45 protein-coding genes and 1 tRNA gene (1 of these 46 running past the window's edge) are annotated in these 57,671 nt (G+C 37.7%); 21 read left to right on the plus strand and 25 right to left on the minus strand.

The features are described from left to right. Positions 1-244 precede the first annotated feature (244 nt). The gene (locus tag EV200_RS06960) at positions 245-1,828 is read left to right on the plus strand and encodes a peptide chain release factor 3 (protein WP_132530476.1); all 1,584 of its coding nucleotides are present in this window, start codon (positions 245-247) and stop codon (positions 1,826-1,828) included. Positions 1,829-1,866: 38 nt separating this feature from the next. On the opposite strand, the gene EV200_RS06965 is transcribed toward EV200_RS06960, so the two are convergent. Then, entirely contained in the window at positions 1,867-2,898 is a 1,032-nt protein-coding gene (locus EV200_RS06965; RefSeq protein ID WP_132530478.1) for a helix-turn-helix transcriptional regulator, read from the minus strand. A 548-nt stretch (positions 2,899-3,446) separates the two neighbouring features. On the opposite strand from EV200_RS06965, the gene EV200_RS21735 reads away from it, so the two are divergent. The 5 genes from EV200_RS21735 (at position 3,447) to EV200_RS06985 (ending at position 8,282) form a co-directional block, all read left to right on the plus strand. Beyond that, positions 3,447-3,510, plus strand: a tRNA-OTHER gene (locus tag EV200_RS21735). Between the two features lie 362 nt (positions 3,511-3,872). Next, the gene (locus EV200_RS06970; protein ID WP_132530480.1) at positions 3,873-4,970 is read left to right on the plus strand and encodes a slipin family protein; all 1,098 of its coding nucleotides are present in this window, start codon (positions 3,873-3,875) and stop codon (positions 4,968-4,970) included. A 61-nt stretch (positions 4,971-5,031) separates the two neighbouring features. Next, a complete protein-coding gene (locus tag EV200_RS06975; RefSeq protein ID WP_132530482.1) occupies positions 5,032-5,793 on the plus strand; it encodes a nucleotidyltransferase domain-containing protein in 762 nt (253 codons plus the stop codon). Further along, positions 5,783-6,844: a DNA polymerase beta superfamily protein gene (locus tag EV200_RS06980; protein WP_132530484.1), complete on the plus strand. Its 1,062-nt coding sequence runs from the start codon at positions 5,783-5,785 to the stop codon at positions 6,842-6,844. Before EV200_RS06975 ends, EV200_RS06980 begins: the two co-directional genes overlap by 11 nt. A gap of 13 nt (positions 6,845-6,857) precedes the next feature. Then, positions 6,858-8,282, plus strand: coding sequence for an RtcB family protein (locus tag EV200_RS06985; RefSeq protein ID WP_132530486.1), 1,425 nt, complete (start codon positions 6,858-6,860; stop codon positions 8,280-8,282). 216 nt (positions 8,283-8,498) lie between these two features. On the opposite strand, the gene EV200_RS06990 is transcribed toward EV200_RS06985, so the two are convergent. The 13 genes from EV200_RS06990 to EV200_RS07050 all read right to left on the minus strand — a co-directional run bounded on the left by EV200_RS06990 (position 8,499) and on the right by EV200_RS07050 (position 21,635). Further along, positions 8,499-9,752, minus strand: coding sequence for a pyridoxal phosphate-dependent aminotransferase (locus tag EV200_RS06990; RefSeq protein ID WP_132530488.1), 1,254 nt, complete (start codon positions 9,750-9,752; stop codon positions 8,499-8,501). Between the two features lies 1 nt (position 9,753). Continuing rightward, positions 9,754-11,085 (minus strand): argininosuccinate lyase, encoded by a 1,332-nt coding sequence (gene argH, locus EV200_RS06995; protein WP_132530490.1) that lies wholly within the window; start codon positions 11,083-11,085, stop codon positions 9,754-9,756. A 122-nt stretch (positions 11,086-11,207) separates the two neighbouring features. Beyond that, entirely contained in the window at positions 11,208-12,275 is a 1,068-nt protein-coding gene (locus EV200_RS07000) for a M20 family metallo-hydrolase (protein ID WP_208864515.1), read from the minus strand. A gap of 87 nt (positions 12,276-12,362) precedes the next feature. Continuing rightward, positions 12,363-13,175, minus strand: a complete 813-nt coding sequence (gene proC / locus EV200_RS07005) for a pyrroline-5-carboxylate reductase (RefSeq protein WP_132530492.1) — start codon at positions 13,173-13,175, stop codon at positions 12,363-12,365. A gap of 251 nt (positions 13,176-13,426) precedes the next feature. Beyond that, on the minus strand, positions 13,427-14,257 hold the full coding sequence (gene argB, locus EV200_RS07010; protein WP_132530494.1) for an acetylglutamate kinase: 831 nt from the start codon (positions 14,255-14,257) through the stop codon (positions 13,427-13,429). Further along, on the minus strand, positions 14,247-15,299 hold the full coding sequence (locus EV200_RS07015) for a PDDEXK nuclease domain-containing protein (RefSeq protein ID WP_132530496.1): 1,053 nt from the start codon (positions 15,297-15,299) through the stop codon (positions 14,247-14,249). The genes argB and EV200_RS07015 overlap by 11 nt, the downstream gene beginning before the upstream one ends. A 56-nt stretch (positions 15,300-15,355) precedes the next feature. Then, a complete protein-coding gene (locus EV200_RS07020) occupies positions 15,356-16,330 on the minus strand; it encodes a Rossmann-fold NAD(P)-binding domain-containing protein (RefSeq protein ID WP_132530498.1) in 975 nt (324 codons plus the stop codon). Positions 16,331-16,409: 79 nt separating this feature from the next. After that, entirely contained in the window at positions 16,410-16,766 is a 357-nt protein-coding gene (locus tag EV200_RS07025; protein ID WP_132530500.1) for a four helix bundle protein, read from the minus strand. Between the two features lie 125 nt (positions 16,767-16,891). After that, positions 16,892-18,022, minus strand: a complete 1,131-nt coding sequence (locus EV200_RS07030) for an aspartate aminotransferase family protein (RefSeq protein ID WP_132530502.1) — start codon at positions 18,020-18,022, stop codon at positions 16,892-16,894. A gap of 85 nt (positions 18,023-18,107) precedes the next feature. Continuing rightward, on the minus strand, positions 18,108-18,464 hold the full coding sequence (locus EV200_RS07035) for a four helix bundle protein (protein WP_132530504.1): 357 nt from the start codon (positions 18,462-18,464) through the stop codon (positions 18,108-18,110). Between the two features lie 115 nt (positions 18,465-18,579). Next, on the minus strand, positions 18,580-19,590 hold the full coding sequence (gene argC, locus EV200_RS07040; protein ID WP_132530506.1) for an N-acetyl-gamma-glutamyl-phosphate reductase: 1,011 nt from the start codon (positions 19,588-19,590) through the stop codon (positions 18,580-18,582). Positions 19,591-19,740: 150 nt separating this feature from the next. Then, a complete protein-coding gene (gene argG / locus EV200_RS07045; protein WP_132530508.1) occupies positions 19,741-20,934 on the minus strand; it encodes an argininosuccinate synthase in 1,194 nt (397 codons plus the stop codon). Next, the gene (locus tag EV200_RS07050; RefSeq protein ID WP_132530510.1) at positions 20,934-21,635 is read right to left on the minus strand and encodes a GNAT family N-acetyltransferase; all 702 of its coding nucleotides are present in this window, start codon (positions 21,633-21,635) and stop codon (positions 20,934-20,936) included. Before EV200_RS07050 ends, argG begins: the two co-directional genes overlap by 1 nt. A 633-nt stretch (positions 21,636-22,268) precedes the next feature. On the opposite strand from EV200_RS07050, the gene EV200_RS07055 reads away from it, so the two are divergent. The 7 genes from EV200_RS07055 to EV200_RS07085 all read left to right on the plus strand — a co-directional run bounded on the left by EV200_RS07055 (position 22,269) and on the right by EV200_RS07085 (position 32,333). After that, on the plus strand, positions 22,269-22,964 hold the full coding sequence (locus EV200_RS07055; RefSeq protein WP_165877883.1) for a DUF4397 domain-containing protein: 696 nt from the start codon (positions 22,269-22,271) through the stop codon (positions 22,962-22,964). 255 nt (positions 22,965-23,219) lie between these two features. Then, on the plus strand, positions 23,220-25,631 hold the full coding sequence (locus EV200_RS07060) for a TonB-dependent receptor (protein WP_132530514.1): 2,412 nt from the start codon (positions 23,220-23,222) through the stop codon (positions 25,629-25,631). Positions 25,632-25,644: 13 nt separating this feature from the next. After that, complete coding sequence (locus tag EV200_RS07065; protein WP_132530516.1) at positions 25,645-28,056, plus strand: TonB-dependent receptor; 2,412 nt, start codon at positions 25,645-25,647, stop codon at positions 28,054-28,056. Positions 28,057-28,119: 63 nt separating this feature from the next. Beyond that, positions 28,120-28,830 (plus strand): DUF4198 domain-containing protein, encoded by a 711-nt coding sequence (locus EV200_RS07070; protein ID WP_132530518.1) that lies wholly within the window; start codon positions 28,120-28,122, stop codon positions 28,828-28,830. A 68-nt stretch (positions 28,831-28,898) separates the two neighbouring features. Continuing rightward, positions 28,899-30,101, plus strand: a complete 1,203-nt coding sequence (locus EV200_RS07075) for a PepSY-associated TM helix domain-containing protein (RefSeq protein WP_132530520.1) — start codon at positions 28,899-28,901, stop codon at positions 30,099-30,101. Positions 30,102-30,121: 20 nt separating this feature from the next. Further along, positions 30,122-31,042, plus strand: coding sequence for a DUF6607 family protein (locus tag EV200_RS07080; RefSeq protein ID WP_132530522.1), 921 nt, complete (start codon positions 30,122-30,124; stop codon positions 31,040-31,042). A gap of 151 nt (positions 31,043-31,193) precedes the next feature. Then, complete coding sequence (locus EV200_RS07085) at positions 31,194-32,333, plus strand: M28 family metallopeptidase (protein WP_132530524.1); 1,140 nt, start codon at positions 31,194-31,196, stop codon at positions 32,331-32,333. A gap of 66 nt (positions 32,334-32,399) precedes the next feature. On the opposite strand, the gene EV200_RS07090 is transcribed toward EV200_RS07085, so the two are convergent. From EV200_RS07090 to EV200_RS07100, 3 genes are all read right to left on the minus strand, one after another. Next, complete coding sequence (locus EV200_RS07090; RefSeq protein WP_132530526.1) at positions 32,400-33,083, minus strand: class I SAM-dependent methyltransferase; 684 nt, start codon at positions 33,081-33,083, stop codon at positions 32,400-32,402. Positions 33,084-33,233: 150 nt separating this feature from the next. After that, entirely contained in the window at positions 33,234-34,631 is a 1,398-nt protein-coding gene (locus tag EV200_RS07095) for an MBL fold metallo-hydrolase RNA specificity domain-containing protein (protein WP_132530528.1), read from the minus strand. A 55-nt stretch (positions 34,632-34,686) separates the two neighbouring features. Beyond that, on the minus strand, positions 34,687-34,914 hold the full coding sequence (locus EV200_RS07100) for a YtxH domain-containing protein (protein WP_132530530.1): 228 nt from the start codon (positions 34,912-34,914) through the stop codon (positions 34,687-34,689). A gap of 79 nt (positions 34,915-34,993) precedes the next feature. Here EV200_RS07100 and EV200_RS07105 point away from each other — a divergent pair, with 79 nt between their 5' ends. Further along, a complete protein-coding gene (locus EV200_RS07105) occupies positions 34,994-35,617 on the plus strand; it encodes an HAD family hydrolase (RefSeq protein WP_132530532.1) in 624 nt (207 codons plus the stop codon). 39 nt (positions 35,618-35,656) lie between these two features. Here the strand turns inward: EV200_RS07105 and EV200_RS07110 are convergent, their stop codons facing one another. After that, entirely contained in the window at positions 35,657-37,240 is a 1,584-nt protein-coding gene (locus EV200_RS07110) for a DUF6600 domain-containing protein (RefSeq protein WP_132530534.1), read from the minus strand. Positions 37,241-37,517: 277 nt separating this feature from the next. Here EV200_RS07110 and EV200_RS07115 point away from each other — a divergent pair, with 277 nt between their 5' ends. The 3 genes from EV200_RS07115 to EV200_RS07125 all read left to right on the plus strand — a co-directional run bounded on the left by EV200_RS07115 (position 37,518) and on the right by EV200_RS07125 (position 41,651). Next, positions 37,518-38,219, plus strand: a complete 702-nt coding sequence (locus EV200_RS07115; protein ID WP_132530536.1) for an SAM-dependent methyltransferase — start codon at positions 37,518-37,520, stop codon at positions 38,217-38,219. A 131-nt stretch (positions 38,220-38,350) separates the two neighbouring features. After that, positions 38,351-39,133 (plus strand): nucleotidyltransferase domain-containing protein, encoded by a 783-nt coding sequence (locus EV200_RS07120; RefSeq protein ID WP_132530538.1) that lies wholly within the window; start codon positions 38,351-38,353, stop codon positions 39,131-39,133. Positions 39,134-39,359: 226 nt separating this feature from the next. Continuing rightward, positions 39,360-41,651: a Tex family protein gene (locus tag EV200_RS07125; RefSeq protein WP_132530540.1), complete on the plus strand. Its 2,292-nt coding sequence runs from the start codon at positions 39,360-39,362 to the stop codon at positions 41,649-41,651. A gap of 223 nt (positions 41,652-41,874) precedes the next feature. Here EV200_RS07125 and EV200_RS07130 read toward each other — a convergent pair whose 3' ends face one another. The 6 genes from EV200_RS07130 to EV200_RS07155 all read right to left on the minus strand — a co-directional run bounded on the left by EV200_RS07130 (position 41,875) and on the right by EV200_RS07155 (position 47,305). Beyond that, positions 41,875-42,954: a mechanosensitive ion channel family protein gene (locus EV200_RS07130; RefSeq protein WP_132530542.1), complete on the minus strand. Its 1,080-nt coding sequence runs from the start codon at positions 42,952-42,954 to the stop codon at positions 41,875-41,877. 169 nt (positions 42,955-43,123) lie between these two features. Then, positions 43,124-43,906, minus strand: coding sequence for an indole-3-glycerol phosphate synthase TrpC (gene trpC / locus EV200_RS07135; protein ID WP_132530544.1), 783 nt, complete (start codon positions 43,904-43,906; stop codon positions 43,124-43,126). Positions 43,907-43,992: 86 nt separating this feature from the next. Further along, the gene (locus EV200_RS07140; protein WP_188754106.1) at positions 43,993-44,571 is read right to left on the minus strand and encodes an anthranilate synthase component II; all 579 of its coding nucleotides are present in this window, start codon (positions 44,569-44,571) and stop codon (positions 43,993-43,995) included. Further along, on the minus strand, positions 44,558-44,866 hold the full coding sequence (locus tag EV200_RS07145) for an isochorismate lyase (protein ID WP_132530546.1): 309 nt from the start codon (positions 44,864-44,866) through the stop codon (positions 44,558-44,560). Before EV200_RS07145 ends, EV200_RS07140 begins: the two co-directional genes overlap by 14 nt. 12 nt (positions 44,867-44,878) lie before the next feature. Continuing rightward, the gene (locus EV200_RS07150) at positions 44,879-46,276 is read right to left on the minus strand and encodes an anthranilate synthase component I family protein (RefSeq protein WP_132530548.1); all 1,398 of its coding nucleotides are present in this window, start codon (positions 46,274-46,276) and stop codon (positions 44,879-44,881) included. 585 nt (positions 46,277-46,861) lie between these two features. Next, entirely contained in the window at positions 46,862-47,305 is a 444-nt protein-coding gene (locus EV200_RS07155) for a cytochrome B (protein ID WP_132530550.1), read from the minus strand. Positions 47,306-47,419: 114 nt separating this feature from the next. On the opposite strand from EV200_RS07155, the gene EV200_RS07160 reads away from it, so the two are divergent. Next, positions 47,420-50,440, plus strand: coding sequence for an amidohydrolase family protein (locus EV200_RS07160; protein WP_132530552.1), 3,021 nt, complete (start codon positions 47,420-47,422; stop codon positions 50,438-50,440). After that, positions 50,430-51,752 carry an amidohydrolase family protein gene (locus EV200_RS07165; protein WP_229676793.1) on the plus strand — a complete coding sequence of 441 codons (1,323 nt, stop codon included), beginning with the start codon at positions 50,430-50,432 and terminating at the stop codon, positions 51,750-51,752. Before EV200_RS07160 ends, EV200_RS07165 begins: the two co-directional genes overlap by 11 nt. Positions 51,753-51,859: 107 nt before the next feature. Here the strand turns inward: EV200_RS07165 and EV200_RS07170 are convergent, their stop codons facing one another. Then, complete coding sequence (locus EV200_RS07170; protein WP_132530554.1) at positions 51,860-53,326, minus strand: hypothetical protein; 1,467 nt, start codon at positions 53,324-53,326, stop codon at positions 51,860-51,862. A gap of 1,073 nt (positions 53,327-54,399) precedes the next feature. On the opposite strand from EV200_RS07170, the gene EV200_RS07175 reads away from it, so the two are divergent. Next, a complete protein-coding gene (locus EV200_RS07175) occupies positions 54,400-57,555 on the plus strand; it encodes a TonB-dependent receptor (protein ID WP_132530556.1) in 3,156 nt (1,051 codons plus the stop codon). Between the two features lie 104 nt (positions 57,556-57,659). Further along, positions 57,660-57,671: the beginning of an ABC transporter ATP-binding protein gene (locus EV200_RS07180; RefSeq protein WP_132530558.1), read on the plus strand. It continues 1,740 nt past the right edge of the window; 12 of the gene's 1,752 nt are visible here — the first part of the coding sequence; it begins with the start codon at positions 57,660-57,662; its stop codon lies beyond the right edge, outside the window.

Consider the following 57,671-nt stretch of genomic DNA (forward strand, 5'->3'; position numbering starts at 1 on the left):
AAACAATGATTGCTTAGAAATTTTAAATTTAACGGATAATTTTAAGTTAATACCAGTGGAGACTGATTTGAATAAACTTGCTTTTTAATTTTTAACAACTGCAATCTGTTTTCAATTAAACAGTTAACCAAATCACTCATCTTTTTCTTATCTTTGCCGCCTGATGAAACAACAATATCAACTTCTTATCGCTGTTAAATTCCTTTAACAAGGTTTCATCACTTTTTACACCCAAAATTTTATTATGCTTAACCCTGAAATAGAAAAACGTAAAACCTTTGCCATTATTAGTCACCCCGATGCGGGAAAAACCACATTAACAGAAAAGTTTCTGCTTTTTGGCGGTGCCATTAACACTGCTGGTGCGGTAAAAAGGAATAAAGCAAATCAAAGCAATACTTCCGATTTTATGGAGATTGAAAAGCAACGTGGTATCTCGGTTGCAACTTCGGTGATGGGTTTTGAATATAGTGGCAAGCGCATCAACATTTTAGATACGCCTGGTCACAAAGATTTTGCTGAAGATACTTATAGAACATTATCGGCTGTCGATAGTGTAATTCTTGTAGTTGACTGTGTGAAAGGTGTGGAAGAGCAGACCGAAAAGCTAATGTCGGTTTGCCGGATGCGGAATACACCAGTGATCATTTTTATTAACAAAATGGATCGTGAAGGTAAAGAGGCTTACGATTTATTGGATGAGATTGAGGAAAAACTGAATATTAGTTTATGCCCACTTTCCTGGCCTATCGGGCAAGGCCATACTTTTAAAGGTGTTTATAGTATTTACAACAAACATTTAAATTTATTCAACTCTGATAAAACAAAGGTAACCGACTCAGTAGTAGCGGCAAATGATTTGAATGATCCATCGTTATTAAATTACCTTAAAGAAAACGAAATTAATAACCTGAAAGATGATGTGGAGTTGGTTGATGGGATTTATGGCAAAATTGATAAGGATTTATATACCGAAGGTTTAGTTGCGCCTGTATTCTTTGGAAGTGCAATTAATAATTTCGGGATCAAGGAGTTACTGGATACCTTTATAGATATTGCGCCAAGTCCGAGGCTACGTGAGGCTGAAGAGCGTGATGTGTTGGTTGAAGAGAAAAATTTCAGTGGATTTGTATTTAAAATCCATGCCAACTTAGATCCGAAACACCGCGATAGAATTGCCTTTTTAAGGATCTGTTCTGGCAAGTTTGAGCGAAATAAATTCTATTACCATACCCGTCAGGATAAGAAACTTAAATTCTCAAACCCGATGGATTTCATGGCAAATGAAAAAAGCATCGTAGAAGAAGCTTGGCCAGGTGATGTGGTGGGTTTATATGATAGCGGTAACTTTAAAATCGGCGACACCTTAACCGAAGGTGAAAAATTGCAATTTAAAGGGATTCCGAGTTTCTCTCCATCAATCTTTAAAGAAGTAGAAAACATGGATCCGATGCGCACCAAACAACTGGAAAAAGGCATCGAGCAGTTAACAGATGAAGGTGTGGCGCAATTATTTGTGATGCAACCCGGAAACAGGAAAGTAATTGGTGCAGTTGGCGAACTTCAGTTCGAGGTAATCAACTTCAGGTTAGAGCACGAATATGGTGCAAAATGTCGTTTTCGTACATTGAGTTACACCCGTTCAAGCTGGGTAACTTCTACAGACAAAAAGAAACTGGATGAATTTGTAAAACGGAAACAACAACATATTGGTTTTGATAAGGAAGCTAATCCGGTATATCTGGCGGATAGTGAATACATGATTAATTTAACCAAACAGGATTATCCAGATATTGAATTCCATAAAACCAGTGAGTTTAAAAACTAAGTCCAAACCTCACAGGTTTTTGAAACCTGTGAGGTTTTTTAATGCTCCAACTCCTCCTTACTTTCATATTGTTTAAACGTCCATTTTAGTCGTCTTTTGATTTTAGAAATTAATAATCTTGGCGACAGCACTTTAACACATTCGCCAAAACCCAAAATCTCGCGTTCCAGCTCATAGTTTAATACCACATCAATTCTGAAAGTGGTTGTTTTATCATTCTGACTCAATACCGTTTGAGATTGATGCAATGGTTTAGTCATTACATAGGGTGCGTGCTCGTTGGTAAATTCGAGGATTACTTTTTGTGCACGATCTCGTTCGCTTTTAGTTACGCCGATCAGATCATCATAATAGCGATCAAAATCTACACCCTGATAACTTACAAACTCTTCATTGGGTAATTCTTGAAATTCAATGATCCGATCTAAAGCCAGATTCAAGATCCCTGCCCGTTTTTTCGCTTTACAAATCAAAAACCACCTGTTCCGATATTCCTTTAATAGATACGGGTAATAAATGCCTTGCTGTGCCTGCCTCGCCTTAAAAGATTTATATTCAATCAATAATGATTTCTTATTTAAAACCGCCTGATATAAAGTCGGAATACACTCCAGGCCTTTCACCAGTTTATTGCTTTCCAGTTGAATGTGGTTACCACTTTGTTTGGTCGATTTGTTAAGGTTATTCTCTAAACGGGCAATCATATCGCTCATTTCATCGAAATAATTGAAGGCATTAAACTGTTTCAGTACACCAACAATTTCCTTCATCTTATCTACATCGGCATTATTAATCGGTGCTTTCGTAATGCTGAAACCAGGATTATCGTAGGCATAGAACCGTTTATCCTTCACCACAATTGGCGCATTATAACCGAGTTTATCACTCCGCATCAGTTGAATATCAGCTTGAATTGTCCGCTTGCTTACCCCCGTCGTAATTCCCTCCAGTTCATATAAGGTTGCCGATACTTTTTCGATAATATCTTCAAGGGTCCATTTGCGAAAACGGTTTTTCAAACAATCATCGATGGTTTTGTAACGAATGAGTGCTAATTTATTTACTGCCATTTTTAAACAATTTGGGTTTCACGCTAACAATCTGATCGTAAAGCTTAATTAAATATAGCAAAGTGTTCTTCATCTACGCAATACAATTGCGCAATTGGACGATAAAAGAAAAAATATAATGGAAAAATTAAATTTATCCACCTCATTATCAGATAATTAATTCTTTTATATCAAAATAATTTTTACTGCGCAAATCAGCCGCATAGTGGTGGTGGCATCTTTGTAATGTCGCCAGCCGATAAAGTTCTTTGAGAAATATCAATCGATTTTTTAGTAGATGTATAATTAATTAATCGTCCTGCTGAATTTATTTCAGCAGCTAAGACCCTGAAATAAATTCAGAGTGACGACCGTTTTAGGAACTATCGATAAAATCAATATAAAGAAATCCCGAAAGGGATGGCAACACTAAATAAAACTTATCCAAAGTTGTGGGTTTCGGAATAGCCCCAAAGTATTCGAGCAATTGCGTAGGATATGCTGATAAGAACTATGATAGATTGTCTAATCACGTTGTGAGTCGTGGGTTCGAATCCCACTTCCGATATATTCGGAATAGCTCAGGGGTTAGAGTAACAACCAAACATGCAGGTTCGAATCCTGCTTCCAATTATCACTTGGAATAGCAAAATGGTAATGCAATGGATTTAGGTTCCATCTAAAAAGAAGAGATACTTTAAATTTCTCAAAACCAGCGTTGCGAAACCGCATTTGGCTTCAAGATTTTTCGAAATCAAAAAAGCAAATCTGTGTTTTGCTCAGTAAGGATCAGCGCAGCAAGAAGAGATTTAAAAATCAAAAAGGTTAAATCTAAAAGGCAAAATGTTCTCAGGAGCACTAACCCGATTAGAGAAATTGGTTTCATTTTTAAACAACTTGATAAACTTTTACTTCCGCAGAAAACAGGTAAATGTTCTTCCGCAACGCTTTTAAAAGAATAAATAATTATAAAATAAATTTTAACTCCAGAAAACATGAAAAGAGTAACCATTAACACCAATTATGTTGGATTGGTGTTTAAAAAAGGAAAATTAAAAAACGTTTTAACCGCTGGAACTTACTGGTTAGGTTTTGGCGAAAGCATCACTTTGTACGATATGGCCAAAGAGTACTATTACTCGGTTGCCGAATTGGATATCTTATTGGAAAACTCAGATTTTGTGAATTTGATTCATTTGGTAAGTGTGGCCGATAATGAATTGGCTTTAGTTTACCAGAACAAAAACTTTAAGAACGTTTTAACGGCTGGCAGGCATGCCATTTGGAAAGGTTTATCGACATATGAATTTATTAAAGTTGATATCAGTAACATTACAATTGATGAAACCATTGATAAAAACTTGTTTGAGAAAGCACCATTATTGAATTACATCAGGACTTACAAAGTAGAGTCATTCGAAAAAGCCTTGTTATTTATCGATGGTAAATTTGAAAAGGTAATGGAAGCAGGAAACTATGTTTACTGGAAAAACAGTACTACCATTCAGGTTTTAAAAACTGATATGAGGCAGTTGAATATGGAGATTATCGGACAAGAAATCTTAACCAAAGATAAAGCGCAATTGAGGGTTAACTTCAGCATTCAATATAAAGTTGATGACATCATCAAAGCGTTATTGGAGAACAAGGAATTCGAAAAGCAATTATACATCACCATGCAATTGGCATTAAGAGAATGCATTGGCTTAATGTCTTTTGATGAATTGATGGAAAGCAAAGAAAAGATTGCTGAAATGGTAATCACCATCACTCTTAACAAGGTTGAGAAATTAGGTGTAAAATTAACCAACTGTGGTGTTAAAGACATTGTTTTACCAGGTGATGTTAAGGAAATTATGAACCAGGTTTTAGTTGCCGAAAAAAGAGCGCAAGCCAATATCATTACCCGAAGAGAAGAAACGGCCTCGACCAGAAGTTTGTTGAATACCGCCAAATTAATGGAAGACAACAACATGTTATATAAGTTGAAAGAGATGGAGTACGTTGAGAAAATCGCAGAGAAAATCAATAACATCAGCTTATCTGGTAGTGGACAAATTGTAGATCAATTGAAACAGATCTTCGTGAAATAACTAAATTTAGAAACCCCTCGGTCAGGTGAGTATTGCCTGCCGGGGATTAATTAAGAATGAAATGAAAACCACCATAATAAACAGGCTTGCAGAAATCGAACGATCAAACGATATCAAAATATTATTTGCCTGCGAATCGGGAAGTCGCGGATGGGAATTTCCATCACCGGACAGCGATTTTGATGTTCGCTTTATTTATGTTCGCCCGCTTAACTACTATCTTTCTGTTTCAGAAAAGGATGATCAATTGGGTTTTCCGATCAACGACGAACTTGATATTTACGGTTGGGATATAAAAAAGGTACTTAAACTGATCCGGAAATCGAACACTACTCCTTTCGAATGGCTGCAATCGCCTATTATATACGGAGAACAAGATGATTTTAGAAATGAACTATGGACATTATGCCAGTCTTATTTTTATAGAAAAACAAATATCAACCATTATTTAGGAATAGCACATGGTGCATTGGATACGGTGATAAATGGTGACGAAATTAAGATCAAAAAACTTTTTTATGTGCTGCGACCTTTACTTTCGGCAAAATGGTGTTTAGAGAAAAATACAATTGCTCCAATGACCATTGGCCCACTTTTAACCTTAATGCCAGAGTACCTTCAAACATTGGTTAAAGATCTGATTGTATTAAAATCTACTTCTGCAGAGTGGTTTATTATTCAAATAAACCCAAAATTGCGCAGGTATATTGATGATGAATTTAAAAACTGTACTGAAGGAGCTAAAGATCTGCCAAAAGAAAGTTTTGACACCGAAATGCTCGATACCTTTTTTAGAAATACAATAAGCCGTTATGACGATTAAAGATTTAAAAGATCAAAATTTGCTTTTATTTGAATGTTTAAGCGGCAGCAAAGCTTACGGATTGGATACGCCGCAGTCAGACACTGATATTAAAGGAATATATTGTATGCCAAAAGACATGTTTTTTGGATTGAGATATATCCCACAGATCAGAAATGAAAGCAACGACGAAGTATATTATGAAATCGGCCGCTTTGTTGAGTTATTGATCAAGAACAACCCGAACATCTTAGAAATTTTAGCTACTCCAGAAGAATGCATTTTATATAAGCATCCCATAATGAATAGGCTAAATATCGATATGATTTTGTCGAAACTATGCAAAGATACCTTTGGTGGATATGCCTTGACACAGATCAGAAAAGCAAAAGGATTGAACAAGAAAATTTTAAATCCGATGCCAAAAACGAGAAAAACGGTCTTGGATTTTTGTTTCATTACAGAGAATTATTCATCGGTTAAAGCAAATACATGGCTTAAAAAACACAATATTTTTAAGGTGGATTGCGGCTTATCTAAAATTCCAAATGCTAAAAACCTTTATGCACTATTTTATGATGCAGAAAAGAAATTTGGTTACAAAGGGATTGCAAATAAGGAAAACGCTAATGATGTCTCAATATCCTCTATACCTAACGGAGAAAAAGAAATTGGGTATTTATTTTTCAATCAGGATAGTTATTCCTCCTATTGCAAGGAACATAACGAATATTGGGAATGGGTAGAAAAACGGAATGAAGAACGCTATAAGTTAAATAAGACACATGGCAAAGATTACGACGCGAAAAACATGATGCATACCATAAGGCTTTTGCAAGTGGCACTTGAAATTGTGCGTGATGGAAAACTTACCGTGAAACGGCAAAACAGAGATGAACTTCTTTCGATAAAAAGAGGCGACTTTGATTATGATGAAGTATTAAAAATGGCAGAAAAACTGATGCTACAAATTGAGCAAGAAACGCTTACAAGTAAACTTCAGGATAAACCAGATGAGCGACAAATTGAATGTTTACTTGTAGAAATGCGAGCAACACTTTATGCCAATTAAAAAAAACAAAACAATGAAAACCAACATCACAGGAAAAGACCTTATCAAAATAGGTTATACCGAAGGAAAAATAGTAGGCCTAACTTTAGGTATCCTGAAAGGAAATTTCACAGATACCGAAGAAAAAGAATTATTGGCCTTATTTAAAAAAGTTAAAGACTATCCAGAAAGTTTTTTGGATGACGAAGTATTAAGTGTATTGGCAACGGCTTTGATTGAGGAAGCCAATCCAAAATCAGACGGAACTATTGAACTAATCCATGACGCTAAAGATTATTCGATTTTCGGCGCAGATTATATAGAAGAAGGTGCCAGAAACCAAATGGATATTGCCATGAAATTACCGGTTTCTGTTGCTGGCGCATTAATGCCTGATGCACACCAAGGTTATGGTTTGCCGATTGGTGGTGTTTTGGCAACGAGAAATGCGATTATTCCCTACGGCGTGGGCGTAGATATCGGCTGCCGAATGGCTTTAAGTATTTTCGATATTCCAGAGAAACATTATTTCGGGAAAGATGCGATGTACAAAAGAGAGTTAATTGCCTTTACCAAATTCGGCGCAGGTCAAAACTTTAAAGGCAACGAAAAAGCCGACCACGATGTTTTGGAAAATGAAGCTTTCAACTCAACGCCTTTTCTTAAAAATTTACATGGAAAGGCCTGGGCACAATTGGGTACCTCGGGCGGTGGAAATCACTTTGTGGAATGGGGTATTATTGATTTTGCCGAACGCAATGAAATTTTAAATATCGATAGAGGCCGTTACGTGGCTTTGTTAACACACTCTGGTTCTCGTGGCCTTGGAGCAACCATTGCAGGTCATTACACCAAACTGGCGAAAGAAATCTGTAAACTTCCTAAAGAGGCTGCAAACCTAGCTTATTTAGATTTAAACTCGGCTGAAGGGCAAGAGTATTGGATTGCCATGAACTTAGCTGGCGATTATGCTTCAGCCTGTCATGAGGTGATTCATAAAAGGTTAACCAAAGCCATAGGTGCTAAAGTTTTAGCTAAAGTAGAAAACCACCATAATTTTGCCTGGAAAGAAATGCTTGATGGTGAAGAAGTAATTGTTCACCGAAAAGGTGCAACACCAGCTGGTAAAGGTGTGATGGGGATTATCCCTGGGAGCATGACTGCACCAGGATTTCTGGTGAGAGGAAAAGGTGAAGTAAGTGCAATCAATTCAGCTTCGCATGGTGCGGGCAGACAAATGAGCAGAACTAAAGCCATTCAATCGATTACTAAATCGGATATGAAAGCCATTTTGAAAGATCACAATGTTACCTTAATTGGTGCAGGTTTAGATGAGGCACCGATGGCTTATAAGGACATTAACAAAGTGATGGCTGCACAAACTGAACTGGTTGATGTTGTTGCCAAATTTGAGCCTAAAATGGTGAGAATGGCTGATGATGGAAGCAGGGAGGATTAGTTTGGAGTTTTTAGCTGGGAGTCTGGAGTCCAAAGTCCTTAGTCTAAAGTCAAATCGTCACCCTGAATTCATTTCAGGGTCTATCTTGCAAGAAAGATGCTGAAATAAATTCAGCATGACGATCGAGTTAGAAACGAATCAACTTGCTTCTTTGCATTACTCAAAAAAACCTCTTCAAAATTAACTGAAGAGGTTTTCTTATGTGGTTATATAATCTTATTTCAACTTACTCAATGCCGTCTTAATTCTTGGTAACATATCTTTAATATCCTGTAAGGTACAAGCACCTACCGATGCCCTGAACCAAGGCATGCTATCTGCATTTCCGAAGGCAGAGAATGGTACTAATGCTGCGCCAGCTTCTTTGATTAAGTAGAAATTAACGTCTGCACTATCTTTTAAAAGCTGACCATCTTCGGTAGTTTTTCCGATGTAATCGATTTTAATGGTTAAGTAAATGGCACCCATTGGCTCAACAGCTTCCACATTAAAACCTTGATTCTTTAATTCGTTAAACCCGTTGTAAAGCGCATTTAAACTATCCTGAATCTGCGCTTTAAAACTAGTTAAGAAAGTGTCGACCTGAACTTTATTATTAAAGTAGTTTGACATTGCAACCTGTTCAGCTTTAGGTGCCCAGGCACCCATATGACCAACCAAAGCTTTCATCCTATTGATAATATCTTCCGGACCAAAACCCCATCCTACACGTACACCGGTTGCCGCTAAACACTTAGAACTTCCATCCACAAATACCGTAAACTCACGCATAGCCGGACGCAATGAAACTGGATTTACATGTTCTTTTCCAAAAGTTAAAAGCGAATAAATCTGATCGTACATTAAATACAATGGCTTTTCGTCAGCTCCACGACTTGCATTTTCTTCTAAAACAACATCACAGATTTCAGCCAAAGAATCACCATCGAACATGGTTCCTGTTGGATTTAATGGCGAACATAAAGCTAACATAGTTGCACCTTTTAAGTGCGGTTTTAATTGTGCTGCAGTTGGCATGAAGTTGTGCGCTGCATCGGTTTCTACAGCAACTGCTTTTGCAGAAGTTAAGTGGCAATAGTGATTGTTATTCCAGGATGGTGCTGGAAAAACAACCGTATCTCCCGGATCAATTAAGGCTAAATAAGTAGCATAAATTAACGGACGAGAGCCGCCAGAAACTAAAATACTATTGGTATTGTATTCCAGTCCGAACCTATCTTTTAATAGTTCAGAAACAGTTTCTCTTAATGATAAAACCCCGTCTGCAGGTGGATAATTGGTTTGATTAGCATTATACGCATCTACGATCCCAGCTTTCAATTCGGTTGGAATCGGGTAGATATTAGCGTCAAAATCGCCGATGGTTAGGTTAGCAATTGAAGCGCCTTTGCGTTTCATTTCGTTAACTTCATTCCCAATTTTTATAATTTCTGAGCCAATTAATGCACTGGCTAATACTGAAACTTTCATATTATGCTATTAAATCTTCTATTGCTTTATTCACTTTTTCAAAACCGAACTGAGCCAAAACCTCCTGCATTCCTGCAGAAATTTGCTCATTACAAAGGTTGCCAATGCTTCCTTCGTGTGTATGATGTATTTGGCTCGATGGTGCAAAAGTACCATTTTCAATCTGTTCGCCAACAATTTTGTATGCTTCTCTGAATGGAACATCTTGTAGCGCCAACTCATTAACCACCTCTACACTAAACAGGTAATCGTATTTTTTATCTTTTAAGATATCATCCTTGATGGTGATGTTCTGAAACATAAACGTAGCGATCTCCAAACACTCATTCAAGGAAGTAATTGCGGGAAAAAGGTTTTCTTTTAACAATTGCAGATCCCGGTGATAGCCCGATGGAAGATTCGTAATCATCATAGCAATTTCATTAGGCAAAGCCTGAATTTTATTACAACGTGAACGGATCAGTTCAAAAACATCAGGATTTTTCTTGTGTGGCATGATGCTGGAACCTGTAGTCAGTTCTGCCGGGAAGCTAATAAAACTGAAATTCTGGTTGATGAACAAACATACATCCATCGCCATTTTAGCTAAAGTTGCAGCAATGGAACTCATCGCTTGCGCTAAAATTCTTTCAGTTTTTCCTCGGCCCATCTGTGCATAAACCACATTGTAGTTTAAGCTCTCAAAGCCCAATAATTCAGTTGTTAAAGTTCTGTTTAAAGGAAAAGAAGAACCATAACCAGCAGCAGAACCTAGAGGATTTTTATTGGTAATTTTCCAGGCGGCGAGCATTAATTCCAGATCATCGGCAAGACTTTCGGCGTAGGCACCAAACCATAGTCCGAATGATGATGGCATAGCAATCTGTAAATGCGTATAGCCAGGCATTAATTTATCTTTGTGTGTATTACTTAGTTCAATCAATTGGTTAAATAAGGTTGAAGTTTGATTGACCATATCTTCAATGCAGGCACGGAAAAATAGTTTTAAATCAACCAAAACCTGATCATTACGTGAACGTCCGCTGTGGATTTTTTTTCCTGCTTCGCCAATACGCTGCGTCAGCAACCATTCAACCTGCGAATGAACATCTTCAACAGTATCTTCAATAGTAAAATTTCCAGCCTCAATTTCCGCATAAATATTTTTCAATTCCTGCTGAACGGTTTTCAATTCATCAGCGGTAAGCAGGTTAATGGTTTCCAACATTTGCGTATGGGCTAAAGAGCCCAATACATCAAATTTTGCCATTTGTAAATCCAACTCGCGATCTTTACCCACTGTGAAGGTTTCTACAAATTTGTTTACGTCTATATTTTTTTGCCAAATTTTCATAATCAAACTTCGTCATTGCGAGGCACGAAGCAATCCTCTTTGTATATTAAAATAATAATTTACTTTACGAATTCCTTAGCATTAAAATTGCTTCGTGCCTCGCAATGACGATTTTTTGTAAATTAACCTACAATTACCGGTTTCAACATATTTACATATCCTTCCACGCCTTCTGCCACTTCCCTAACATATAAAAATTCATCAGCCATATGCGAGCGTCCAGAAAAACCTGGGCCACATTTCACTGAAGGAATATCCAATAATGCCTGATCTGATGTGGTTGGCGAACCGTAAGTTGTTTTTCCAAGTGAGATACCTGCCTGAACTACCGGATGATTTTTATCAATGGATGATGGTTTTAACCGGATGGATCGTGGCGTAACATCACAATCAACATTTGCTCGGATAATCTCCAGAACTTCTTCATTGGTGTAGGCATCAGTTACCCGAACATCAACAGTAAATGTACAATTTGCCGGAACAACATTGTGCTGTGAACCTGCGTTGATAATGGTAACCGTCATTTTCAACGGACCGAAAACTTCAGAAACCTTTGGGAACTGGTAGTTTCTAAACCATTCAATATCTTTTAAAGCTTTGTAAATGGCATTCTCTCCTTCTTCACGGGCGGCATGACCAGCCTTACCATGAGACACACAATCCAACACCAATAATCCACGTTCAGCGATGGCTAAATTCATTTCTGTTGGTTCACCTACGATTCCAAATTCCAGTTTGCCTAAATCAGGCAGAACCAATTCTAACCCATTGTTACCAGAGATCTCTTCTTCCGCCGTTGCAGCCAAACAGATGTTATATTTTAAATTTTCTTGTTCGTAATAATATAAAAATGCACCAATTAGCGAAACCAGGCAACCACCGGCATCATTGCTGCCCAGGCCGAATAATTTATCGCCTTCAATGGCTGCATCATATGGATCACGTGTATAACCAGAATTCGGTTTCACTGTATCATGATGGGAATTTAATAAAAGTGTTGGTTTATTTGCATCAAAATGTTTGTTATAAGTCCAAACATTATTCATTTTACGCTGCGTTTTAACGCCCCGCTCTTCTAAAAACTGAGCGATTAAATTAGCTGTTCTATCTTCTTCTTTACTGAATGACTGGATACGAATGAGTTGACGCAATAAATCCAGACTTTCTTTTTGTATTTTTTCTAACAACATAGTATCAAGTGGTGGGTATCAAGTAGCAAAACAATTTTATCTTAACATGATACTTTTTATTTGCTTTAAGCTTTAGTCTTTTTACTTTTAGCCTTCTTTTGTATATAAATTCCCAGCTTTTAAGGCTGAAAGTTTAATGCCTTTTATTAATGATGAACTAAAACCATTGTGTTCCATTTCGTTTAAACCAGCAATGGTACAACCTTTCGGCGAAGTTACTTTATCTATTTCTGATTCCGGGTGTGTACCATGCAATAAAAGTAAATCTGCTGCTCCTTTTGCCGTTTGAACAGCCATTTTTAGTGCTTCATCTGCATGGAAACCAATTTCCACACCGCCCTGTGATGCTGCACGGATTGCCCTTAGAAAGAATGCAATGCCGCATGCACAAAGTGCTGTAGCGGAAGTCATTAAATCTTCGTTTATTTTCACAACAGAACCAACCGTCTCAAACATTTTAGTCACATCCTCAATATTTTCAGCAGATGCATTATCGCTTGCCATGCATGTCATAGATTGCCCAATGGCAATTGCTGTGTTCGGCATTACCCGAATCACCTCTACATCTTCACCTAATTTCTCACGAACCGCAGCGCAGCTCACACCAGAAATTACTGAAATAACCAGGTGTTTAGCCGAATCTATCGATGCATTGATTTCATCTAAAACTGTATTTAACTGTTGTGGCAAAACGGCAAGGATTACAACATCAGCATTGGAAACAGCTTCTTTATTATTGCTGCTCACTACAAATCCAGCATCAGCGAAAGATTTTAAATGATCAATATTCCTACGGGTAAGTGTGATGTCACCTGCTTTGGCAAAGTTGGCTTTTACTAAACCTCTTGCTAAAGATAACCCGATATTTCCACTTCCAATAATGGCTATTTTTTTTGTCATGATTACACAGATTTAGTTGATTACAACGATTTATGTTTTAATGGAAAGCAAGTTCAGAAACTCCTTAATTACTGTAGTCCGCTTTTTATTGCAATCTTTTTAACCTCTGTCATGCTGAGGCACGAAGCATCTGTCTCATCGGCTGCAGATGCTTCGTGCCTCAGCATGACAGTTTATTTAGGGTTACTACTAACAAATATTTCATCCTTTCAGATTTAATCGATAATTGATTAAGCCTCTCGTTCTTAAACCTACTTTAGCATCTTAGTCCCGAAGGCTCCACTACCCAATTCCATAAGTTCATCGGCTTTGCCAATATAAACGGCAGAAACACCTTTTTTAATGGCCTCAAAAGCATTATGCAATTTAGGAATCATTCCACCTTGTACCGTTCCATCTTCTTTTAAGCCTTCAAACTCATTTGCTTTTATTTCCCGTACTACAGAATCATCATCATTCACGTCTTTTAGCACACCTTTTTTCTCGAAGCAATATACCAAACGCGTTTCATATAAAGCTGACATTGCTACTGCAACCGATGATGCAATGGTATCGGCGTTGGTATTTAACAGTTGGGTTTCTCCATCATGCGTAATCGCACATAAAACAGGAACCAATCCGGCTTGTAATAAACGATCTAATGTTTCTGCAGAAACAGAATTTTCATCTAAATCTCCAACAAAGCCATAGTCGATCTCAGTCCCCTCTAAATCTCCCCCAGATGGGGAGAATTTAATAATTGGGCGTTTTTTTGCCTTAATGATATTTCCATCTGCGCCAGTTAAACCAATGGCATTGCTGCCTTTGGCTTGCAATTGGGCAACCATATTTTTATTAATTAACCCGGCATAAACCATGGTAACGATCCGCAAAGTTTCAATATCGGTAATCCGGCGACCATCAACCATCTTCGCTTCTACACCTAAGCTTTCGCCAAGTTCTGTTGCGATTTTCCCTCCACCATGAACTAATATTTTATCTCCAGGCAAAGCTGTAAAATCCAGCAAAAACTGGTGTAAGTTTGCTGAGTTATCAATTACATTTCCGCCGATTTTGATGATGGTAAGTTGCTTATTGTTCATTTCTATAAAAAATTTCAGAAAGTTGATGCAATTTTTCTGCGAGCAGTTTTTTGTCTATCAACTTGGTTTCATAATCGGCAATTAGTGCCGGTGATACATTTCTGGATAGTGCATATTCTACCACTTCCTCATCCTTGCCTTTACATAATAAAACACCAATACTTGGATTTTCATGTGGTCTTTTCACATCACGATCCAAGGCTTCAAGATAAAAATTTAGCTTACCTAAAAATTCCGGTTGAAATTCTTCAATTTTGAGCTCAAATAAAACCATGCATTGTAGATCACGATGGTAAAATAATAAATCGGTATAATAGTCTTTATTCCCTACCTGCAGACGGTATTCACTCCCCATATAAGTAAAACCTTTACCCATTTCTAAAATGAAATTTTGAAGATTTTTAATCAGCGCTTGCTGCAAATCACTTTCAGAATGAATTTCTGGTAGGGCTAAAAACTCAAAAACGTAAGGGTCTTTAAAAATACCTGCAGGTAATTTTGAAGTAACTGCCGTACTAAATTTATTGCCGAGCATTGTTCGCTCAAAAGTAGCTGAATTTAACTGGCGTTCGAGTTCTCGGGTAGATAATTTATCTTTTATACTCTGATAAAGGTAAAATAGTTTTTCTTCGCTCGTTTTTGTTTTAGCCAAAATTAGTAAATGGTTTGTCCAACTAATTTGTGTCAGCAGTGCTGACACAAATTTATATCGCTCATTTACAGTATATTGAAATTGTGTCATCAGTGGTGACACAATTTCCGGATCGCTATAAACTTCATAAAATTGTTTCATTCTATAAAGTCCACGGCGGTTAAATCCTTTTAAAAGGGGTTGCTTTTCAGCAATATAATCTGCTAAATCGTTTACCGTTCCATCGCCCCAATTCCCCGCTAAAACTTTTTCTGAAACAATTTTTCCAATATTAAAATACAACATCACCAATTCGGCATTTGCCTTACTGTAAACCCGATTCCGGGCATCGTTGATCATGATGATCACTTGCTCGAAATCAGATAAAGTATTTTTAATTGGGTTAGTCATATGTAAAAAATTGTATTTAACGATCGTATTGTATCAACACGAACCAAGGCCTTTTGCTATTTCAATTCTTCCAGCATGGCTTTGATTACGGCTTGTGCTGCCCATAAACGATTGCCAGCCTCATGGATGACCAATGAATTTGGTCCATCAAGAATTTCTGAAGATAACTCCAAATCTCTGCGAACCGGTAAACAATGCATCACTTTCGCATCATTTGTGAATTTTAACTTTTCATTGTCCATCATCCAGCCTTCAGGATAATTTAACACCTTACCGTATTCTTTATAGCTGCTCCAATTTTTCACATACACATAATCTGCACCAGCCAAAGCTTCTTCTATATTATATTGAATATCTGCACCTTGCGTAAATTCTTCTGAAAGTTCATAGCCTTCAGGTTGAGCAATGGTAAAATCGATCATTCCTTCTTCCTGTGCTTTACACATCCATTCTGCGAAAGAATTTGGAACAGCTTGTGGCAGTGCTTTTACATGAGGCGCCCAGGCTAAAATTACCTTTGGTTTGCGCCCGTCAGGTTGCATTGTGGAGGTTTCCTGAATTGTAATGATATCAGCAAAACTTTGTAAAGGATGGCGTGTTGCACTTTCCAAACTGACCACCGGAACGGCACAATATTTTACGAATTTATTAAAGAAATCTTCACTATAATCTTCCTCACGATCTTTTAGTTTTGGGAAAGAGCGCAATCCTAAAATATCACAATATTGCCCCATTACTGCCGCAGCTTCACGAATATGCTCCACAGTTGAGCCGTTCATCACTACACCATCCTGTGTTTCTAATGCCCAACCTTCTTTATCCAGATTCATCACCATCACATTCATCCCTAAATTTAAAGCAGCCTTTTGGGTACTTAAACGGGTACGTAAACTTGGGTTCATAAAAACCAATCCTAAGGTTTTGTTTTTACCTAAATCCTGGTGCGCATATGGATTCGCCTTTAATTCAAGCGCATCTTCTACAAATTGTTTGATGCTTGGAACATCGTGTACGGAAGTGAAAAGTTTCATTTTGTTAAGCTTAAAGGTTAAAGCTTGAGGCTAAAAGCTTCCTGCCAAATGCAAAAAACATTATCAATCTTTAACTAAATTACATTATTAATCGTTTCAGCAAGCCAATGAGCATTGCTTTAACTTCATTTGTTTTAATATTTATTTCCAGATACTTTTCATCACCTAAGTACCTTAAATCTTTCGCAAGTAAGCATGCATACTCAGCTTCATGGCAAGAACCCAATGCCATATCCAAAAACCGGGCAAAATCCCGATCTGAATTTCTCCCTGCTCCCTCAACAATATTTAAGGGAACAGAATATGCAGCTCTTTTAATTTGGCTATGCAAATCATACTTTTCTGATGGCGGAAATAATGGAAGTATATCCGAATAAATAAAAAGCACCATTAAATGTGCTTTTTTCCAAACTTCTAATTTTTGATAATCTCTCATTTCGTTTAAGCTTAATGGTTAAGCAGAAAGACCAAGGTTCTTTCTAATTGAAATAGGGATTTTCTAATTTAGTATTTTGTCATCAAATAAGCTAATTGCATGCGCTTTCAACTTTAATCTTTCAGCTAACTAACCACTTTTTTAAATGCTTCCAAAAATTCATCAGCATGTGCCTTTGTTAAATTCAAGGCTGGTAATAAACGGATCACATTTGGTTTTGCTTCGCCAGTGAAAATATGGTGCGTGAATAATAACTCTTTTTTAACGTGAGCCAGTTCAGCTGGCAATTCAATGCCGATCATTAAACCACGACCACGCACTTCAACTACTTGCTCAAATTTCTTCAATTCAGTGATTAAGTAATTTCCGATTTCTTCAGCATTTTTCATGAGGTTATCTTGCTCCATCACCTCTAAAACCGCCAATGCTGCAGCACAAGCCAGATGATTGCCGCCAAAAGTGGTACCTAATTCCCCATGCCAAGGCTTAAATTTAGGTGCAATTGAAATTCCAGCTACTGGAAATCCATTACCCATTCCTTTGGCCATTGTGTAAACATCAGCTTCAACGCCTGAATAATCGTGTGAGTAAAACAAACCTGTACGGCCATAACCACACTGAACTGAATCTGCGATGTAAACTGAATTGTATTCATCACAAAGTGAACGGATTTTTTGCAGGAAACTTTTTGAAGCTTCTTTAATTCCGCCCACACCTTGAATACCTTCAATAATTACCGCTGAAATTTCATTTCCATATGCTTTAAAAGTTTCTTCTAAAGCAACCTCATTGTTAAAAGGTAAAAAGATTACGTTTTCGGTCTGGTTAACCGGCGCTACAATTTTTGGATTATCGGTAACAGCAACAGCTAAAGAGGTACGTCCGTGGAAAGCACCAGTGAAAGCAATTACTTTCTTTCTGCCATTGTAAAACGAAGCAAGTTTTAATGCATTTTCATTGGCTTCAGCTCCAGAATTTACCAAAAACAATTGGTAATCTTTTTTACCAGAAACCTGACCTAACTTTTCTGCCAACTGCACCTGCAAAGGAATTTTCACCGAATTGGAGTAAAAACCAACCTTGTTTAACTGTTCGGTTAGGCGATTAACATAATGCGGATGGGTGTGGCCAATTGAAATCACGGCATGACCGCCATATAAATCTAAATATTGTTGCTCGTTGGCATCCCAAACATTACTGCCTGATGCTTTTATAATTTCTATATCGTTAAGAGGATAAACGTCGAATAAATTCATTTTTTTAAAGGTTAAAGACTAAAGACCAAAGACTAAAGCTCCTGCTAAGTTATATATAGCATAAGCCTGATTCTCTAGTATTTAATCAGTGAGATATTATGGTCGCAAATGCTTGATTAAACCAATTAACATCGCTGGCCATTTTGTAAATTTCTAAGTATTTGCTTTCTTCAAGATATTCTAAATCTTTAGCAAGAAAAAAAGCATATTCCATTTCTTGAACAGAGCCTAATGCATTATCAAGAAAATGAGCAAAATCTTTCTCAGTATGCCGGCCTGCTCCTTCAACTATATTTAAGGGTACCGAATAAGCTGCTCTTTTTACCTGACTATGCAGGTCATATTTTTCATGAGATGGAAATGCAGGTAAAATAACTTTATATACATGTAAAACCATCAAATGTGATTTTTTCCAAACGTCTAATTTTTGATAGTCTCTCATTCTTTTAAGCTTAAAGGTAAAAGCAAGAAGTCTAAAGCTCGTTGCAATTTTAAAACCTGGGATTAGTCCTTTTATTAACGTCTCGCTGTCTTCGCTTTAGTCTTTCAGCTTTGGTCTAAAAATAGGCCGCCTTCAATTTAAGCCCAGCTGTTTCTTCCAAGCCAAACATTAAGTTCATATTCTGAACCGCTTGACCGCTGGCACCCTTGAGCAGGTTATCAATAATGCTAATGATGAACAATTTATTGCCATGCTTCTCTACATGAACCAACGCTTTATTGGTATTTACAACCTGCTTTAAATCGATATTTTTCCGGCTGACGTAGGTGAAAGGATGGTTGCTGTAATATTCTTCATAAATGGTTTGGGCCTCTTCTAAAGTCAAATCACTTTCTAAATACATGGAAGCTAAAATACCTCTTGTAAATGCACCGCGTTGCGGGATGAAATTCAAAGCCCCCTCCAAACCTCCTCCAGAAGAGGAGGCTTTAGTTGCTTGCAATAAACTTTCGCCAATCTCATTTAAATGCTGATGCTCAAAAGCTTTGTAGATGGAGAGATTATTATTTCTCCAGCTAAAATGTGAAGTGGCATTTAAGCCTTGTCCAGCACCTGTTGAACCAGTTGTCGCATTAATGTGAACTTCGCTTTTAATTAAACCTTTTGCAGCTAAAGGCAATAAACCTAATTGAATGCAAGTGGCAAAACAGCCTGGATTTGCAATGTTTTTGGCCGATTTTATTGCTTCACGATTAAGTTCGGGTAAACCGTAAATAAAAGCCTTACCATCCCCAGAAGGAAGGGAGTTGGCCTTAAGCCTAAAATCCTGCGATAAATCGATGATTTTGATGTTATCATTAATCGGATTAGCGATTAAAAATTTCTGGGCATCGCCATGGCCGACACAAAGAAAAAGCACATCAATGTCCTGTGGAATATCGCTCACAAATTTTAAATCAGTGTCTCCTATTAAATCAGTGTGCACATCAGAAATCAGGTTTCCAGCGTTGCTGGTGCTATTTACGAAAGCAATTTCAACATCGGGATGATTGATCAGGATACGGAGCATTTCGCCACCTGTATATCCGGCACCACCAATTATTCCTGCCTTAATTTTATTACTCATTATCTGTTCTATCAATTATAGATGGATATGAAAATTAGATCTTAATATTCCTTCGACAAGCTCAGGATGACAACTCTATGGGGATTGCTTCGTCGTGCCTCTTCGCAATGACGAAGCAGGAAGTTAGCTTTCCGCTCTAGTCTTTAAGTTTTAAGCTTCTTCAGAATTCACTTTATGCCAAATCATTACCTGGTTACCGAAAATTTTAGAGAAACCTTTCACATCTTCTCCACTCCAGGCATTGTTCATTTCGCCGTAGCTACCAAATTTATTGCTCATTAAATCGTGGTTTGATTCAATACCGATAATCTGGAAACGATAAGGCAATAACTCAATAAATACTTTTCCGCTAACTACTTTTTGGGTATCGGCTAAGAAAGCTTCGATGTTCCGCATGATCGGATCGTGGAATTGACCTTCATGCAACCAGTTGCCATAGAAAGATGATAATTGCTCTTTCCAGCTTAACTGCCATTTGGTTAAAGTATGTTTTTCTAAAGTATGGTGAGCCTTAATAATTAATACTGGCGCCGCTGCTTCGAAACCTACACGACCTTTAATTCCGATAATGGTGTCACCTACATGGATATCGCGACCAATTCCAAATGGCTGAGCAATGGCTTGTAATTTTTGAATGGCGTTTACCGGCGCTAAAGTTTCACCATCAATGGCAACTAACTCACCTTCTTCAAAAGTTAATTCAATTTTACGTGCTTCCGTTTCTGAAACCTGTGTTGGCCAGGCGCTTTCTGGTAAAGTTTCATTGGATGTTAAAGTTTCCTTTCCACCTACCGAAGTTCCCCATAACCCTTTATTAATGGAATATCTGGCTTTTTCTGCACTGTATTCAACACCATGTTCAGCTAAATATTTAATTTCCGCTTCGCGGGATAATTTCAAATCTCTAATTGGCGTGATGATCTCAACGCCTGGAATCAGGATATTGAAAATCATATCAAAACGTACCTGATCATTACCAGCACCAGTACTTCCGTGAGCAACATAATCGGCACCTACTTTTTTAACATAATTGGCAATTGCAGTAGCCTGGCTTACACGCTCTGCACTCACAGAAAGCGGATAAGTTGCATTTTTAAGTACATTACCGAAAATCAGATATTTAATACAATCATCATAATAACTTTTAGTTTCATCTACCACAGCATGTGAAGCTACACCCAAAGCATAAGCTCTTTTCTCAATCTCCTGCAATTCTTCATCAGAAAAGCCACCCGTATTTACAATTACTGAATGAACTTCTAATCCACGATCTTGTGCTAAATAAATACAACAAAATGAGGTATCAAGACCTCCGCTAAAGGCTAAAACAACTTTCTTCTTCATTATTTATGAAATAATAGGGTAAATAAAAACATTAATGCCTTTAAACCAGATTTTGGTTTAGGCTTTACAACTAAATGCTGCTTTATGCGCATAAAGCGTTCGTATAATCTTGGTTTTTTCTGTAATTCTTCTGCGAATTTTTTAGCAGCATCATGCTTTTGAGTAGCAGGATCATATAACATGGCAGTACACATGCAGTTTTTACGTTCCTTCATTTTCAAAATATCGAAGTTGACGCAACTTTGGCAGCCTTTCCAGAACTCTTCATCCTGTGTCAATTCAGAATAGGTAACAGGTTCATAACCCAAGTCGGAATTGATTTTCATTACTGCCAAACCAGTTGTTAAACCAAAAATTTTCGCTTTGGGATATAAACTTCTAGACAGATCAAAAACTTTTTCTTTAATGGCGTGGGCTAAACCTGCCTTTCTAAATTTGGGAGAAACGATTAATCCGGAGTTTGCCACAAACTGACCATGGCTCCAGGTTTCAATATAGCAAAAGCCAGCCCATGTACCATCTTTATGGAAAGCGATAACCGCTTTACCTTCGATCATTTTACCAGCAACATAATCTGGAGAACGTTTTGCAATACCTGTGCCACGTGCCTTCGCAGATTCGGCCATCTCGGTTACAATTTCTTCTGCAAATACACGATGTTCAGGAAGTGCAACCTGCACTATAAATCCGTTAATATCCATTCGTTTTCTAACGAAAAATTATAAGTATTCTTGTTAATTGGGTTTTTAGAGAGGATCAATTCCTCATTACGCTTAGTGGGAGTACTAAATACGTGGCGTAAAATTTTGCCGGCTTATGGGATAATAAAATACGGGTTGGAAACGATTAATAAACAAACTCTTTCCGAACGCCAGTTGCGCTGAGAAAGCAGAAAGTTTATGTAAAAATTGTTTAATCATTTCTTGCGTATTAAAACGGCTATAACTCTATTGAGGTGCAAAGGTTTAAATAATAATTGAGTTACACAATAGTTTTTGAATTTTTTACAAAAATTGTAAAAATATTATACTGTTAAACTTGTATTTTGATGAGCCTGCCATATGAGGCAACTCGCAATACATCTAAACTGATACATGTTAATTTTGAACAATCTTTAATCATTTGAAGAACTTTAGTACTTAACAAAAGTACAATCGGCATTTAATGTTAAGATTACTAAAAGATTAAGTAAATACATTTAACATTCATTAACAAGATTTAACAAACACTGATGATATTAAAACACAATATTTGTGCTATTGTAGCGCTTGCCAACCGGTAGTCGTTTAACTTCAGACTACATTTATTAATTAAAAATTTAAAAACTTATGAAAATGTTTACCCTAAAGAAGCTTAGTTATTACTCCTTCCTAACACTTATCATTTCTATGGGATTTATTTCCTGTAAAAAAACAGAAGCTGTTGATTCGACCTTATCAAGTTTAAGGGTAATCAATATTTCACCTACACTTAGTACATACAATGTATATTTGGATGGAACAGCGCTAAATACAGCAGCCCTTCCATTTGCCGGATCAACAGCCTACACCACTAAAACTTCGGGTGCTTATACTTTAAAATTTACCACAGAGAGTTCTATAGAAAGTGTGTTAACGAAATCGGTTAACCTAAATGCCAGCACTTATCAATCCTTTTACTTAATTAATAAACCCTCAGCGCTGGATGTATTAGCCTTAACGGATGATTTAAGTGTACCTTCAACAGATAAAGCATACATTCGCTTTATTAACTTATCTCCAGATGCTTCCGCTATGGATTTGGCAAAAACGGGTAGTACCAGTAGCTATACCACCGCAAAAGCTTATAAAAGTGCAAGTGGTTTTATCGCAATAGACCCGGGAACGTTCACGCTGGATTTAAAAGAAACAAGTTCTGGCGCAATCAAGGCAGTTTCTGAAAGCAGTACCTTTACTGCAGCGTATCACTACGATATTATTGCCGGAGGGGTAGTTTCACCTGCTAATGACACAGAAAGATCACTTAGTTTGCGCGTAGTTGCAATTAAATAATCTTGTTACATGATATGGGTTTTCTATTCTTATCCAATATCAATCAGAAAACCCATATCTGTCTCATCTTCTCGAATAACTTAAATGTTAAATTTTTTCAACAAAAAACGACATTAAACATTCATTATCAGCTATTTAACTAATAGCCACACCTATATAAAAACCCTCTTATTTAGAATTGTTACAAATTATTTGGATTATAAATATTTCTACCGTTATTTTGCGGCTGTTTAGAATTAATCCAAATAAATTAACATGCTTAAACTTAGACTATTTAATTCAATACTTCTACTCTCATTTTTCACTTCAATTGCCTTCGCTCAGCAAACATCAACCATCAAGGGGACAGTAACCACCTCAGATGGTAAACCCGCACCTTTCATTTCTGTTGGCCTTAAAGGCAAAGGTATCGGAAATACCACTTCTGAAGACGGAACTTATACTTTAGATCGGGTTAAACCAGGAACTTACATTATTCGCACTTCTGGAGTTGGTTTAATTTCTGAAGAAAAAAACATTTCAATATCATCAGGCCAATTACTTACCGTAAATTTTGTTCTGAAAGAAAATGCCGATCAGCTTAAAGAGGTTAATATCAGCAGTAATAAACGAAATAAATTCGCTACGAAATCCAGCAATTACGTAGCTAAGTTGCCTTTGAAAAACCTGGAAAACCCTCAGGTCTATGTAACCATATCAAAGGAATTAATGGAAGAACAAATTGCTACAGATTTTAGCGCTGTCTTAAAGAATTCTCCCGGGCTTGATAAACTATGGACCTCAACAGGCCGGAGTGGCGATGGTGCAGCCTACTATAACTTACGAGGTTTTGTAACGCAAGTATCCATGATTGATGGTATTGCCGGACAAACCAACGGAGATCTTGACCCATCAAATATCGAAACTGTTGAAGTGATTAAAGGACCAGCTGGTGCTTTATACGGCGGGGCACTCACCAGCTTTGGAGGCTTAATTAACGTGGTAACCAAAAAGCCATTAGATACTGTCGGGGGTGCTGTTTCTTATTATACCGGAAGCTTTGGTTTAAACAGGTTAACTGCGGATGTTTATGGCCCGGTTAATAAAGCTAAAAATTTGCTGTTCAGGGTTAATGCAGCATATAATAAACAAAATAGCTGGCAGGATGCTGGCTTTAGTAAATCTACTTTTCTCTCTCCAGCATTGGAATACAGGGTTAATGATAGGTTAAAGCTTAATTTAGCAGCAGATTTTTATAGTTACGAAGGTACAAACCCTTTAATGGTTTTCCTCAATAGAAGCAGACCACTAATTGCCCGCACTCCTGACGAATTGAATTTTGATTTTGGAAAATCGTACACCAGTAACGATTTAACCGTAAAAACACCTACCACAAATGTTCGCGGCCAGGTAACCTATAAAATTTCTGATGAGTGGACAGCTCAAACAAATTTTTCACAAAACACCCGTAAATCAGATGGATTCTACCAATACATCATGTATCTCGGTGCCACTGATGATGTACTTTCCAGGTATATAAACATTCAGAATTCAACCAGTAATGGAGCCAATATTCAGCAGAATTTTATCGGAGATTTTAAAATCGGAGGCATCAGAAACCGGGTAATTATTGGACTGGATTACTTATCTCAAAAAACAAACAACAGTAACTCTCCTTATGTATTGTTCGATTTGGTAAACAGTGTAGGTACACCGGCAAACTATGCAAGTATTACCCGTAGTGCTGTAGAAGCTAAAATCGCCGCAGCTTCCGGCCCGGCAAAATCATCCACTTTAAATAAAGTATATAGCGCCTATGTATCCGATGTGGTGAACATCACTGATGATTTAGGAGCTATGCTAAGCTTAAGGGTTGATCGGTTTGACAACAAAGGCACTTATAATATTGCAACAGGTGTATCAACTGGCAAATATCTACAAACAGCACTCTCACCAAAGTTTGGCCTAACTTATAATATCGTAAAAGATCAGGTGGCATTGTTTGCTAACTATATGAATGGGTTCAAAAACATTGCCCCGGTAATCCAGCCATTAGCTGACATTAGCGGTACTTTTAAACCTCAACAAGCCAATCAGATTGAAGGAGGTGTTAAGGCTGATTTATTTCGCAACAAGCTAAATATTACAGCCAGTTATTTCGACATTAAAGTGGATAACATTATCAGGGCAGAATCCATTAACAGAGATGGAACAAATTATAACATTAGTGTTCAGGATGGAACACAAAGAAATAAAGGCGTAGAAATCAGCTTGAATGCCAATCCAATTGAAGGCTTGAATTTAGTTGCCGGTTATAGCTATATAGATAGTAAATTAACTAAAGCTGCTCCATCAGTAGAAGGTAGAAGACCTGTTGATGCAGGACCGAAGAACATGATCAACGGCTGGATTAGCTATACTCTTACTACCGGAAGTTTAAATGGCCTGGGTCTTGGTTTCGGCGGCAACTACAATAGCGATAATGTAATTACAAATAACTCTGCTACAGGAATCTTTACCCTTCCAGCATTTACCGTTTTAAACACCACTGTTTTCTATAATAAAAGTAAGTATAGGCTTGGGATTAAACTAGACAACATTACAGATAAGAGATATTATAAAGGCTGGACCACAATCGAACCTCAAATGCCTAGAAATTTAGTTGCAAACATCACTTACAAATTCTAATTCCATCATAAAAATGAAATTATTAACACTAACAGCAGCGATGCTGATGATCAGTCTGATTACTTTTGCACAGCAAGTTGCCACCATTAAGGGAAAAATAAGCACTTCAAATGGTCGCCCCGCCCCATTTATTTCCATAGGCTTGAAAGATAAAGGTCAGGGTACCACTTCAGATGATGCTGGTAATTATACCATTCACCGTGTAAAACCAGGAACATATACAATTGTGGCCTCTGCTGTAGGTATTAAAGCATCAGAACAATCAATAACGATAGCCGCCGGAGAAAGTAAAGTGGTTAACTTTACATTGGTAGAAACCGATCAGGCTTTGGAAGAAGTTACCGTTGCCGGTAAAAACAACAGATACAAGATAGGTTTACCGTCCGCTTCATTACGTTTGAATGAGCCACTTTTAGAAGCCCCTCAAAACATACAAACCGTAAGTGATCAGGTAATCAAAGACCAGCAAATCATTAGCATGAGCGATGGTTTAATCAGAAACGTAAGTGGTGCTACCCGAATAGAACATTGGGGTGATATGTACACCAACATTACCATGCGTGGTTCACAAATACAGGCCATGAGAAATGGTTTTAATGTAGTGTCATCATTTTGGGGGCCATTAACTGAAGATATGAGCTTTGTAGATCACATTGAATTTGTTAAAGGTCCGGCAGGTTTTATGCTAGGAAATGGCGATCCAAGTGGCATGTACAATGTGGTGACTAAAAAACCAACGGGTTTTAACCGTGGTGAGGTTTCCTTTACATTAGGAAGTTACGATTTATACAGAACTACAATTGATTTCGACCGCAAGCTAACGAATGACGGAAAACTGTTGTTCAGGTTAAATGGTGCGGTACAAAATAAAGGATCATTCAGACCTTACGAACAAAATGATCGCTACAGCATTGCTCCGGTATTAAGTTATCAGATTACAAACCGCACCAAAATTACGGCAGAATATACCTTCCAAAATGCTAAAATGACTGAAGTGGGATCATACTATATTTTTTCTCCTGATGGTTACGCAACATATCCTCGGGAGCTAACCATGACACAGCCTGGGATACCACCAACGCGTATTAATGACCAAAGTTTATTTTTAAACCTACAGCACAACTTTGATGACAACTGGAAATTAACCGCACAGGCAGCATATTTTAAGTATAACCAGGTAGGTTATAGTTCATGGCCATCTGCTGTGAATGCCAATAGTACAGTCATTAGAAACGTTGCCATTTGGGATTCGGAAAGCAGCATGAAACTTGCTCAATTATTCATTAACGGAAAGGTTAAAACCGGAGGAATTAACCACCGCATTTTAGCAGGTTTTGATGGTGGAAAAAAGAATTACATGGCTGATTGGGGTCAATCGCATAATTTAGATTTACCAACAGCGCCATTTGATTTAAATAATCCAAATTATAGTTCCCCTCTAAATGGTTATCCAGATTTCGATCGTACAACACCTTTAGCACAAAGAGCAATCAATGCTGGTGGGTTAATGGATTCAAAATATTTAAGTGCTTATGCACAGGATGAACTTGGTTTTTTTAATAATAAAGTGCGTTTAACATTGGCTGGCCGCTATACTTATGTAAATCAATCAGCATGGGGTGGCGAAGCTTATTCAGCTAAAAAAGTAACCCCTAGAGTAGGCTTAAGTGTATCAATCGATAAGAACACTGCGGTTTATGCTGTTTATGACGAAGCCTTTACGCCTCAAAGTGGCTTAATCCGTAATGGTGGTAAGGTTGAACCAATTACTGGCACTAATAATGAAATCGGCATCAAGAAAGATTGGTTTGACGGCAAATGGAATACTACCCTTTCGGTTTATCGCATTCTTAAACAAAATGAGTTAACGGCTGATCCTACTAATGTTATAATAACTGATCCAGCAGATCCGGCTAACCCTATAAGAGAAAACTTCAGTGTTGTTTTAGGTGAAAAAAGATCTCAGGGTCTTGAGTTTGACTTAAGGGGTAAAATTACAGATGGTTTAACCTTAATTGCCAATTATGCCTACACAGATTCTAAAGTAACCGAGGTTACACCAGGCGTTACAGGCATTAATGTCGGAGACGTTGTTCCAGGTTTTGCCAAACACGTATCAAACGGATGGTTAACTTATACGCTACAAGATGGCGCACTAAAAGGCTCCGGAATTTCTGCTGGTTTCACTTACCTCGCTGGCCGCGCAACAGATACCTGGAGCGTAGGTTTACAAAAATTACCTAATTACTTTAAATTAGATGGTGGTTTGTTTTATGAACGCTCAAAATTCAAAATCACCGGAAATGTATTTAATATTCTCGACAAATACTTATACAGTGGTTCTTATTACCAATACTTAAACGCTTACTATTACCAGGCAGAAGCACCACGAAATTACAGAGTAAGTATAGCCTATAAATTTTAATAAATCAGCGAGCAGAAATCGGTCAGATAGTTTTTGCTCGCTTTTACTTAAAACCGAAATACAATGAAAACGAAATTATCACTATTGCTTTTTTTCTTAGCCTTTAACCTATCAAATGTATTTTCACATGCCATATGGATTGAAACGGCATCCACAGGAAAAAAAGGTCAATCCCAGGAAGTAAAAATCTTCTTTGGAGAATACGAAGCTAACGAGCCAGATTCTACAGCAAAATGGTTCAGTAATTTAAAGGACTTTAAACTGGTGCTGATTGCACCAAACGGAACAACAAAAGAGTTAACCGCTTCGCCGGATTTATATTTCTATAAAGCGAACTTCACTCCAGATCAAAATGGCACCTATAAATTATCGGTTGTACATGAAGTAGCAGATATTTATGAAAAAGGCAAATTAATGTATTACGCCTTTGCAGACGTTGCAGTAGGTAAGGCAAAATTAAACACCGATTTTCCGACCAATGCCGCATTAACCATCAGACCGGATAAACCTGTTCTAAAAGTTGGCGAATCATCCGTGAATCAAATTATATACGACAAAAAACCTTTTGCCAAACAAAAATTAACACTGGTTAATCCTGAAAGAAAAGCTATCCCTACAGAAACTGATGCTGACGGAAAATTCATTTTTAAGCCAGAAGCAAAAGGAAACTATTTTATTGAAGCTTATACTGAAGAGAAAACTACCGGAAAGCTGAATGGAAAAGATTATGAAAAAGTTTGGCACCTGATTACCTATACTACCCAGATCAATTAAAACAAAACTACATTTAGAACCTATTGGCAACCTAATTCGCCAATAGGTTCCTTTTTATTAAAAGATTGATGGCACCAACCAAACCAGTACAGAGGAAACCAACAAAATCCCGGATTCGAAAAATCAGCGATTGGCTACACTTATGGCTTGGCATTGCATCCGGACTGGTTGTTTTTCATCTGGGCATAACCGGATGTATCTTTGCATTTCAAAAAGAGATCACTGAATTGATCCATCAGAAAGAAATTTTTGTTGATGTTCCAGCTAATAGAAAAACTGTCCCGCTCAGTGTTTTAAAACAAACGGCAGAAAAAGCTTTGGGTGGCAACAAACAAATTTCCTTTATTTCCACGTATAACGAAGCAGATCGTGCCTGGGAATTCGGTACTTATAAAGCTGGAAACCCAAAAGCATTCTGGTATTTCGATTCGATAGATTATTATAACCTGGTACTGATTAACCCCTATACCGGAAAGGTAACCTTGGTTGCAGATCATAAATATGAATTCTTTGCCGTAGTTAAAATGCTTCATTGGAGCTTTCTGATCAATCATCCTATTGGTCAGCAGATTATTGGCTGGGCAACCTTCATTTTTGTATTCTTGTTGATTTCAGGAATGGTGATGTGGTGGCCTAAAAATCTTAAAAAATCCAATTTTGATAAAAGTTTCAAAATTAAATGGCGTGCAAAGTTTAAACGGGTTAATTACGACTTACACAATGTGCTGGGTTTTTATGTGATGATTATTTGTTTAATGCTGGCCTTAACAGGAATGGTTTGGGCTTTCCAATGGTTCCAAAAAACAGTCTATGTAGTTGCCTCCAGAAGCATCACACCACCAGCACAGGCTGATGTTAAATCAGATTCTACCAAAACCATTGATGCCAATCCTTTCGACATTGCTTTTGAAAATGCAAAACAAACGTTTAAAGATTTCGATCGAATCGGCATGTCGCCGGCAGCAGGTGGAACAGCAACCATTTATGCCACAGGTTATCACGGTAATGAAACCTACTGGAATTATGATGTTTTACAGTTTGATCAGTATACTGGTAAATTATTGCATCGCAAAAAGCAAAGCGATAAAAATGCTGGCGAAGCACTCATCGGAATGAATTACGATATCCACGTGGGTGCAATACTTGGTTTACCTGGAAAAATCCTGGCCTTTTTTGCCAGTTTCATTGCTGCAAGTTTACCCATTACAGGCTTCATCATCTGGTGGGGAAAAAAGAAAAAGAAGAAAAATCCCGCTAGTGCGGATCAGTAAACCTTAACCTTAAATATAAAATGAAAATTCTGAATCTCTTAACAGTATTGATTGTACTGATAACAGTTAATGCCCATGCTCAGGATAAATTTGAGCAAGATAGAAAAGCCATTAAGTCATTAGCAGGTTTCTATAAAGTGAATTTCAACTATGCCGAAGTTACTTCTCCAAACCCTGAATATCAGTTTAGTAAGCCTTACCGCAGCCATGGAAATGAGTGGGCAGAAATCATTATTGATGAACCTAAAAGAATTGTGATTCAACATATGTTAGCCATTAACGACTCTACAGTAATTAAACACTGGCGCCAGGATTGGACATATGAAGACACCGACATTATGCTTTACACCCAGGATAATGCCTGGAAGAAAACTACTTTAACACCTGCTGAGGTGAAAGGAAAATGGACACAAAAAGTTTACCAGGTTGATGATAGTCCACGGTACCAGGGTTATGGAACCTGGAGCCATGTTGGCGGTCATGATGCCTGGCAAAGCGAAACAGATTCTCCACTTCCAAGAAGGGAATCTACCGTTCGGAATGACTATAATGTTTTAAACCGTGGCAGCAGAATTTATATTACAAAAGAGGGCTGGATGTTTGAACAAGACAATAAAAAAGTTTTGCGTTCGCCACAAGGTGATCAGTTGCTGGCTGTAGAAAAAGGATATGAAGAATTTACTAAAATCGACCCTAAGAAATTTGAATATGCCCAAAAATGGTGGGATACCCAAAAAACATATTGGGCAGATGTTCGGGACGTGTGGACGGATTTGACCAAAACCTCACCAACGGATTTCAAAGTTGAAACTAAGGTAAATGATAAATTACTTTACGAAATCCTATTTGCCTTAGGTGATCAATCGATTAAAGATAAATGGACTTCAACTCAAAATAAAGAAAAGATAAAAGTGGCATTACAACCCTATTTAGCGAAGTAGCATTGATCAATCCCTATTTATAAAAGCCATTCAATTTTGAAATTGAATGGCTTTTTGCATGGATTTTGTTTAGGAGTAAAAAAGGATATTGAAAGATTTTATCGTTTAAAATAACAACAATTTCCACTTAGCTTTACATCTCATGTTTTTTATGAAAAAAATCTTCACACTATTATTGATGCTTTGTTCCGTAACCTGCTTCGCACAGGATTCTCTCTATGTGCGTAAAATGGTTAAGACCTTAGCATCTGCTTCCTTTTGGGGTCGTGGCTACACCAAAGATGGAATGAAAAAAGCAGCAGATTTCTTATCAGCAGAATATAAAAAAATAGGGTTGTTACCTATGGAAACAGACTTTAAGCAAGAGTTTGCTTATCCTGTAAATACTTTTCCTGGTAAAATGCTGGTGGAGATTAACGGTAAAAAATTGATTCCAGGAAAGGACTTTATCATTAATAATGAAAGTCCGGGAATTAAACAAAAAGCCCGGTTGACAAAAATTGACAGTTTAAACTTCGTCGCAAATCCAAACCTGCATGTTCAATTAAAAGATAAGTTAACATGGTCTGTTGCTACAGCAGTTACGAATGAAACAACCATTGAGATCAATCGTAAAAATTTAAAAGAAATACCACGTGAAATCAGCATCGACATAGAAAACAAATTTGTAGAAAACTTCAAGGCATCTAATATTTGCGGTTGGATTAAGGGAACCAAACAACCAGATTCAATTTTACTTATCACGGCTCATTATGATCACTTAGGCGGAATGGGTGCTGAAACCTATTTCCCTGGCGCGAATGATAATGCTGCAGGTGTGGCCACTTTGTTAAGCCTGGCAAAGTATTACAAAACGCACCCTCAGCCCTACTCTATTGGGTTTATCTGTTTTGCAGGTGAAGAAGCCGGTTTGCTCGGTTCAAGATACTTCGTTGAAAATCCATTGATTCCTTTAAGCAAAATTAAGTTTCTAATTAACCTGGATTTAGTTGGAACGGGTGAAAGCGGAATGACTGTTGTAAACGCAAGTGTTTACCCAAAAGCATTTTCTTTATTAAATAAAGTTAATCAGGAACAAAAATTAATCAGTAAAATTAACTCCAGAGGGAAAGCAGCCAATAGCGATCATTATTTTTTCACCGAAAGAGGTGTTCCCGCTTTCTTTATCTACACCCAAGGTGGACCTTCTGCTTATCACGATATCTTCGACAAAGCTGAAACCTTACCACTAACTGAATACCACGATTTATTTAAGTTGATCGTTGGTTTCAATCAAAGAATCATGGAATAAGAAAATTCATACATTCAGCTTTATTTTTCCATACGATCGTTAAAATTTCGAAGACTAAATCGATCGTTATGCTAATGTTAGCTTTACCAGATACTGGTCTTCCCCATCGTCAAAAATCATTTCACAATTCCATCCAGTTTCCTTTGCAATGGCTTTGATCGTTTCTTCATCAATATAAATCCAGTTAAACCAATTGCCTTTTTCACCTTTATATTCATATCGATAGGAAACCTCACCAAAATAATGATCAAGGGGCTTAGCCTGATCTTCATACAAATACGAAATATCAGATGAATCGAAAATCACTTGTCCGCCGGGGTTGAGCAGATCTTTTATTTTGATTAGGAAATCTTTAAAGCCAGAAAGCGTTCCGGTTAAACCAATGCCATTCATCAGCATTAAAATGGTATCGAACTTTTCCTCATAAGTAAAAACATCCTGAAGCAAGGCTTTCTTTACACCACGATCTTTCATAATGCTCACACCTGCTTCGGAAATATCAATTGCCGTAACATCGATATTAAAGGCCTGCAAAAGCAAAGCATGACTGCCTACACCTGCACCAATATCCAATACTTTTCCAGTGCACATATGAAGTGCCTGCAACTCTAAAACTGGCATTTCTTCATCATCGCGAAAGAAAAATTCAAGAGGCATTTCCTCCGGTTCGCCATAAGAATTATGTAACCAAAGGGTATCGGCTTCGCCGGTTTTATAAATATCAGTAAGTGCCTGACCAAAAACATCCATGATACAAAGATAGGAAGAAAGGCGAGAAAGCTTGAAGCTAAAAGACCAAAGCAGAAAGCTTAAAGACTAAAAGTCTAAGCTAAACGACTAACGAACAGCGATTATCAACAAACCTTCAAAATCTGTGTAATCAACCTGATAATAACTCCGCTAAATCTCAAACTCCTGATGATATTCCGGAATGGCTACATGCTTAAACCCATGATCTTTTAAACGTGCTGCAAAGTGTTGTTGCACTTCATATTCTCCATGAACCAGAAACAATTGCTTCACTTTCTCAGGGTCCTGACAGGAAAGAAATTTCAATAAATCATCGTAATCGCCATGCGCACTCATTGATTTTATCGATTGAATTCCTGCCTTCACTTCGTATTTATCCTTGAAAATTTCAACGACTTTTTTCCCTGCAATTAATTGTCCGCCGAGAGAACGTGGCTCACAATAACCCACCATCAAGATGGTATTTTTCGCATTGCCAATATTATTTTTGATATGATGCTTCACACGTCCTGCATCAGCCATGCCCGAAGCAGAGATAATAACACACGGCCTAGGATCTTCATTTAAAGCTTTAGATTCTTCAATACTTTCGATAAAACGCAAGCCCTTGAAACCAAATATATCATGGTCTACCTTTAAAATTTGTTTAACACCGTTGTTATAAACTTCAGGATGGCTTCTGAGTATTTCTGTTGCTTTTGAAGATAGTGGACTATCCACATAATACGGAACATCAGGTAACATACCCTTTAATTCCAGACCATTTAAAGCATAGAGCAGTTCTTGAGTTCTTCCTACAGCGAAAGCTGGAATAATGACCTTACCTTTTTTAACCTGACAGGTATTTTGGATAATTTCCAGCAACATATGCTCAATCGGATCAAGATCTTGATGTAAAGAATCGCCATAGGTGGATTCCATTAAAATATAATCAGCCTGATCAAAATGCTGCGGACTTTTTAATAATAAATCACCATAACGGCCCACATCACCAGAAAAGGTTAAACGCGTTAATTTGCCATTTTCTTTGATGGTTAAATGAACGGCGGCACTCCCCAGGATATGACCAGCATCAGTTAAACGGAGGCTAATATTTTCATCAATTTCGAAATCTTCTTCGTAGTCTACAATCTTCATCAGGCTTAATGTTTTTGCAACATCTTCATCTGTATAAAGTGCTTCTTCCATTTCCTCCCCCTCCCGAAGATGGCGGTTAGAAAATTCAGCATCCTGCATCTGAATTTTGGCAGAATCCATCATTAAAATTCGTCCTAAATCCATTGTAGCAGCAGTACAGAAAATCTTTCCATTAAAGCCATCTGCTACCAGTTTAGGTAATAAACCACAATGATCTATATGTGCATGAGAAAGAATGACATAGGTAACTGCTTTAACATCGAAACCAAAAAAATCATTTAGCTTTTCAGTCACGTGGCCCATTCCCTGGAACAAACCACAATCTAATAATATTTGGGTATTATTATCTAATGTAATGAGGTGCTTGCTACCGGTAACAGTACGGGCAGCACCATGAAAAGCAATCTTCATTAAGGTGTAGTTAGAAATACAAAAAGAAAATGCCGGAATATCCGGCATTTTAATATTAAGCTTTTACTTCTGATATTTTATCTTTCACCTTGTCAGCTACATCTGATGCCCTATCAGCTAAACCAGCTAATTTATCTTTTGAGGCATCCAATAGATCAGCAAAAAAGTCTGATAATTTACCTTTAAGATCATTAGAAGAATCTGAAGATAATGCTAATGCGATGGTTGCACCTAATGCTGCTCCGGCTAATACGCCTACTATAAGTTTTGTCTCTTTTTTCATGGTCTTAGTTATTTATCTAGTTAAACATATTTCACCATAAGGTGTTTTATTTTTTTTATCTTACAAAAACCAATCCACAATGAAGCAAATATTTTTTATAGACCTAGACAATACCATATACTTTACTAAACCCAACGAAGAACAGTTGATGAGCGGTTTGTATCAATTTCTGGACGCACAGAATCTGGGCATTTCTGCAGCACAATATCAGGCTGCAAAAAGCGAAATGCTACGCACTCCATTTCAAAAGGTAGCAGAGAAATATGGTTTCAGGCATGAAGCCATGGAAAATATCATTGCATTTCTAAATTCCAGAGAAGTTACCAAACCATTAATACCTTCAGATGATTACCACTTTATAAAAGAATTGAAGGGTAGAAAGTTTATTGTTACAGCGGGCTTTTACAAGCAGCAAACCTCTAAAGTAAAAATGCTGGGCATCGCTGATGATTTCGAAGAAGTTTGTGTAGTTGATGTGACTGTTTCTAATAAAAAGGAGGCTTTTCAAAAACTGATCGACCAACATGAATTAAATAAAGCAGAAATTTTAATTATTGGAGATGATGCGGAATCCGAAATTAAATATGGACTTGAACTGGGGATAGAGACTTTTTTATTAGATCCCGAAAATCGATATCCGCATGCTGAAACTACTTTTAAGGGAATAGATTTGAGTAATTTGCATCAGGCTGCCGGGCAGTAGTTAAACAAAAAATCCCGGCTTTCACCGGGACTTTCCAATTTATCCTCTTCCACCTCGGGATGGTCTTCCACCACCCTCACCGCTACTTCTCTCACTACTTCCTCTTTGTTGTTGTTGCTGTGGAGCTGACTCTGTTCTTCTTTGCTCCTGTCTTTGTTGCATTTGTTGTGAACGTTGTTGTTCAACCTGCTGATTACGTTGTTGCTGCATTTGCTCATTACGCTGAGCTCTTTGTTGTTCCGCCTGCTGTGAACGTTGCTGTTCTGCCTGTTGATTACGCTGAGCCCTTTCTTGCTGCTGAGCCTGGGCCTGCTGCGAACGTTGTTGTTCTACCTGCTGATTGCGTTGCTGCTGCATTTGTTCATTACGTTGAACCCTTTGTTGTTCCACCTGTTGTGAACGTTGCTGCTGTTCCTGCTGACCGCGTTGTTGCTGAACCTGAATATCACGTTGAGCACGTTGCTGATCTACACTCATTCGGTCTTGTTGAGCACGTTGTTGGCGCATTTGATCACCTTGTGCTTGGCCTTGACCTCGGCTTATGTTTTCCTGTCCATTTCTTTGATCAATTCCATTAACATTTCCACGTCCGGTTCTGCCATTTGCATTTCTCTCATAAGCTTCGCCTCTATTAGGTTGATTGACGGTATTGCCCTGGCCAGCATCATTACCTCTGTTTGGCCTTACATTGCGATTATCATTGTTTACCCCAACACGGTTATTTCCATTTTGGTCGTTACCAGTTCCACCACGTTGGTCGCGGTTAGCAAGACCATCATTCCTTCCGCCACGACCAATCCCTGCGTTACCTTGTTCAAATCTTCTTGGTGCCGCACTGCGGTTATCTACGGCATTACGCTCAGGTCTTGGTCTGTAAATAGACACTTCCCTACCACCAATTCTACTGGCTCCTGGTCTGTTGCCTTGATTAAAACGATAAACGGTTACGTCGCGATTAGTTGCACGTCTGATATCTTCCACTCTTGGACCACCATAATAACTTCTTCTATTATAAACATAAGTGTTATTAATGATCGTAGTGTTACGGATATACACGTTGTTTCTGCCATAATCATATCTAGGAAAAGTATTAATATAGATATTGCGTTGTGGAATAAAGTTCCAGCAAAATTCTGGTACTGAATACCGACGGCCAAAGCTTAAATTAATATTAATACTAGGTGCCATTGGTGCCCAGCCGTAATAACCATCTCCACTTCTCCAATCTACCCATGCAGGCCCCCAATTGGTATCAGGCAACCAAATCCATTGGCGATAGCTGTTAATTACCCAACGACCATAGTGAAAAGGTGCCCAGCCCCAATCATAATTAGAAACCCAGGTATTACCATATTCTGTCATGGCCCAGCGCCCATTGGTATAATATGGCCGGAACTCATTTTGATCTACATCCGGACGCCATACATAACCATATTGCTGATCCTGAATCCAGGTTCCATAAGGCGTAAGCTCATCGTAAAAGGTTTGCAAAGAAACATTACCAGTGCTGTAACCATCATTCTGGTAATCATTTTGATAGTCCTGTGCCCTGACTAAGGTGGTGGTTCCGGCGAGGAGCGTGAAAAGCCCCAGCACAATCGCCGATTTTTTCAGTGTTTTCATTTGTGTGTTTATTTAATAACCTAACTCGTGTGTATCAATTAGAGCACCAAAAATGCTCAAGGTTTAATATGCTTGCATAGTTTCCCGGTTTTCTTCGAAATAGGAATATTCAAGCCATATTTAACTCTTATTTAACGTTTTAAGACTGACATAATTGTGCTGAAAACCAGTCAATTTGAAATAAAATTTGCTACACCAGTGTTTACAAAAAAGATTATACCGTTAGCATCTCAAATTTTAGAACTTAAATCCTATTTATTGTAAGTATTTTTGTGCTATGCAAAACGGCACATTATATCTTATCCCTGTTCCTCTGGCAGAAGAGGCAGCACATAAAACCTTCACCCCTTTTTTGGTTGACACCATTAACCAAATCGACACTTATATTGTTGAAAATAGTAAAACGGCCCGTCGGTTTTTAAAAGAAGCTGGCTTAAAAACGCCTCAAAAAGATTTAATCGTTCATGATTATGGAAAACATAACCGCACAGATTTAGGTCAGTTTTTTGTAGAGCTCGCCGCAGGGAAGGATGTTGGTTTGATGAGTGAAGCAGGTTGCCCAGGCATTGCAGACCCAGGTGCAGATATTGTAGCCGAAGCACATAAACGTGGGATTAAAGTGGTGCCACTGGTTGGCCCAAGTTCGATATTACTGGCATTAATGGCTTCAGGTTTTAACGGACAGAGCTTTGCTTTCTGGGGATATTTACCCATTGATAAGGAACAACGTACCAAGCGTATTAAAGATTTAGATTTATCTGCCAGCCGCTATAAACAAACGCAAATTTTTATTGAAACACCTTTTCGCAACAATCAATTATTTGAAGAAGTATTAAAAAGCTGCAAACCAAATACACAGATTTGTGTGGCCAGCAATTTAACCGCTGAGGATGAATTTATTAAAACCCAAAGTGTATACAACTGGCGGAAAGAGGAAATCGATCTTCATAAAAAGCCTACTATATTTTTATTGTATTAAATTACTAATGGTCTGTGTCACACAGACCATTTTTTTCTACCAGCTGAAGTATAGTAGTAATAAATTTAAATAACTCCTTTTACTTTTATTGTTAAATTAGCATTTAGGTAGAACAGAAAAGGGCTTAAGTTATGATGCAATTAGAATTTGCAAACAAGGCAAAAATAATATTATCACAGGATGAAAACGTAATTGGTTTGGCTGTTGCAGGCTCATGGCTCACAAATGAAATCGATGAGTTTTCCGATCTCGATTTAATCGTTGTTACCAAAGAAAAGATAACAGACGATAAGCACTTGATGCTTGATTATGCTAAAAGCTTAGGCGAATTTATATCCGGCTTTACAGGAGAACATGTTGGCGAGCCTAGAGTCTTAATTTGTTTATATGATCATCCGCTTCTTCATGTGGATATAAAATTCGTGACAATTGATGAATTTGAAACCAGAGTAGAAACGCCAACCATTCTCTTTGACAGGAATGACCAGCTAAAAAATGCACTGGAAAAATCCAAAGCAAACTTTCCCTATCCCGATTATCAATGGATTGAAGATCGCTTCTGGACCTGGATACACTATGCCCTATTAAAAATTGGCCGAGGCGAATATTTGGAAGCTTATGATTTTCTAAGTTTTTTAAGAATGGTTGTGTTTGGTCCTTTGCTTCATATTAAAAATGATAATTTACCAAGAGGTGTTAGAAAAGTTGAAAAGGATTTAGCAAAGGTTGACTTTGAAAGCTTAATCAGCACAATCCCTTTTTATGATAAAACTTCATTGTTAAACAGCTTGGAAAATGGAGTTGAACTATACAGACAACTTCGAGTAACACTATATATCAATAATGTGATCACAAACGAAGTTGCAGAGCAAAAAGTGATGAAATACTTTAATTTTATTAAAAATAAGGAATAGGTTTTCTAATTGTAAATTACAGCCTCAACCAAGGCAAAGCAATGTAAACCCAACCATAGACTTAACAATTTATATATCGATCTTGGTTAAAATTGCCAAAAGTCGTGTCAAACTGGTCGATTTTACAAAATTTTGTTCACACTTTTCAGTGGAAAACTTGATTTTAAAAATCCTTAAATTCCGCAAATCCTAATTAGCTTTGCTCCCTTGAAATTTGAAAAAAAATATGTTAGCTCATCATAAAATAATTGCTGCAGAATTAAAAATCGCAGAAAAACAAGTAACCGCTACGCTAAATTTATTGGATGAAGGTGCCACCGTCCCTTTCATTTCACGCTACAGGAAAGAATTAACAGGAAGCTTAGATGAAGTTGAAGTTGCTGCTATCCGTGACAGGGCATTACAACTACGTGATTTAGATAAGCGTCGTGAAGCGATTTTAAAATCAATGACCGAGCTTGGGAAGTTAACACCAGAATTAGAGAAAAAAATTAATGAAGCTGAAACCATTTCACTTTTAGAAGACATCTATCTTCCTTTTAAACCGAAGCGCAAAACACGTGCTTCAGTGGCCAGGGAAAAAGGGTTAGAACCTTTGGCTTTACAAATTTTCGATCAGAAACACTTCGATTTGGATGCTGAAGCCAACAAATTTATTGATGCGGAAAAGGGTGTGAATACGTTTGACGAAGCCCTGGCAGGAGCAAGAGATATTATAGCCGAAATGATTTCAGAAAATGTAGAAGCCAGAACTAAAATGCGTTCTTATTTTCAGGAAAAAGCTGTATTCAAAGCAGAGGTTATTAAAGGGAAAGAAGAGGAAGGCATTAAATACAAAGATTACTTCGAATGGAATGAACCCGTTAAAACAGCAGCCTCGCACCGGGTTTTAGCCATGCGCCGTGGAGAAAAAGAATCAATTTTAAGATTAGATGCTTTGCCTCCTGCTGAAGATGCTTTAGTTATTCTGGAGAATCAATTTATCACTGGCAACAATACTGCATCGAAACAAGTTCAACAAGCATTAGAAGATGGTTATAAAAGACTACTGGAACCTGCCATGGAAACTGAACTTCGGGTGCTTACCAAACAAAAAGCCGATGAAGAAGCGATTAAAGTTTTCGCAGAAAATGCCCGTCAGTTATTATTAGCAGCTCCAATGGGTCAAAAAAATGTATTGGCTATTGACCCTGGTTTTCGCACAGGATGTAAAGTCGTGTGTTTGGATAAACAAGGTCAGCTTTTAGAAAATACGGCCATATATCCGCACACCGGACAAGGCAATGTAAAAAATGCAGAAGCCACCATCAAACAGCTTTGCGAAAAACATCATATTGAAGCCATTGCTATCGGTAATGGAACAGCAGGTAGAGAAACAGAATCATTTATTCGGGGCTTGAATCTACCAAACCTAACCATTGTGATGGTGAACGAAAGTGGGGCATCAATCTATTCTGCATCTGAAGTGGCCAGGGAAGAATTCCCAACACAGGACATTACAGTGCGTGGAGCGGTTTCAATTGGCAGAAGATTAATGGACCCATTGGCTGAATTGGTAAAGATCGATCCAAAATCGATCGGTGTAGGCCAATATCAGCATGATGTGGATCAGAGTAAGTTGCAAGCCAGTTTAGATGATACCGTAATTAGTGCTGTAAATGCTGTTGGTGTGGAATTAAATACGGCATCAAAACAAATTTTGGCTTATGTTTCAGGCCTCGGACCAACACTGGCGCAGAATATTGTAGATTATAGGAACACCAATGGTGCTTTTAAAAATAGAGCGAGTTTGAAAAAAGTCCCTCGTTTGGGTGATAAGGCTTATGAGCAGGCAGCGGGTTTCTTACGTATTCGCAACGCGGAAAATGTTTTAGATACAAGTGGCGTACACCCCGAACGTTATGCAGTGGTTGATCGCATGGCGAAAGATCTGGGCACAACGGTTTCGGCATTAATGAAAGATCCGCAATTACAGAAACATATCAAGCCACAACAATATGTTACGGATGAAATCGGTTTACCAACGCTGAATGATATCTTAAAGGAATTGGCGAAACCTGGTCGCGACCCAAGAGAACAGTTTGAGGCTTTTAGTTTTACTGATGGTGTAAATGAAATTGCCGATTTAAGAGTGGGCATGAAGTTACCGGGAATTGTGACCAATATTACCAATTTCGGTGCCTTTGTAGATATTGGTGTCCATCAGGATGGCTTGGTGCATACCAGTCAACTGTCCAATCGTTTTGTGGCGAACCCAAATGACATTGTTAAAGTTCATCAAAAAGTAGAAGTAACCGTAATGGAAGTTGATGCTGCCCGCAAACGGATTTCCTTATCGATGAAAACGGAGGTTGGTCCGAAGTCTGGAGTTGGAAGTCCAAAGTCTAAAGACCAAAAGCCTAAACAAGATTTTAAATCTCAAACAGCAAAACCAACTTTCAAACCAAAGCAGGAAAAGAAAGATGCTGATGGAGATTTGCAGGAGAAATTAGCAAAATTAAAAGGTATGTTTAAATAATAATATCTCATTTACCGCCATTTCGACTGTAGCGCAGCGGAATGGAGAAATCTTTGTAATTGGGTCATTCTAGATCAAAGATTTCTCCACTACGGTCGAAATGACGACAACTCATCCTAGGGTTGATATTCCACCAATCATACAACAAAAACTTTACAGCTATGGCAGGTGTAGTAAAAACACCAACCATACGAAAAATAACTTAGGTGTCTTAGGTGATAAATTATAAACCCGCAAACTTATCCCGATGTTCCAACCTTGTTTTAGGTAAACTATCAGGATAGTTATTTTGAATAAATGTAATCATGGCTTCCCGCACATTACAACGTAAATCGAAGGCTCTGGAAGAATTTGAGGCACTCATTAAAAACCTGATTTCAATAGAACCATCTTTATTGGTATCGGTCACCTGTACTACATTTACCCTTTTATCCCACAGGGGATCATTATTCAACAGCCTGGTAAGTTCTTGCCGAAGTGGTTCGATTGGAATGGTATAATCCATATAAAGAAAAACCGTTCCAAGCAAATCAGCAGATACACGTGTCCAGTTTTGAAAAGGTTTTTCAATAAAGTAAGTAATGGGTAAAATCAACCTTCTCTGATCCCAGATACTCACCACAACATAAGTGAGCGTAATTTCTTCTACTCTCCCCCATTCGCCTTCTACAATTAATACGTCATCAATGCGGATTGGTTGAGTAAAGGCAATCTGGAAACCTGCCAGCAAATTTCCCAGTGATTTCTGAGCAGCAAAACCTATGATAATACCACCAATACCCACCCCGGTAAGTAAGCCTGCACCTATTTTACGCATACTTTCAAAACTCAATAAAATAATAGCAGCGGTGACGATAATGATTAGCGAAACAATAAATTTCCTGATAAATTGCAATTGAGTACGAATCTTTCTTTCCTTTAAATTATTCTCCTTGTTAAGATCATATTTCAGAAATAAAAAATCTTCAAGCACATTAATCAACCGGATAAGAATGAGCGAAAACGTTGCAGTCAGCGCTATCTCGAGCATCTTTTCAAGCGGCACCCTAACTTTAACCGACATCACCATCAAATCAAGTGAAAAATTGAGCAGTAATAAGGGTATAAATACCGCAACTGGTCTTTTAAGGTGTTTAATAGTAGATTTAATTACAATAGAATCCCACCAGCGTGAAAGTAAAATAAAAGTTTTACTGATTATGAATTTGATAATGATGCCCAATAAAATGGCAATACAACCAATAATTAAATTTTTTATTAACAAAGGAATAGGATAACCAAAAAAGTGGTCGAGATACTGCATAAGAAATTTGTTGGTTAATTTGAACCGAGGTTCTCTAACTTAACAACAAAATTTATTGATTGTTTGAATCAGCATCGTCATCGGATGCGTGAATCAGTCAGTCATCAATTCATCGGATGAATAATAGTACGTGCGCTATATTCATCCGATGAATTGATGACTGTTGTTTCTAAATCTGAGCTACAAAATCCCTTATGGCTGCACCAGGATGATCAGTTTTCATAAAGTTTTCACCAATTAAAAAGCCGTTAAAGCCAGCGCTCTTTAACTCTTTGATTATTTTTGGATCGCTAATGGCACTTTCAGAAATTTTCAAAAACTGATCAGGAATTTGGTTCACCAAATCAAAAGAGGTTTGAATGTTAACTGTAAAATCGGCAAGATTTCTGTTATTTACACCAATGGCATCCAGACCCGGACAAATACTTCTTTCCAATTCTTCAAGATTATGAACTTCCAATAGTACGTTCAATCCTAAATCATGGGCGAAATTCCCAAAATCATTAATTTGTTGAGGTGTTAAAATGGCTGCGATTAATAGAATGATATCTGCACCCCAGGCTTTTGCTTCTAAAATCTGGTATTCATCGATCATAAAATCCTTTCGTAGAATGGGAATATTATTCGCCGCTCTGGCTGCTAGGATATCATCAGTTCTACCACCGAAAAAATCTACATCAGTTAGTACAGAGAGCGCAGAAGCTCCTGCCTGATTGTATGCCTGTGTTACCTCTGCAACATCAGCTGTGCCATTAATTAAACCTTTGGATGGTGAGCGGCGCTTAAATTCCGCAATAATTCCTGTTCGATCCTCAGCCAACAAAAACTCTTTAAAAGAATATGGCGTTCTTTTAAAATGATCAGCTTTTTCCAGATCCTGTATAGATATCAGCTGCTTCGCAGCAGCAACCTCTTCTTTTTTACGTACTACGATTTTATCTAAAATATTCATTACTTCTATATTAGTCGTCATTGCGAGATGCGAAGCAATCTAACTCGCTCATGAGATTGCTTTGTACCTCGCAATAATAGATATGTTTAGCTTGTTAACCAATTTTCCATCATTTGCTTACCATGTTCAGTTAACACACTTTCCGGATGAAATTGCACGCCACGAACATCTAATGTTTCATGTCTTAACGCCATAATTTCACTTTTATGGTCTCTCGCAGTAATTTTTAAACACGACGGAAAGTTTTCTTTACTCACCACCCAACTGTGGTAGCGGCCAACATTAATCGTTTGCGGGCATTCCCAAAATAAAGGTTCATCGCCATCTACAACCGTTACAGGCGTTGCTACGCCATGCATTGGTCTACCCAAATTCAGTAACGTTCCTCCAAATGCCTCAGCAATAGCCTGCTGCCCTAAACAGACACCAAAAATACTCTTGGTGGGTGCATAAGTTTTAATTACATCGAGCAGTAAACCCGCCTCTTCAGGTATTCCCGGACCCGGTGAAAGTAAAATTTTATTGTACTTATCTACATCTGCTAAATCAAATTTATCGTTTCTCCAAACTTCGGCTTCATAACCAACTTCGTTAATTAAATGAACCAAATTGTAAGTGAAACTATCGTAGTTGTCAATTACCAGAACTTTATTATTTATTTCCATTTTCAGTATTCCAATTTTTTATTTCCTCGCTGATAAAATAATTCACCAGGTCTCTGTATACTTTTTCAATAACATCAGGATTCAAACCTTCTATTCCTGCCCAATTCCGTCTTTGTAAAAGCATATTTTTAAATCTTTCAGGAGCTTTAACAGCCTCTTCATTTAATTTAAATTTAGAAGCAGCCTTTACATATTTAAATCTTTTTCCAATCAATTGAATAACTTCCAAATCGATCGCATCAATTGCAGACCGGATCTCATCTATGTTTTGACAGCTTTCTGGTGAGTCTATCATCTTTCTCTTAGGTTAAATCCCCTCTGCCATCTGCACCGCTTTACGCAATGCTGCAATTTTATTATTAACCTCCTGCATTTCCATTTCAGGAATAGAATCAGCTACAATGCCGGCACCTGCACGGTAATGTAATTCATTGTTTTTGCTCATAAAAGTTCTGATCATGATGGCATGGTTAAAATCTTCCTTAAAGCCCATGAAGCCAATGGCACCAGCATAAAAATTCCGGCCTAATTTCTCATTTTCATCAATGAGCTGCATGGCTTTATACTTTGGTGCGCCACTTAATGTTCCGGCCGGATAAGTATCTGCAACAACCTTAAATGCACTCACATTTTCCTGCAATTGCCCGGTTACCTTACTCACCAGGTGAATTAAATGTGAATAATATTGAACTTCCTTAAATGATTTTACCTCTACACGGTTACAATGTCTGCTCAAATCGTTCCGGGCTAAATCAACCAGCATCACATGTTCGGCACTTTCTTTTGGATCCTGTTCTAATTTTCTCGCTTGTTCCGCATCTTCAATATCGTTTCCACTCCGTTTAAAGGTACCAGCAATTGGAAAAATATTTGCAGCATTATTCTTAATGGTAATTTGTGCTTCCGGCGATGAACCAAACAATTTGAAGTTACCATAATCAAAATAAAATAAATAAGGCGATGGATTTATAGAACGCAGGCAGCGGTAAACATTAAATTCATCACCAGAGAAAGCCTGCTTAAATGCACGTGAAGGAACAATCTGAAATACATCACCCCGAAAAATATGCTTTTGAAGTTTTTCAACCAAACTCATAAAGCCCTCATCAGTTAAGTTAGAAGACTCTTCACCCCTAATTTGAAACTTATATTCAGGATAATTTTTATTTTGGATGAGGTATTCCATTTTTTCCAGACCACTCTCTTCCTCTCCTTCAAAGGTATTTTTGAAGAGCGTAATCTCATTCTTAAAATGATCGATAGCAATCAGATAGCGATACAAATGATACTGCATTTCCGGAATCTCTTCTCCCTCGGGTGTTTCCGAAACAAATTTAATATCTTCAAAATGCTGCACTGCATTCCAAGTAAAATAGCCGAATAAACCACTTGAAATAAATTTAATTTCAGGCAATTCTGTTTCTTTAAATTTATCCTTAAAATCTGCTATCTCATCAATTAGATTGGTACTTTCTTTTATTTCAACGGATCCATCAGGAAAATAAGTTTCTAACCTTGATCCTTTCAGGATGATTCCAGCCACGGGATCTGCACAAACAAAACTCATAGAATTCTCCCGACTATGATAATCAGAACTTTCTAGCAATATGCTATTTGGATATACATCGCGTAAGCGCAAATAAATGCTCACAGGCGTTGTGGTATCGGCAAGCATCTTTTTGTAAGTGGTATTAATTTTATACATTTTCTATCGTCATTGTGAGGAGATATAACGAAGCAATCTCCTCTCTGTAATTTTTTTTAAAAAGTAAAAGCCCGGCGTGTGGTTCTACGCCGGGCTTTAATGGTTCTTTTAGGTTTAGGTTGATAAACTATATTTTTCTCATACGCAGCCAGCGCAATCCGTTTTCGAATTACTTTGCCAAAGCCATGTATGTATATTGCTGATCATGAGGAACAAAAATATAAAGAATTTTGAAAAAAGGAAATTTTTATGAAAATAAGTTGGAAAGAGGCAACCGCGAAGAACGCCAAGTTTAAATGTTTAACCACAGAGATCACAAAGTAAAGGCACAGAGTGCACCAAGTTTTTAATTCCGCCTCCATGTTCTCTGTGAAAATTTCTGTGTACTCGGTGGTAAAAAACCTTCGCCCACCTCGCGAAAACTTTGCTCTCTTTGCGGTTAGAAACTTAAAATAAATTAACAACCAAAAACACCTAGTTTTTTACTTCACCTCTATGTTCTCTGTGAAAACCTCAGTGTACTCGGTGGTAAAAAACCTTTGCGCCACTTTGCGAAAACTTTGCACTCTTTGCGGTTAAAACCAACTAAGAAACCCCGAAAAATGATCTGCCCGGAACACTTTTAGTCATCATTAAGATAGATACAATAATAATAACCAAAGCCAATCCAAAGAAAACAGCAATAGTACGGTGTTTGGCAACAGCATCAGCCACTTTTTTTGATTTTGAGTTACCCACTGTAATTAAAATGATAGCAATAAGCATCATAGATGTATGCTCCGCTTTGAAATATCTACCAATAGTATCACTCATGGGTAATTTCGTTAGCGGACTAAAAAAGTAAAGCACCAGTCCAATTAAAAACTGAATATGAGCACTAATTAAAGTGAATACATTCAGTTTACGATTACCTTCAGTATACGTTTTTTTACCTAGCCAGCCAGATAATGCATTGATTACAGCCACTACTAATAAAATTAATACGATGTAGCGCCATCCAGAGTGCGCAGATTTTAAGATACTATACATTTTATATCAAATATGTTTCTTCAAAAGTAGACATTAATTGTAAAATATCAGATATTCAGGATTATCAACGCTAATTTATATTAGTTTTAAACAAAATAAACCAACTAAACTATTATGAAGAAAATTTTACTCGCCATTGGGCTGGTATTTTCTACTACATTCGTATTTGCACAGCAAACCACCTTTCCTGTTAATGGTTCATATGACACCAGACCTGGAATGTTTGCCTTCACCAACGCAACAATCGTAGTTAATGCCAACCAAACTTTAACAAATGCTACACTTTTAATTAAAGGTCAAACCATTCAAGCTGTGGGTGCCGGATTATCCGTACCAAAAGGTTATGTGACCATAGATTTGAAAGGAAAATTTATCTATCCATCACTAATTGATGCCTTTTCAAGCTATGGCATTACAGAAGCACCTGCCCAGGCTCGTGGTTTCGGCGGACAGCGACAATCTATTTTTGTTTCAACTAAAAAGGGGGCTTATGGCTGGAATGAAGCCATCAGACCTGAAACTTATGTAAAAAATATCTTTACAGCTGACAGCAAAAAAGCAGATGAATTACGTAAAGTGGGCTTCGGAAGTGTTAATGTCATCAACCGTGATGGGATTGCCCGAGGTGTTTCTGCAGCAGTGACCTTAAATGAAGATGCAGACAACAGCTTAATTTTAAAAGATCAAACCGCAGCAAATTATTCTTTCAATAAAGGAACATCATCAAATGATTACCCAACATCCTTAATGGGTTCAATTGCATTATTGCGCCAAACCTATTACGATTCGCAGTGGTACAGTAAGCAAAAAGACGAGTACAATATTTCTTTAGATGAATTCGCTAAACAGCAAACACTTCCACAAATATTTGAGGTAGATGGTTGGGCAAACGTTCTCCGTGCAGATAAAATTGGAAAAGAATTTGGCAAAAAGTTTATCATCAAATCTGGTGGGGATGAGTATCAACGCATTAATGAGGTAAAAGCAACTGGGGCAAGTTTGATTATTCCATTGGCTTTCCCTAAAGCTTATGATGTGGAAGATCCGGCGGAAGCAAGAAATTTAACCTTAACACAAATGAAAGGTTGGGAATTGGCACCAACCAATCCGGCAGCCTTAGAAAAAGCAGGGATTAAATTTGCCTTAACTGCATTTGGATTAGAAAACAGCCGTGATTTCTGGGCAAATATCCGCACGGCGATAGAAAATGGACTAACCGAAAAACAAGCATTACTAGCGGTCACTACTGTTCCTGCTGAACTTTTAGGTATCGGTGATAAGGTTGGGTCGCTTGATAAAGGGAAAGTGGCTAACTTTTTAATTTCATCAGATAACCTATTCAAAAATGGTAATATCATTTTCGAAAACTGGGTGCAGGGCAAGCGTTTTATCGTTAATAAAATGGATGTAAGCGATGTTCGTGGAACCTATAATTTGAATGTTGATGGTGTGGGTGCCTTAACATTGAAAATTACCGGGACTGGTGGAGGATCAACCGCAGCCATTGAGAGAACAGGCGTAGATAGCGTAAAAACTACAGCTACTTTTACTAGAAATGGCGATTGGGTGAGCATCAATTTCAATTTAAAGAAAAATCCTAAAGGCGATGTTCGTTTAAGTGGATACATTACTTCTGCAAATCCAATTACCATTAAAGGTGAATCTGCATTGGCTGATGGATCAACAGGAAAATTTACAGCTACTTATAAAGAGCCGAACAAAGAGACTCCAAAGAAAGATGAGCCTAAACCAAGCCTTACGGTTGGTCCGGTAATTTACCCTTTTGGTGCCTTTGGTGCTACAGAATTACCTAAACAGGAAACCGTTTTAATTAAGAATGGTACGGTTTGGACGAATGAAAAAGACGGTGTTTTGCTAAATGCTGATGTGCTTTTAGAGAATGGAAAAATTAAGGCCGTAGGCAAAAACCTTTCAGCTGGTGGCGCAAAAGTAATCGATGCCACAGGCAAACACATCACTGCGGGCATTATTGATGAGCACTCACACATTGCTGGCAGCGGCGGGATTAATGAAGGTGCACAATCGGTATCTTCAGAAGTTCGCATTGCAGACATTATCAATTCTGAAGATGTGAATATTTATCGCCAATTAGCCGGTGGCGTAACCACTTCGCATATCTTGCACGGATCAGCAAATCCAGTTGGTGGTCAGTCACAATTGATTAAACTTCGCTGGGGTAAATCGCCAGAAGAATTAAAATTTGCAGGGGCTGATGGCTTCATCAAATTCGCTTTGGGTGAAAACGTAAAACAAAGCAATTTTGGTACAGGTGCCCGTTTCCCCGTAACACGAATGGGTGTAGAACAAACTTTTGTGGATGAATTTACCCGTGCGAAAGAGTATGCAAAAGCAATGTCGGTTAAAGGCAATAGCGTTCGCAAAGATTTGGAATTGGATGCAATAGTAGAAATCTTGAACAACAAACGTTTCATTACCTGTCACTCTTACGTACAAAGTGAAATCAATATGTTAATCCACGTTGCCGATAGCTTAGGATTTAAAATTAATACGTTTACGCACATTTTGGAAGGTTATAAAGTAGCCGATAAAATGAAAGCGCATGGTATTGCTGGCTCCACCTTCTCAGATTGGTGGGCTTATAAAAATGAGGTTGCAGAAGCCATTCCTTACAACGGAAAAATTATGCATAATGTTGGTGTAACTACCGCTTTCAACTCTGATGATGCAGAGATGGCACGTCACTTAAACCAGGAAGCTGGAAAATCAGTTTTATACGGTAACGTTCCTGAAGAAGATGCATTGAAATTTGTGACCTTGAACCCGGCAAAAATGCTTCACATTGATGATCAAGTAGGCAGTTTAAAAGCTGGTAAAGATGCCGATGTGGTGATCTGGACGGCTAACCCACTTTCTATTTATGCCAAGGCAGAAAAAACCTTTGTAGATGGAATTGCCTACTGGGACATTGAAAAAGATGCACAGATCATTAAATCTCAACAATCTGAAAAAGCACGTTTAATCCAGAAAATGCTGGAAAGTAAAAGTAAAGGCGGAAAAATGCAACGTCCGGCAGGCGATGCCCCACGCTTATACAATTGCGAAACATTAGAAAATTATTCAGCAGAACTAAACGAGAACGAACATGCACACTAATATAAAAACCTATTTAATGAGTCTGGCTTTTTCGGCAACAAGCCTAACATGTTTTGCTCAGGCAAACATTTCGCCAGCAAAAAAGCAAAGTAAAACCATCGCCATTTCAGGCGCAACGGTACATGTTGGTAATGGTACAGTTATTGAAAATGGAACCATCATTTTTAGTAATGGAAAAATTGTTTCTGTTACTGCCAACGGGCAAGTACCACAAGGTGATGTAACCCAAATTTCTGCTACAGGAAAACACGTATACCCGGGTTTTATTGCAGCTACCACTAACTTAGGTTTAGCAGAAACAGAATCTATCAAGGCAACTTTAGATTTCCAGGAAATAGGCGATTTCAACTCACACATCCGCTCTATTGTGGCATACAATACCGATTCTAAAGTACCTGCAACTTTAAGAAGCAACGGTGTTTTAATGGCACAACCTACTCCCCAAGGCGGGATCATTTCTGGAAGTTCATCCGTAGTACAGTTGGATGCCTGGAACTGGGAAGATGCAGCGTTAAGAAAGGATGATGCCATGCACATGACTTGGCCAGTTACGCCACGTTTCAGAGGTGGTTTTGGTGGCTTCGGCAGACCGCAAATGTCGCCAGAAGCACTGGCAGAAAGAACGGCAAATTCCATTAATCAGTTAAATTCTTTCTTCGCTGAAGCAAAGGCTTATGCAGACATGGGTAAACCAGAAGTGATTAATACACGTTTCGAAGCCATGAAAAGGGTTTTTTCTGGTGAAGAAAAATTATTTATCACGGCTGATAGTCAGAAGGATATTGTAGCGGCAGTAAACTTTGCAAAGAAATACGGCATTACACCTGTAATCACAGGTGCTGATGAAGCATATCTGGTGATCGACTTTTTAAAAGAAAACAACATCAGTTTAGTGGTGAAACAACCTCATGCCCTACCAAACAACAATGATGATGATGTAAACATGCCTTATAAAAATGCAGCCATTTTGGCTAACGCAGGTTTAAATGTAGCCTTAAGCATCGATGGTTACTGGCAACAACGCAACTTACCTTTCATGGCTGGTACGGTTACCGCCTGGGGACTGGATAAAGAAAAAGCACTTTCAACCATTACTTTGAACGCCGCAAAAGTAATGGGGGTTGATAAAACCACTGGAAGTATCGAAACAGGAAAAGATGCCACTTTCTTCATTTCTGCTGGCGATGCTTTGGATATGAGAACGAACAAAGTAGAACAAGCTTTTATTCAGGGCAGAGATATTAATCTGGATAATTTGCACAAGCAACTGGATAAGAAGTTTAGCGATAAGTATACTGCTGAAAAGAAATAGATCGGCTAAATTATTAAATGCCTAAAAGTAAAACGGCCGGTAATGAATACCGGCCGTTTTCGCTTAATAAAAAACCTATTATTTACTTAATTGTAAACCTTGAATGTTTAGTACGGTATCGTTTGATAAACAATTATGCCATTAGTAAAGGTTATTTTTATTCCTAATAAGATAACACTCGAATTCCAGGTAGTAATCTGTTTTGCAGCCGACTGAAATTGAGCGAGTGGTAAAAATTCTGAATTACTTATTGTACATGGACAGCCATTTTTCCCTGCATTTTCCATGATATCGATCATTTCAATGCTTGCCACTTCATTGGCCAAAGCAGGATTAATTACAAAATTAGAATTTGTAATATAATTTGGTGCCAGAGATATACTTCTTGTCTGTCCATCATACACTTCACCCGGATAACCGTACTCATCAGTAACCCAGGTATAAAGCATTTGTTCGTCGTCAGAAATGCTCGAAATATTACCAATACCAAATACGCCCCATGTTATATCTTGAACTGCTCTATAAGCAATTGAATTAGCCTGAGGTTTTAAATAAACACTAAAAGAAGTTTTTGGTGAGTTTAATTTAATAAACCCCGTTTGATTGATCGTTCCCTTTAATTTTATATTGTACGGAACACCGGCAGAACCACCAGAAAATCCGGAAGCAATCTTCAATATCGTTTTAAGCAGAAGTCCTGAGCCACCACTAACAATATCATCTATATTAGCTTTAGGTATGGCTAAAACTTTAGAAAGCCCTTCATTTGTACTGGTAACAAAATTGGATAAATTATTTATTCTTCCCACAACATCCGGTCCGCCAGCTTGAGGCTGTGCAGTTCCATCCAATTGTATATTTCCATTTACTACTACATCCGATTGTGCAACTTCAGATACACTGATATTGAATGAAGTGTTATTATCAATTGTTTGGCTATACTTTTTAACATCAAAATCTGCAATCATCCACTCTTGTACACCAGCAAATGTTACCGCCGTTTGTTTGTAATCACTATTTTTTGTATTTACGTACGGATAGGATATATTGTATGGAGGGATTGTAGGGCTATATTCTACCAGATCAGGATATGATGAGTTAGTAGCATAACTCAAAGTAATCTGTTGATACGAAGACAGAACATCGTATGTTCTAAGTACACAAACCCTCAAAACACCCCTATATTTGTTATAAAGCAATAAAAAGGGATAGGCATTAGCTTCAGTCGGCGTACCAAAATCTCGTGAGACTAACATCCAACCATTTGCAGGATACATATCTGCTTTTGAAACATCAACATTACCATAGACTTTTTGAGCACCGTCGATAAAAGGATTTAATGTTGTGACACTACCAACAGAACCATCAGCATTATTAAAATATGCTGTCCAGCTGTGCTGGGTCCAATCCCAGGATGCATCTAAATTAGGATCACCAGCATGTAGCGGTCTTGAACTCTTTAACTTCGAATTTGATCTCGAAAAAAGTGCTGTTTCTTTCACTTCGTGCTGATCTTTCTTGCAGGCAGAGATAATCACTACCAATAGTAATAATAGTGTATTAATTTTTTTCATAGCTGTTTTTTCATAAAAAGACAGCTTTTATATTAAGTATATGTAATATAAAAATTATGATAAAGTAAAAATTCTCCTATATACTGATGTATCACCAACCGAAATATTAGAAGTTTAGCGATAAGTATACTGCTGAGATGAAGTAATATGCATTTAATTGATGAAACCTTTTTGTACACTGGTCATGAACGATCGTCACCCTGAATTTATTTCAGGGCCTTATTAAAAAAACATCTTATATAAGTCGCAACAAAAAGATGCTGAAATAAATTCAGCATGACGGCATTGCTAACAAAGCAGCTAACATTAGTTTATTGGCTGCTTTTTGTTTCAAAAAGATGATAACTATTGCTGAAGTATTTATCCCGTAGATTCAGGAGATTTCCGCAGAAGCAAGTAGCAAAATCTGCGAAATTTGTTTTGATCTGCGGGACAAAGCCTTGCATTATGTTAAGTCATTTTCCTATCGGTTCGTGTCTCACCAACCGATAAAATCTACTTTGCTCCTGCCTGATACGGCTTACTGAAAAGCTTGTCTTGCCAACTGCAAAGTTTATGTTGCCTACCGCAAAGCTTATGTTACCTACTGCAAAGCTTATGTTGCCTACTGCAAAGTTTATGTTGCCTACCGCAAAGCTTATGTTACCTACCGCAAAGCTTATGTTACCTTCTGCAAAGCTTATGTTGCCTACTGCAAAGCTTATGTTGCCTACCGCAAAGCTTATGTTACCTACCGCAAAGCTTATGTTGCCTACCGCAAAGCTTATGTTGCCTACCGCAAAGCTTATGTTGCCTACCGCAAAGCTTATGTTGCCTACCGCAAAGCTTATGTTGCTTCCCCTATCGGTTGGTGTCTCACCAACCGAATTATCCAACTACCCATTCGTGATACAACCATCGAAAGATCCACCTACATGTTCGTGAGATACCTACCAGAATATAAATCAATCAAAAGTTTTTAATTTAACATCATCCCGAAAATCAAACAATTTGTAAATCATTTCATAACATAAAATCTAAATCGGCTTAACACTACAATAACACCTTTGCATCATAAAAAATCAGAACTAATCATGATGAAAAATTTACTTATTGCAGTGATGCTGTTTTTATGCTATGCCACCAATTCGGCCATGGCACAAACCACACAAGCATCAATTTCCGGAATTGTGACGGATGATCAAAAGAAACCCATTCCAGGCGTTTCCATTCAAATTAAAAATAATTCTACTGGTTTTACCACCAGAACCTCTACCAATGCCCAAGGAGAATACACTTTTAAAGAATTGCCTTTAGGTGGACCTTATACTGTCAAGGCAGTTTATGTTGGCTTTGGCGAACAAACCAGAAATGGTTATATGTTGAATCTTGGAGATGTGGTTAAAGTAAGCATCACAATGCAGGAAGCTTCACAAAATTTAGAAGCTGTTCAGGTTGTCGCTTCAGGTTTGAGGAACAAAGTTCAGAATTTTGGTGCTTCAACTGAAATTTCAGCCAAGACAATGAATCAATTACCAGTTAATGGACGTAATTTCTCTAACTTAATGGATTTATCTCCATTGAGCCGTGGTGGAAATATCTCAGGTCAGTTAGGTTCATCTACCAACTACACTATTGATGGTATGAACGCTAAAAACCCAACTTCAGCAGGCGCCACAACCAGCCGTAGTGGTGCCCCATACTCTATCTCAATCGAAGCTGTTCGTGAGTTTAAAGTAGTAACTAATCAATATGATGTTACTTTAGGCAGAGCAGGTGGTGGTACGGTAACTGCAGTAACTAAATCGGGAACAAACACTATAAGTGGTAGCGCTTTCATGTATGGAAGAGCAGACTGGTTATCATCTCGTTACGATATCAGAGGAGTAAGGCGTGATAACGATTTTTCTACTTACCAATATGGTTTTACTTTAGGTGGCCCGATCATTAAAGATAAATTACATTATTTTGTGGGCTGGGATCATCAAAGAGATGCTCGTCCCTTAATTATTGCAGATGTTAATGGTCCGGAAGATGAAGCTAGATTTAGAATTACCAATAGTACACTTCAAGAATTTACTACTATTGCCCGCGATAAATATGGCGTAGCGAGTAGTGATCAATATGGTTCATTCGATAAGAAACGTGGGTCAGACGCTGCATTTGCCCGTTTAGATTGGCAAATCAATGAGAAAAATTTGTTAACCATTCGTGATAACTATACAAATGACAGAAACCCTTTGGGATTAGCTGACAATACAGCTATTAACTTCTTTGAAAGTTACGGTACAGATAAAAATGTTGACAATAGCTTATTGGCAACTTTGCGTTCAACTATCAACAGTAAAGTAACTAATGAGTTAAAAGTTCAACATTTATATACTTACCAGGCGAGTACGCAAAACAGCCAATTAAATGGTGCTATTCCAAGAGCTCAGGTTTTCAACGTTCCATCAACGTTATCTAATGGAACATCTGTTGGAACTGATATTCAAATTGGTGGACACCGTTTCGGGCAAGAGGGTTTTACTAACAATGTACTGCAATTGGTAGATAATTTTTATTATAATACAGATAAGATCAAATATACTTTCGGTGTTGATGTGATGTATACTCATGCGAAATCCCTTTACGGCAGTGAAGTAAATGGTCGTTTTGAATACCGTAATACAGGAACAACTATTAGCTCTCTACAAAATTTCAACAATTTAATTCCAAACAGATATTATCGTGAAGTTCCTTTAGTTGCTGATCCGACAGTAAAAGCAGGAATTTGGAACACGGCTTTATATGGCCAGATGCAAACCAATTTAGCAAAAGGCTTAGAGTTTGTTGGAGGTTTACGTATGGATTATAGTTCTTATCCAAAATCGCCATTAAATCAACAGTTGTTTGATGCTATAGGTGTAAGAACCGATCACGAACTAAAACAATTCTTAATTCAGCCAAGAATTCAGTTTAATTGGGATATCAATGAAAACAGAACTGACTTCGTACGTTTTGGTGCTGGTATCTTTGGATCAGATATCAATAATTACATGACTATTAATAACCTAACTTTTGATGGTAAGCACTTTGCAACAGTTGATGTATTTAATGAGTTAGTTCCAAGGCCAGATTTCATCGGTTATAGAAATGGCACAGTAGCAGCTCCAACTGTAACTGCCCAACAGGTTCCTACTATTAACACTTATGCAGAGGATGCAAAAGTTCCGGTAGTTTATAAAGCCAACTTATCATACAGTAAATTAATCACAGATAAATTCAAGGTAGGGATTACAGGTTATGCCACTTTAGGTCGTAATAACTATATGTATGTAGATAGGAATATGGTAGCAACACCATTCTTTACATTAGCTAATGAAGCCAATCGTGGCGTTTTTGTACCAACAGTAAATGCTAGTAATGGCGTTGCAGATTGGAAATTGGGAAGATTAACTAATCAATTCGGCCGTGTATTAGAAATGAATAGCAAAGGTAAAGTAAATCAATTTGCCGTTGTTTTAGATGCAACCTGGAACTACTTTAGAGATGGAGAAATCTCTGCAAGTTTCACCTATAACGATGCGAAAGATAATACTTCATATAACGGTAATGTGGCAAATACTGCAACACTTTCTCTTCCGGTAAAAGATGATCCGAGAGATTTAAGTAAGATGTCATACTCAGATGGTCAATTCCGTAATAAGGTAGTTGTTTACGGAACTTTGCCAACATTTTATGGGGTAACTATTGGCGTTCGTTATTCAGGAATTGGAGGTACGCGTTATAGTTTATTATCTGGCGGAAATATCAACGGCGATTTCGTAGCTACAAATGATTTAGCTTTTGTTTTCGATAGAAATAATGCAAATGTTCCTGCCAGTGTGCGTGCTGGATTACAAACGCTACTTGATAATCCTTTAGCAAGCCAAAGCTTAAAAGATTATATCACCAAATATTCTGGTCAAATAGCAGAGCGTAATGGTGGTGTGAATGGTTTCTACGGCATTGTTGATTTACGTATAGCTAAGAAATTTAAAATATATAAAACACATAACATTGAAATTTCTGGCGATATTTTCAACTTTGGTAACTTATTAAAGAAGAAATGGGGTGTAAACGAAACTTTAGGTTCTCAGGCTTTATATGCAGTAACTGGGTTTGACAATGCTGCAAAAGCATATTCGTACCGTGTAAATAACACTGGTATTGTAACGCCATCAGGTAACCCTTGGCAAGCACAAATCGGTTTGAGATACGGATTTTAGTCAACGAAAGATACCCTGTATCTTTCTAAAAAGTCATAAAAAAAGGGAATGGATTTTAATCCGTTCCCTTTTTTTATGTTTGTAAAATAAACAACAAAACTTTAATGGGATTATTA

The organism is Pedobacter psychrotolerans (assembly GCF_004340665.1).
Classification (GTDB): Bacteria; Bacteroidota; Bacteroidia; order Sphingobacteriales; family Sphingobacteriaceae; genus Pedobacter; species Pedobacter psychrotolerans.

Excerpts from the sequence above, each read along its gene's own strand:
- EV200_RS07140 (WP_188754106.1), bottom strand. The coding sequence starts at position 44,571 with ATGGAAATAAATAATAAAGTTCTGGTAATTGACAACTACGATAGTTTC.
- EV200_RS07130 (WP_132530542.1), bottom strand. The coding sequence starts at position 42,954 with ATGCAGTATCTCGACCACTTTTTTGGTTATCCTATTCCTTTGTTAATA.
- EV200_RS07020 (WP_132530498.1), bottom strand. The coding sequence starts at position 16,330 with ATGAAACTTTTCACTTCCGTACACGATGTTCCAAGCATCAAACAATTT.
- EV200_RS07150 (WP_132530548.1), bottom strand. The coding sequence starts at position 46,276 with ATGTATAAAATTAATACCACTTACAAAAAGATGCTTGCCGATACCACA.
- EV200_RS07105 (WP_132530532.1), top strand. The coding sequence starts at position 34,994 with ATGAAGCAAATATTTTTTATAGACCTAGACAATACCATATACTTTACT.
- EV200_RS06990 (WP_132530488.1), bottom strand. The coding sequence starts at position 9,752 with ATGAAAGTTTCAGTATTAGCCAGTGCATTAATTGGCTCAGAAATTATA.
- EV200_RS07090 (WP_132530526.1), bottom strand. The coding sequence starts at position 33,083 with ATGGATGTTTTTGGTCAGGCACTTACTGATATTTATAAAACCGGCGAA.
- EV200_RS06960 (WP_132530476.1), top strand. The coding sequence starts at position 245 with ATGCTTAACCCTGAAATAGAAAAACGTAAAACCTTTGCCATTATTAGT.
- EV200_RS06985 (WP_132530486.1), top strand. The coding sequence starts at position 6,858 with ATGAAAACCAACATCACAGGAAAAGACCTTATCAAAATAGGTTATACC.
- EV200_RS07015 (WP_132530496.1), bottom strand. The coding sequence starts at position 15,299 with ATGACTAACCCAATTAAAAATACTTTATCTGATTTCGAGCAAGTGATC.
- EV200_RS07075 (WP_132530520.1), top strand. The coding sequence starts at position 28,899 with ATGGCACCAACCAAACCAGTACAGAGGAAACCAACAAAATCCCGGATT.
- EV200_RS07175 (WP_132530556.1), top strand. The coding sequence starts at position 54,400 with ATGATGAAAAATTTACTTATTGCAGTGATGCTGTTTTTATGCTATGCC.
- EV200_RS07070 (WP_132530518.1), top strand. The coding sequence starts at position 28,120 with ATGAAAACGAAATTATCACTATTGCTTTTTTTCTTAGCCTTTAACCTA.
- proC (WP_132530492.1), bottom strand. The coding sequence starts at position 13,175 with ATGACAAAAAAAATAGCCATTATTGGAAGTGGAAATATCGGGTTATCT.
- EV200_RS07155 (WP_132530550.1), bottom strand. The coding sequence starts at position 47,305 with ATGTATAGTATCTTAAAATCTGCGCACTCTGGATGGCGCTACATCGTA.
- EV200_RS07085 (WP_132530524.1), top strand. The coding sequence starts at position 31,194 with ATGAAAAAAATCTTCACACTATTATTGATGCTTTGTTCCGTAACCTGC.
- EV200_RS07035 (WP_132530504.1), bottom strand. The coding sequence starts at position 18,464 with ATGAGAGACTATCAAAAATTAGACGTTTGGAAAAAATCACATTTGATG.
- EV200_RS07110 (WP_132530534.1), bottom strand. The coding sequence starts at position 37,240 with ATGAAAACACTGAAAAAATCGGCGATTGTGCTGGGGCTTTTCACGCTC.
- argG (WP_132530508.1), bottom strand. The coding sequence starts at position 20,934 with ATGAAGAAGAAAGTTGTTTTAGCCTTTAGCGGAGGTCTTGATACCTCA.
- EV200_RS07115 (WP_132530536.1), top strand. The coding sequence starts at position 37,518 with ATGCAAAACGGCACATTATATCTTATCCCTGTTCCTCTGGCAGAAGAG.
- EV200_RS07095 (WP_132530528.1), bottom strand. The coding sequence starts at position 34,631 with ATGAAGATTGCTTTTCATGGTGCTGCCCGTACTGTTACCGGTAGCAAG.
- EV200_RS07025 (WP_132530500.1), bottom strand. The coding sequence starts at position 16,766 with ATGAGAGATTATCAAAAATTAGAAGTTTGGAAAAAAGCACATTTAATG.
- argH (WP_132530490.1), bottom strand. The coding sequence starts at position 11,085 with ATGAAAATTTGGCAAAAAAATATAGACGTAAACAAATTTGTAGAAACC.
- EV200_RS07160 (WP_132530552.1), top strand. The coding sequence starts at position 47,420 with ATGAAGAAAATTTTACTCGCCATTGGGCTGGTATTTTCTACTACATTC.
- EV200_RS07120 (WP_132530538.1), top strand. The coding sequence starts at position 38,351 with ATGATGCAATTAGAATTTGCAAACAAGGCAAAAATAATATTATCACAG.
- EV200_RS07060 (WP_132530514.1), top strand. The coding sequence starts at position 23,220 with ATGCTTAAACTTAGACTATTTAATTCAATACTTCTACTCTCATTTTTC.
- EV200_RS07065 (WP_132530516.1), top strand. The coding sequence starts at position 25,645 with ATGAAATTATTAACACTAACAGCAGCGATGCTGATGATCAGTCTGATT.
- EV200_RS06980 (WP_132530484.1), top strand. The coding sequence starts at position 5,783 with ATGACGATTAAAGATTTAAAAGATCAAAATTTGCTTTTATTTGAATGT.
- EV200_RS07055 (WP_165877883.1), top strand. The coding sequence starts at position 22,269 with ATGTTTACCCTAAAGAAGCTTAGTTATTACTCCTTCCTAACACTTATC.
- EV200_RS07000 (WP_208864515.1), bottom strand. The coding sequence starts at position 12,275 with ATGTTGTTAGAAAAAATACAAAAAGAAAGTCTGGATTTATTGCGTCAA.
- EV200_RS07050 (WP_132530510.1), bottom strand. The coding sequence starts at position 21,635 with ATGGATATTAACGGATTTATAGTGCAGGTTGCACTTCCTGAACATCGT.
- EV200_RS07145 (WP_132530546.1), bottom strand. The coding sequence starts at position 44,866 with ATGATAGACTCACCAGAAAGCTGTCAAAACATAGATGAGATCCGGTCT.
- EV200_RS07080 (WP_132530522.1), top strand. The coding sequence starts at position 30,122 with ATGAAAATTCTGAATCTCTTAACAGTATTGATTGTACTGATAACAGTT.
- EV200_RS07125 (WP_132530540.1), top strand. The coding sequence starts at position 39,360 with ATGTTAGCTCATCATAAAATAATTGCTGCAGAATTAAAAATCGCAGAA.
- trpC (WP_132530544.1), bottom strand. The coding sequence starts at position 43,906 with ATGAATATTTTAGATAAAATCGTAGTACGTAAAAAAGAAGAGGTTGCT.
- argC (WP_132530506.1), bottom strand. The coding sequence starts at position 19,590 with ATGAGTAATAAAATTAAGGCAGGAATAATTGGTGGTGCCGGATATACA.
- EV200_RS06965 (WP_132530478.1), bottom strand. The coding sequence starts at position 2,898 with ATGGCAGTAAATAAATTAGCACTCATTCGTTACAAAACCATCGATGAT.
- EV200_RS06970 (WP_132530480.1), top strand. The coding sequence starts at position 3,873 with ATGAAAAGAGTAACCATTAACACCAATTATGTTGGATTGGTGTTTAAA.
- EV200_RS07165 (WP_229676793.1), top strand. The coding sequence starts at position 50,430 with ATGCACACTAATATAAAAACCTATTTAATGAGTCTGGCTTTTTCGGCA.
- EV200_RS07100 (WP_132530530.1), bottom strand. The coding sequence starts at position 34,914 with ATGAAAAAAGAGACAAAACTTATAGTAGGCGTATTAGCCGGAGCAGCA.
- EV200_RS07030 (WP_132530502.1), bottom strand. The coding sequence starts at position 18,022 with ATGAATTTATTCGACGTTTATCCTCTTAACGATATAGAAATTATAAAA.
- argB (WP_132530494.1), bottom strand. The coding sequence starts at position 14,257 with ATGAACAATAAGCAACTTACCATCATCAAAATCGGCGGAAATGTAATT.
- EV200_RS07170 (WP_132530554.1), bottom strand. The coding sequence starts at position 53,326 with ATGAAAAAAATTAATACACTATTATTACTATTGGTAGTGATTATCTCT.
- EV200_RS06975 (WP_132530482.1), top strand. The coding sequence starts at position 5,032 with ATGAAAACCACCATAATAAACAGGCTTGCAGAAATCGAACGATCAAAC.